General features: G+C 73.2%; 51 protein-coding genes and 1 pseudogene (1 of these 52 running past the window's edge). 30 read left to right on the forward strand and 22 right to left on the reverse strand.

Annotation, left to right across the window (positions count from 1 at the left end; translation table 11 throughout):
* The first annotated feature begins 85 nt into the window (after positions 1-85).
* Together FHP29_RS15295 and FHP29_RS15300 are read left to right on the forward strand one after the other, a co-directional pair.
* Positions 86-664 carry an anthranilate synthase component II gene (locus tag FHP29_RS15295; RefSeq protein ID WP_158296587.1) on the forward strand — a complete coding sequence of 193 codons (579 nt, stop codon included), beginning with the start codon at positions 86-88 and terminating at the stop codon, positions 662-664.
* The gene (locus FHP29_RS15300) at positions 664-1941 is read left to right on the forward strand and encodes an anthranilate synthase component I family protein (RefSeq protein ID WP_139623708.1); all 1278 of its coding nucleotides are present in this window, start codon (positions 664-666) and stop codon (positions 1939-1941) included. The genes FHP29_RS15295 and FHP29_RS15300 overlap by 1 nt, the downstream gene beginning before the upstream one ends.
* 114 nt (positions 1942-2055) lie before the next feature.
* Here FHP29_RS15300 and FHP29_RS15305 read toward each other — a convergent pair whose 3' ends face one another.
* From FHP29_RS15305 to FHP29_RS15325, 5 genes are read right to left on the reverse strand one after another with little or no spacing between them, the layout of a single operon-like run.
* Positions 2056-2664, reverse strand: a complete 609-nt coding sequence (locus FHP29_RS15305; RefSeq protein ID WP_139623709.1) for a hypothetical protein — start codon at positions 2662-2664, stop codon at positions 2056-2058.
* Complete coding sequence (locus FHP29_RS15310) at positions 2657-4081, reverse strand: sensor histidine kinase (protein WP_240044524.1); 1425 nt, start codon at positions 4079-4081, stop codon at positions 2657-2659. Before FHP29_RS15310 ends, FHP29_RS15305 begins: the two co-directional genes overlap by 8 nt.
* Before the next feature lie 11 nt (positions 4082-4092).
* Positions 4093-4806, reverse strand: a complete 714-nt coding sequence (locus FHP29_RS15315) for a response regulator transcription factor (protein WP_139623710.1) — start codon at positions 4804-4806, stop codon at positions 4093-4095.
* A gap of 57 nt (positions 4807-4863) precedes the next feature.
* Complete coding sequence (locus tag FHP29_RS15320) at positions 4864-5727, reverse strand: fructosamine kinase family protein (protein WP_139623711.1); 864 nt, start codon at positions 5725-5727, stop codon at positions 4864-4866.
* A gap of 39 nt (positions 5728-5766) precedes the next feature.
* A complete protein-coding gene (locus FHP29_RS15325) occupies positions 5767-6177 on the reverse strand; it encodes a phage holin family protein (RefSeq protein ID WP_139623712.1) in 411 nt (136 codons plus the stop codon).
* 102 nt (positions 6178-6279) lie between these two features.
* On the opposite strand from FHP29_RS15325, the gene nhaA reads away from it, so the two are divergent.
* On the forward strand, positions 6280-7686 hold the full coding sequence (nhaA, locus tag FHP29_RS15330) for a Na+/H+ antiporter NhaA (protein ID WP_139623713.1): 1407 nt from the start codon (positions 6280-6282) through the stop codon (positions 7684-7686).
* On the opposite strand, the gene FHP29_RS15335 is transcribed toward nhaA, so the two are convergent.
* Positions 7617-8378 carry a maleylpyruvate isomerase family mycothiol-dependent enzyme gene (locus FHP29_RS15335; RefSeq protein ID WP_205014148.1) on the reverse strand — a complete coding sequence of 254 codons (762 nt, stop codon included), beginning with the start codon at positions 8376-8378 and terminating at the stop codon, positions 7617-7619. The genes nhaA and FHP29_RS15335 overlap by 70 nt on opposite strands.
* Complete coding sequence (locus tag FHP29_RS15340; protein ID WP_139623714.1) at positions 8375-9013, reverse strand: TetR/AcrR family transcriptional regulator; 639 nt, start codon at positions 9011-9013, stop codon at positions 8375-8377. The genes FHP29_RS15335 and FHP29_RS15340 overlap by 4 nt, the downstream gene beginning before the upstream one ends.
* A gap of 64 nt (positions 9014-9077) precedes the next feature.
* Here FHP29_RS15340 and FHP29_RS15345 point away from each other — a divergent pair, with 64 nt between their 5' ends.
* Complete coding sequence (locus FHP29_RS15345) at positions 9078-9494, forward strand: hypothetical protein (protein WP_139623715.1); 417 nt, start codon at positions 9078-9080, stop codon at positions 9492-9494.
* On the opposite strand, the gene FHP29_RS15350 is transcribed toward FHP29_RS15345, so the two are convergent.
* From FHP29_RS15350 to FHP29_RS15370, 5 genes are all read right to left on the reverse strand, one after another.
* Positions 9445-9864: a pyridoxamine 5'-phosphate oxidase family protein gene (locus FHP29_RS15350; protein WP_139623716.1), complete on the reverse strand. Its 420-nt coding sequence runs from the start codon at positions 9862-9864 to the stop codon at positions 9445-9447. The genes FHP29_RS15345 and FHP29_RS15350 overlap by 50 nt on opposite strands.
* A gap of 97 nt (positions 9865-9961) precedes the next feature.
* A complete protein-coding gene (acs, locus tag FHP29_RS15355; RefSeq protein ID WP_139623717.1) occupies positions 9962-11962 on the reverse strand; it encodes an acetate--CoA ligase in 2001 nt (666 codons plus the stop codon).
* A 192-nt stretch (positions 11963-12154) separates the two neighbouring features.
* Entirely contained in the window at positions 12155-13759 is a 1605-nt protein-coding gene (locus FHP29_RS15360) for a solute symporter family protein (protein ID WP_139623718.1), read from the reverse strand.
* A complete protein-coding gene (locus FHP29_RS15365; RefSeq protein WP_139623719.1) occupies positions 13759-14148 on the reverse strand; it encodes a DUF485 domain-containing protein in 390 nt (129 codons plus the stop codon). The genes FHP29_RS15360 and FHP29_RS15365 overlap by 1 nt, the downstream gene beginning before the upstream one ends.
* A 149-nt stretch (positions 14149-14297) precedes the next feature.
* Complete coding sequence (locus FHP29_RS15370; protein ID WP_139623720.1) at positions 14298-14966, reverse strand: methyltransferase; 669 nt, start codon at positions 14964-14966, stop codon at positions 14298-14300.
* Positions 14967-15197: 231 nt separating this feature from the next.
* Between FHP29_RS15370 and FHP29_RS15375 the strand changes: the two are divergent.
* The 8 genes and pseudogenes from FHP29_RS15375 to FHP29_RS15410 form a co-directional block, all read left to right on the forward strand.
* Positions 15198-16217, forward strand: a pseudogene (locus tag FHP29_RS15375) (pyridoxal phosphate-dependent decarboxylase family protein); the annotation flags it as partial.
* A gap of 365 nt (positions 16218-16582) precedes the next feature.
* On the forward strand, positions 16583-17860 hold the full coding sequence (locus FHP29_RS15380; protein ID WP_240044526.1) for a lysine N(6)-hydroxylase/L-ornithine N(5)-oxygenase family protein: 1278 nt from the start codon (positions 16583-16585) through the stop codon (positions 17858-17860).
* Positions 17860-20139, forward strand: a complete 2280-nt coding sequence (locus FHP29_RS15385) for a GNAT family N-acetyltransferase (protein WP_139623722.1) — start codon at positions 17860-17862, stop codon at positions 20137-20139. The genes FHP29_RS15380 and FHP29_RS15385 overlap by 1 nt, the downstream gene beginning before the upstream one ends.
* A 44-nt stretch (positions 20140-20183) precedes the next feature.
* Complete coding sequence (locus FHP29_RS15390) at positions 20184-22118, forward strand: penicillin acylase family protein (RefSeq protein WP_240044527.1); 1935 nt, start codon at positions 20184-20186, stop codon at positions 22116-22118.
* Positions 22115-22687, forward strand: coding sequence for a GNAT family N-acetyltransferase (locus tag FHP29_RS15395; RefSeq protein ID WP_139623724.1), 573 nt, complete (start codon positions 22115-22117; stop codon positions 22685-22687). The genes FHP29_RS15390 and FHP29_RS15395 overlap by 4 nt, the downstream gene beginning before the upstream one ends.
* A gap of 863 nt (positions 22688-23550) precedes the next feature.
* Positions 23551-25143: an MFS transporter gene (locus tag FHP29_RS15400; RefSeq protein WP_139623725.1), complete on the forward strand. Its 1593-nt coding sequence runs from the start codon at positions 23551-23553 to the stop codon at positions 25141-25143.
* A 21-nt stretch (positions 25144-25164) separates the two neighbouring features.
* The gene (locus tag FHP29_RS15405) at positions 25165-25728 is read left to right on the forward strand and encodes an HAD family acid phosphatase (protein WP_139623726.1); all 564 of its coding nucleotides are present in this window, start codon (positions 25165-25167) and stop codon (positions 25726-25728) included.
* An 83-nt stretch (positions 25729-25811) separates the two neighbouring features.
* Positions 25812-27899, forward strand: coding sequence for a molybdopterin oxidoreductase family protein (locus tag FHP29_RS15410; RefSeq protein WP_139623727.1), 2088 nt, complete (start codon positions 25812-25814; stop codon positions 27897-27899).
* A 91-nt stretch (positions 27900-27990) separates the two neighbouring features.
* On the opposite strand, the gene FHP29_RS15415 is transcribed toward FHP29_RS15410, so the two are convergent.
* On the reverse strand, positions 27991-29475 hold the full coding sequence (locus FHP29_RS15415; RefSeq protein WP_240044528.1) for a hypothetical protein: 1485 nt from the start codon (positions 29473-29475) through the stop codon (positions 27991-27993).
* Positions 29476-29623: 148 nt separating this feature from the next.
* On the opposite strand from FHP29_RS15415, the gene FHP29_RS15420 reads away from it, so the two are divergent.
* Genes FHP29_RS15420 through FHP29_RS15440 form a run of 5 tightly spaced genes read left to right on the forward strand, consistent with a single transcriptional unit; the run spans position 29624 to position 35847 of the window.
* A complete protein-coding gene (locus FHP29_RS15420; RefSeq protein WP_139623728.1) occupies positions 29624-31141 on the forward strand; it encodes an FAD-dependent oxidoreductase in 1518 nt (505 codons plus the stop codon).
* Complete coding sequence (gene nirB / locus FHP29_RS15425; RefSeq protein WP_139623729.1) at positions 31141-33702, forward strand: nitrite reductase large subunit NirB; 2562 nt, start codon at positions 31141-31143, stop codon at positions 33700-33702. Before FHP29_RS15420 ends, nirB begins: the two co-directional genes overlap by 1 nt.
* Complete coding sequence (gene nirD / locus FHP29_RS15430) at positions 33702-34043, forward strand: nitrite reductase small subunit NirD (protein WP_139623730.1); 342 nt, start codon at positions 33702-33704, stop codon at positions 34041-34043. The genes nirB and nirD overlap by 1 nt, the downstream gene beginning before the upstream one ends.
* Positions 34040-35164: a uroporphyrinogen-III synthase gene (locus FHP29_RS15435; RefSeq protein WP_139623731.1), complete on the forward strand. Its 1125-nt coding sequence runs from the start codon at positions 34040-34042 to the stop codon at positions 35162-35164. The genes nirD and FHP29_RS15435 overlap by 4 nt, the downstream gene beginning before the upstream one ends.
* Complete coding sequence (locus FHP29_RS15440) at positions 35161-35847, forward strand: sirohydrochlorin chelatase (RefSeq protein WP_139623732.1); 687 nt, start codon at positions 35161-35163, stop codon at positions 35845-35847. The genes FHP29_RS15435 and FHP29_RS15440 overlap by 4 nt, the downstream gene beginning before the upstream one ends.
* Before the next feature lie 53 nt (positions 35848-35900).
* Here FHP29_RS15440 and FHP29_RS15445 read toward each other — a convergent pair whose 3' ends face one another.
* The 6 genes from FHP29_RS15445 to FHP29_RS15470 all read right to left on the reverse strand — a co-directional run bounded on the left by FHP29_RS15445 (position 35901) and on the right by FHP29_RS15470 (position 41752).
* Positions 35901-36872, reverse strand: a complete 972-nt coding sequence (locus tag FHP29_RS15445; protein WP_205014152.1) for a type IV toxin-antitoxin system AbiEi family antitoxin domain-containing protein — start codon at positions 36870-36872, stop codon at positions 35901-35903.
* Between the two features lie 69 nt (positions 36873-36941).
* A complete protein-coding gene (locus FHP29_RS15450) occupies positions 36942-38441 on the reverse strand; it encodes a sodium/solute symporter (RefSeq protein WP_139623733.1) in 1500 nt (499 codons plus the stop codon).
* Complete coding sequence (locus FHP29_RS15455) at positions 38441-38821, reverse strand: hypothetical protein (RefSeq protein ID WP_139623734.1); 381 nt, start codon at positions 38819-38821, stop codon at positions 38441-38443. The genes FHP29_RS15450 and FHP29_RS15455 overlap by 1 nt, the downstream gene beginning before the upstream one ends.
* Before the next feature lies 1 nt (position 38822).
* The gene (locus FHP29_RS15460) at positions 38823-39575 is read right to left on the reverse strand and encodes a LytR/AlgR family response regulator transcription factor (RefSeq protein WP_139623735.1); all 753 of its coding nucleotides are present in this window, start codon (positions 39573-39575) and stop codon (positions 38823-38825) included.
* Positions 39572-40693 carry a sensor histidine kinase gene (locus FHP29_RS15465; protein WP_240044529.1) on the reverse strand — a complete coding sequence of 374 codons (1122 nt, stop codon included), beginning with the start codon at positions 40691-40693 and terminating at the stop codon, positions 39572-39574. The genes FHP29_RS15460 and FHP29_RS15465 overlap by 4 nt, the downstream gene beginning before the upstream one ends.
* A gap of 132 nt (positions 40694-40825) precedes the next feature.
* Entirely contained in the window at positions 40826-41752 is a 927-nt protein-coding gene (locus tag FHP29_RS15470) for a class I SAM-dependent methyltransferase (RefSeq protein ID WP_192904026.1), read from the reverse strand.
* A gap of 69 nt (positions 41753-41821) precedes the next feature.
* On the opposite strand from FHP29_RS15470, the gene FHP29_RS15475 reads away from it, so the two are divergent.
* On the forward strand, positions 41822-42550 hold the full coding sequence (locus FHP29_RS15475; RefSeq protein ID WP_139623736.1) for an oxidoreductase: 729 nt from the start codon (positions 41822-41824) through the stop codon (positions 42548-42550).
* A gap of 587 nt (positions 42551-43137) precedes the next feature.
* Here the strand turns inward: FHP29_RS15475 and FHP29_RS15480 are convergent.
* Positions 43138-43947 (reverse strand): HAD family hydrolase, encoded by an 810-nt coding sequence (locus FHP29_RS15480; protein WP_139623737.1) that lies wholly within the window; start codon positions 43945-43947, stop codon positions 43138-43140.
* A gap of 151 nt (positions 43948-44098) precedes the next feature.
* Here FHP29_RS15480 and ssd point away from each other — a divergent pair, with 151 nt between their 5' ends.
* From ssd to FHP29_RS15515, 7 genes are all read left to right on the forward strand, one after another.
* The gene (gene ssd / locus FHP29_RS15485; protein WP_139623738.1) at positions 44099-45190 is read left to right on the forward strand and encodes a septum site-determining protein Ssd; all 1092 of its coding nucleotides are present in this window, start codon (positions 44099-44101) and stop codon (positions 45188-45190) included.
* On the forward strand, positions 45187-46383 hold the full coding sequence (locus FHP29_RS15490) for a TadA family conjugal transfer-associated ATPase (RefSeq protein ID WP_275669449.1): 1197 nt from the start codon (positions 45187-45189) through the stop codon (positions 46381-46383). The genes ssd and FHP29_RS15490 overlap by 4 nt, the downstream gene beginning before the upstream one ends.
* Entirely contained in the window at positions 46380-47177 is a 798-nt protein-coding gene (locus FHP29_RS15495) for a type II secretion system F family protein (protein ID WP_139623739.1), read from the forward strand. The genes FHP29_RS15490 and FHP29_RS15495 overlap by 4 nt, the downstream gene beginning before the upstream one ends.
* Positions 47170-47943 (forward strand): type II secretion system F family protein, encoded by a 774-nt coding sequence (locus tag FHP29_RS15500; RefSeq protein ID WP_139623740.1) that lies wholly within the window; start codon positions 47170-47172, stop codon positions 47941-47943. The genes FHP29_RS15495 and FHP29_RS15500 overlap by 8 nt, the downstream gene beginning before the upstream one ends.
* Before the next feature lie 166 nt (positions 47944-48109).
* Positions 48110-48289, forward strand: a complete 180-nt coding sequence (locus FHP29_RS15505; RefSeq protein WP_139623741.1) for a DUF4244 domain-containing protein — start codon at positions 48110-48112, stop codon at positions 48287-48289.
* Between the two features lie 58 nt (positions 48290-48347).
* Positions 48348-48689 carry a TadE family type IV pilus minor pilin gene (locus FHP29_RS15510; protein ID WP_240044530.1) on the forward strand — a complete coding sequence of 114 codons (342 nt, stop codon included), beginning with the start codon at positions 48348-48350 and terminating at the stop codon, positions 48687-48689.
* Between the two features lie 41 nt (positions 48690-48730).
* The gene (locus FHP29_RS15515; protein ID WP_240044531.1) at positions 48731-49102 is read left to right on the forward strand and encodes an Rv3654c family TadE-like protein; all 372 of its coding nucleotides are present in this window, start codon (positions 48731-48733) and stop codon (positions 49100-49102) included.
* A 13-nt stretch (positions 49103-49115) separates the two neighbouring features.
* On the opposite strand, the gene FHP29_RS15520 is transcribed toward FHP29_RS15515, so the two are convergent.
* Positions 49116-49427 (reverse strand): hypothetical protein, encoded by a 312-nt coding sequence (locus FHP29_RS15520; RefSeq protein ID WP_139623743.1) that lies wholly within the window; start codon positions 49425-49427, stop codon positions 49116-49118.
* A 9-nt stretch (positions 49428-49436) separates the two neighbouring features.
* Positions 49437-51815, reverse strand: a complete 2379-nt coding sequence (locus FHP29_RS15525) for a DEAD/DEAH box helicase (RefSeq protein ID WP_240044532.1) — start codon at positions 51813-51815, stop codon at positions 49437-49439.
* 132 nt (positions 51816-51947) lie between these two features.
* On the opposite strand from FHP29_RS15525, the gene FHP29_RS15530 reads away from it, so the two are divergent.
* The 5 genes from FHP29_RS15530 to FHP29_RS15550 all read left to right on the forward strand — a co-directional run.
* A complete protein-coding gene (locus FHP29_RS15530; protein ID WP_139623745.1) occupies positions 51948-52280 on the forward strand; it encodes an STAS domain-containing protein in 333 nt (110 codons plus the stop codon).
* 58 nt (positions 52281-52338) lie between these two features.
* Positions 52339-53184, forward strand: a complete 846-nt coding sequence (locus FHP29_RS15535) for an alpha/beta fold hydrolase (protein ID WP_139623746.1) — start codon at positions 52339-52341, stop codon at positions 53182-53184.
* Positions 53181-54518 carry a diguanylate cyclase domain-containing protein gene (locus FHP29_RS15540; protein WP_139623747.1) on the forward strand — a complete coding sequence of 446 codons (1338 nt, stop codon included), beginning with the start codon at positions 53181-53183 and terminating at the stop codon, positions 54516-54518. The genes FHP29_RS15535 and FHP29_RS15540 overlap by 4 nt, the downstream gene beginning before the upstream one ends.
* 108 nt (positions 54519-54626) lie before the next feature.
* On the forward strand, positions 54627-56951 hold the full coding sequence (locus FHP29_RS15545) for a sodium-translocating pyrophosphatase (RefSeq protein WP_139623748.1): 2325 nt from the start codon (positions 54627-54629) through the stop codon (positions 56949-56951).
* 10 nt (positions 56952-56961) lie between these two features.
* Positions 56962-57671, forward strand: partial view of a M14 family zinc carboxypeptidase gene (locus tag FHP29_RS15550; RefSeq protein ID WP_139623749.1) — the 5' portion only. Its footprint extends 67 nt past the window's final position; only the first 710 of its 777 coding nucleotides appear in the window; it begins with the start codon at positions 56962-56964; the stop codon falls past the right edge of the window.

The following is a 57671-nucleotide window of genomic DNA, read 5'->3' on the forward strand; positions in this document are numbered from 1 at the left end:
TCCGGGGCGTGCAGTTCCACGCCGAGTCGATCCTCACCGAGCGCGGCTTCGACATCGTCCACGACCTGGTGTGCGGCGTCCTGCTGTGATCGACCCGGATGTCGTGGTCGTCGACCACCACGACTCCTACACCTGGAACCTCGTGCACCTCGTGGCCGGGGTGACCGGGGTGCTGCCGACGGTCGTCCAGCACGACGAGGTGACGGCCGCCGAGGTGCTGGCGCACGACTTCGTCGTGCTCTCGCCCGGGCCCGGACACCCCGGTGAGGAGCGCGACTTCGCCGTCGGGCGCGAGGTGGTGCTCGCCGGCACCCGCCCCGTGCTCGGGGTCTGCCTCGGCATGCAGGGCATCGTGACGTCGTACGGCGGACAGGTCGACCGCGTGCCCCCGGGACACGGGGTGTTGGCGGACGTCGAGCACGACGGCACGGGACTGTTCGCGGGGATCCCGGACCCGTTCGAGGCGGTCCGCTACCACTCGCTCGCGGCGGTCGCGCTGCCCGACGTGCTGCGGGCCACCGCCGTCGACCGGCACAGCGGGTTGACCATGGCCGTGGAACACGTGACGCTGCCGATCATGGGCGTGCAGTTCCACCCCGAGTCGGTGCTCACCGCGCACGGCGCGCGGCTCGTCGCGAACTTCCTGCGCGCCGGCGCCGCCTGATGGTCACCCAGGGCGACCCCGCCGAGGCGTTCGCCCGGATCCAGGCCCGCCACGCCCGCTGCGTCTGGCTCGACGGGGGCGGCGCCCGGGACTGGTCGCGGCGCCGCTCGATGATCGGCTGGCTCGACGACGACGACGTCTCGCTGACCTATGACGCGGCCCGGCGCGAGGTGACCCGGCACGCCGGCGGGCGCTCGGTCGTCGTCGGCGACGACCCGTTCGAGGTCCTCGAGTCCGAGCTCGCCGCCGGCGATCCCGGTGACCAGTGGTTCGGCTACTTCGGGTACGCCTCCCGCGCCGACCTGCCCGCCGTACCGGACCCCGATCTCCCCGACGCGGTCTGGCTGCGGCCCTCGCACATCCGGGAGTACGAGCACACCCTGGTCAGGGAATTCATGCACTTGTCAGGGGTTGCAACCCCCGACAAGCGCATGAATCCCCGGACGTCCGGGGATTCACGCACCCCCCCGCCCCCCTACGCCGCCGCGTTCGCGACCGTGCAGGAGCACCTCCACGCCGGCAACTCCTACGAGGTCAACCTCACCCACCGGCTCCGGGTGGACAGTCCGCTCAGCCCGGCGGCGGCGTACCTCCGCCTGCGGGCGCTGAATCCCGCTCCCTATGCGGGCTTCCTCCAGCACGACGTCGAGGGTGCCCGGGCGTGGCTGCTCAGCTCCTCGCCCGAGAGGTACGCGCTGGTCGACGAGCACCGCGTGCTCGAGACCAAGCCGATCAAGGGCACGACCTCCCGCGGGAGCACGCCCGCCGACGACGAGCGGGCGCGGGAGCGGTTGGCCACGGACCCGAAGTTCCGCTCCGAGAACCTGATGATCGTCGACCTGCTCCGCAACGACCTCGCGATGGTCTGCGAGGTCGGCTCGGTCGAGGTCCCGGTGCTGATGGACGTCGAGTCGTACGCCTCGGTGCACCAGCTCGTCTCGACCGTGCGCGGCCGGCTCCGCCCCGACGTGACCACGGTCGGCGCGCTCAAGGCGCTCTTCCCGGCGGGCTCGATGACGGGGGCGCCCAAGCTGCGCACGATGGAGATCATCGAGGAGGTCGAGGCGACGCCGCGCGGGGCCTACTCCGGGGCGTTCGGCTGGATCTCCGGCGACGGCCGCGCCGATCTCGGCGTCGTGATCCGCACGCTGACCACCGCCGGCGACGACTACGTGCTCGGCACCGGCGGCGGCATCACCGTGGCCAGCGAGGTCGCCGAGGAGTGGGCCGAGACGCAGTGGAAGGCCGCGCGGTTGTTGCAGGCGGTCGATCCCTGACCGGTCTCCAGGCCGGATGTGCCCGTCCGCCGATCGAGGTGCACGAACGATCCACCGTTCGCGCCGATTCCGGCCAGACGGGTCGGAAGTCCGGTGAACGGTGGATCGTCGGTGTCAGTCCGTGTCCGTGTCCGTGCCCGTGTCCGTGCCGGTGTCGGTGCCGCTCTCGGCGCCCGCCCCGCTCTCGGCCGCGTGCGCCGACAGCGTGGTGAGCATGGCCTCGACGCCGCGCACGATCCGCCGCTCGGCGTAGGGCGCGGGATCGACCACGTCGACCTGCTGGACCAGGTCGCCGTTCTGGACGAAGCCGGTGACGTAGAGCTGCTCCTTCGTTGCCTCGACCACGAGCCGCGCATCGTCGGCCAACGCGATGGCGGGGGTGCGGACGTCGGCGTCGGGCTGCTGGCCCATCCTCTCCCAGGCGTCGTCGAGGGATCCGGGGAAGAGCAGGTAGTTGGACGTGACCACCGCGTCGCCGCTGCCTTCGGCCGGCGTGAACCGGCACTCGGGCTTCGTCGGCGTGCCGGCGTGCTCGGTCGCCTCGATGCCGAACTGCGTCTTCACGAAGGCGGCGTCGAGCACGTCGCACGGGTTCCACAGCGCAGGCGACTCGGTCGGCCGGTGGGGCTTCGCGCCGACCTCGTCACCGCCGCAGCCGGTCAGGGCCGACGCGGCGAGCGGGGCGAGCAGGACCGTGAGGGTCGTCCGACGCAGGTCAGGCATGGGGGTTGTTCTCCCGTCCGGGCAGCTTGAGTACGAGGCGTGCGCCGCCGCTGGCGTTGGCCGTCGCCTGGACGGAGCCGGAGTGCCGTTCGGCGACCTGCCGCACGATAGCCAGGCCCAGTCCGGAGCCGGGCAGGGTGCGGGCGTCGTCGGAGCGCCAGAACCGGTCGAAGACGCGCGTGCGGTCGGCCTCGGCGATGCCCGGACCCTGGTCGTCGACGGTCAGCACGCCGTCGCTGAGCCGCACGGTGACCCGGCCGCCCTCGGGGCTCCACTTGGCGGCGTTGTCGAGCAGGTTGGTCACCGCCCGCTCCAGCTCGGCGTCCTGGCCGATGACCCACCACGGCCGCGTGAACACCTCGAACTCCAGGCCGGGGGCGCGGCGGCGGACCCGCTGCACGGCATGGTCGACCACGTCGGCCAGGTCGACGGGCTCCACCAGCACGGGCATCGGCTCGTCGCGGGCCAGCTCGGTGAGATCGCCGATGAGGGTGGTGAGCTCCTCCATCTGGGCGCGTACGTCGTCGAGCAGCTCGTCGCGCGCCTCGGGCGGCAACCCGCGGAGCCCGTCGGGGCTGCGGACGGTCATCGTGAGCAGGTCGATGTTGGTGCGCAGCGCGGTCAGCGGCGTGCGCAGCTCGTGGCTCGCGTCGGCGACCAGCTGCCGCTGGCGGATCCGGCTCGCGTCGAGCGCCACCAGCAGGTGGTTGAACGACGTCGCCAGCCGAGCCACCTCGTCGTCGCCCTCGACGGGGAGCGGGGTGAAGTCCTCGGTGCGCGCGATCTCCTCGACCGACGCGCTCAGTCGGCGCACCGGGCGCAGGCCGTTGCTGGCGACCGCCCAGCCCGCGAGCCCGGCGACGAGGACACCGAACCCGCCGAAGGCGACGGTGACCCAGCCGAGCCGGCTCAGGGTGCGGTCCTGGTCGGCCAGCGGCTGGGCGATGATCAGCGCGACGCCGCTCTGCTGGGTCGGGACCGCCACCACCCGGTAGCGGTCGCCGGCGAGCACGATGGTGCGCAGGCTCTGCTCCTGCTTGCCCTGCGCGACCTCGAGCTCGGACCGGCCGAGCTCCAGGGTCGGCCCTCGGTCGAGGATGCGCAGCGTCCCGCGGTTGTAGTCGAGGATCGCGATCCGTACGTCGCCCGCGCCCAGCGCCCACGACGGGATGCCCTGCGAGCCGGCCTGGAGCAGGCTGTCGGAGCCGGCGGCCTTGTCGGCGCGGTCGAGCAGCGCGTTGTCGAGGGTGTCCTGCATCTGCACGCGCGCGGTGAGGTAGGCGCCGACCGCCACCAGGGCGACGGACATGCCGACCGCGATCGTCGTCAGCCAGATCACCCGGCTCGCCAGGGAGCGGCGATAGTGCCAGCGTCCGTCGGGGCCCGGGCCCATCGCGAGGCTCCAGGAGGTGGCCACGTCCGCCGTCCTCAGGACTCGGTGGCGCGCAGGACGTATCCGATGCCGCGGACGGTGTGGATCAGGCGCGGCTCGCCCTCGGCCTCGGTCTTGCGGCGCAGGTAGCCGACGTAGACCTCCAGGGAGTTGGCCGTCGTGGGGAAGTCGTAGCCCCACACCTCCTCGAGGATGAAGCTGCGGTCCAGCACCCGCCGCGGGCGGCGCAGGAACATCTCCAGCAGGGTGAACTCCGTGCGGGTCAGCTCGATCAGCCGCCCGCCGCGGCGGACCTCCCGCGTCGTGACGTTCATGGTGAGGTCCGCGAAGGTGAGCACCTCCTCCTCGGCCCCGTCCACGATGGGCGTCACCCGGCGCAGCAGCGCCCGCAGCCGGGCGAGGAGCTCCTCGAGCGCGAACGGCTTCGTCAGGTAGTCGTCGGCGCCCGCGTCGAGACCCTCCACCCGGTCGCCCACCGCGTCGCGGGCGGTCAGCACCAGGATGGGGACGTCGTTGCCCGCGGCCCGCAGCGCGCGGGTCGCCTCGAGCCCGTCGAGCTTGGGCATCATCACGTCCATCACCACGACGTCCGGCGCCACGGCACCGATCCCCGCCAGGGCCTCCGCGCCGTCGCCGGCCAGGTGGACGTCGTAGCCGTTGAAGGCGAGCGAGCGCCGCAGCGACTCCCGCACGGCCCGGTCGTCGTCGACCACGAGGACACGGTGCTGAGGGGTGGCGCGGGCGGACACGCCCCCATCATGGCGGATCGGCCTGAGGGGCGTCTGAGAGCAGCGGCGCCCGGCGGCTCAGAGGTAGCGCTGAGCGACCCGGGCCGCGCGGGCGCCGTACTGGCCGCCGAAGAGGCAGGCGTGGACCAGCAGCGGGAACAGCTGGTGGTAGGCCAGTCGGTCCTCCCAGCCGTCGGTCAGCGGGGCCGCCTCGGTGTAGGCCGCCATCACCTGCGGCAGCTGGGGCAGCCCGAAGAGGGCGAGCATGGCCAGGTCGACCTCGCGGTGCCCGCCGTACGCCGCCGGGTCGACGACGACCACCCGCTCGCCGGCGGTCCACAGGACGTTGCCGTTCCACAGGTCGCCGTGCAGCCGCGAGGGCGGCTCCTCGGGCACGATCGAGGGGGCGCGCGCGGCCGCGGTCTCGATCAGGTCGGCCTCCTCGGCGCTGAGGATCTCCTTGTCGCGCAGGACCTTGAGGTACGGCGCGATCCGCCGCTCGGCGTGGAACTCCGCCCAGGTGGGGAGCGGCTGGTTGGGCAGCGGCAGGCGGCCGACGTACCCATCGGCATCGCCGCCGAAGCTGCTCGCCCCGGTCGCGTGGGTGGCGGCGAGCGCGCGGCCGAACGCGGCGGCCGCCTCCGCGCTGGGCCGTCCGGGCTCGACCCACTCGAGGATCAGGCACTCGGGGTCGACGGCCAGCAACTCGGGGGTCGCGACGCCGGCGGGCGCCGCCTCGGCCAGCCAGCGCAGACCGGCGGCCTCACGGGCGAAGAACTGCGGCGGTGCGGGGCTGAGGGTCTTGAGGAAGGCGGTGCGTCCGGTGGACAGGCGCAGCTTGACCGCCGTGCAGATGTCGCCGCCGGCGACCGGTGCGGTCGCGACGACGGCGGAGCCGAGCAGGTGTTCGGCCCGTCCGGCGACCACCGGCTGCCGTGCCATCGGCTCCCCCTCCGTCCGGCCCGTCCGTCGGCCGGTCGGTCAGGCCTGGCCCTTGAGCGCGCGCGGGATCTCGCGTCCCTGCTCGATCGCGCGCTCGGGTGCCTTGACCTTCTTGAAGCTGCGGATCCCGAGGAACACCAGCAGGACGGCGACCAGCACGTAGAAGCCGAACACGATGAGGAAGGCCCAGTGCAGGTCGAGGCCCTTGCCGTTCCAGTTGATGAAGTAGGCGATCGCCACCGAGAGCATGATGACCGCGAGCACCAGCACGAACAACGCCGCCGCGATCAGGCCGGCGCCGACGCCGCCCGCGGTCACGCTGACCTTCAGCTCCGACTTCGCGAGCTGGATCTCCTTGCGCATGATCGTGGAGAAGTCCGTCTGGGCGTCCTTGATGAGACGTCCGATGGTGGGCTCTTCCCCAGTGACGGTGCGCTGTTCGGTGGCCATGCGGTCGACCTTACCGACCCCGCTAGGGTGGAGCACAGGTGAGCCGGGAAGTCTGGTCGGCATGTGAACGGCCCTGCCCGCACGACGCCAGGAGAATCCTCCGTGTCCGATCCCCAGCACACCCCCGACGACCTCTGGCACCACGGCCCGGTCTGGACGGCGAGCGGACGCCCCCTGGCGAAGTACGTCGCCCGCCCGCTGCGGGAGTTCCTCCACGTCGAGGCCGCGGGCTCCGTGCTGCTGCTCGCCGCCACGCTCGCCGCCCTGGCCTGGGTGAACCTCCCGTTCGACGGCTGGGCGTCGGCGTACGACCACTTCTGGCACACGCCGGTCGCTCTCGAGGTCGGCGAGTGGCGGATCGAGGAGTCGCTCCAGCACTGGGTCAACGACGGGCTGATGACGATCTTCTTCTTCGTCGTCGGACTCGAGATCAAGTACGAGCTGGTCCACGGCGACCTGCGCGACCCGCGCACCGCGGCGCTGCCGATCCTCGCCGCGGTGGGCGGCATGGCCGTGCCCGCGCTGGTGTACGCCGCCGTGGTCGGCGGCGGTGAGGGCGCGGCCGGCTGGGGGATCCCGATGGCGACCGACATCGCCTTCGCCGTCGGCGTGCTCGGACTGCTCGGCCCGCGGATCCCGTCCGCCGCCCGGCTGTTCCTGTTGACGCTCGCGATCGTGGACGACATCGGCGCGATCCTGGTGATCGCGCTGTTCTACACCGCGGACCTCTCCCTGGGCTGGTTGGCCGGCGCGCTCGCCCTGCTCGCCGCGATGGCGGTGCTGAGGGCCGTGCGGGTCTGGTCGGTCCCGGTGTACGTCGTGCTCGGGGTCGCCACCTGGTACGCGCTGCTCGAGTCGGGGGTGCACGCGACCCTCGCGGGCGTGGCGATCGGCCTGCTCACTCCCGCCGTCGCCCTGCTGCGTCCGCAGGTCGCGTCCGAGTACGCCGCCGAGAGCCTGCGCGACCACGACCTCGACGCCGAGGAGGTGCACCGGCTGCGCTTCCTGCTCGGCGAGTCGGTGCCGGTGGTCGAGCGGCTCCAGTCCCGGCTGCACCCGGTGTCGTCGTACGTCGTGCTGCCGGTCTTCGCGCTCGCCAACGCCGGGGTCGCGCTGGGCGACGGCGTCCTGGGCGACGCGCTGACCTCCACCGTCGCCCTCGGGATCGGCGCGGGGCTGGTCCTCGGCAAGCCGCTCGGCATCACACTGGCCTGCTTCGTCGCGATCCGGCTGGGCATCGGCCGGATGCCCGAGGGCACGTCCTGGCCGCAGGTGGTCGGCGTCGGCGCGGTGGCCGGCATCGGCTTCACGGTGTCGCTGTTCATCGCCGGGCTGTCCTTCCCGGGCTCCGACCTGCTCACCGCCGAGGCGAAGGTCGGCATCCTGCTCGCGTCGGTGGTCGCGGCCGTGCTCGGGGTGGTCGTCCTGCTGGCCAGCGGTCAGAAGGGCACCTCGGTCGCCAGCAGCCCCGACCCCGAGCCCCTGCCGGACAGCACCCGGCAGAACTGAACGGCGTCGAGCTCGATCTCCTCGCCACCCGTCCCGTGGCTCCACGTCCCTCCGACGGGTCCGGTGAGGGTGAGGCGGTACGGCGCACCGTGGCGCTGCGCCCACTCGGCGACCACGTCGGCGATGATCCGGCCGTCGTGCTCGGCGGTCAGTCGCATCTCGGTGTCGGTCGCGAGAGCGATGTCGCTGCGGTGCATCCAGGTGTCGCGCGTCAGGATCACGTCGACCATGTATCCGAGGGCCCAGCTCTCCTCGACGCCCTGGACCACCTGCGGCATGCCGATGTCCCGGCGCCGGAGGAAGGAGGGCGCCATCCGGCGCGCCCGAGCCGCTCGCCGCCCGGCTCGGCGGGCGTCCGCGACGAGCCGCTCCGGGCTGTGTCCGGAGCGTTCGCGCACCTGGAGGGCGGTCAGGGCGTCGATGAACGCGATGCCCTGGGCGGCAGCCTCGGTGCCGGCGATCCTCTGCTGCCGTCTCCCCTCGCGGATGCCGGCCATCATCTCGGCCATGCCCACGACGTGCGCCGTCATCTGGCGCACGTCCCAGGCCGGGCAGGCGGTGGGTCGGGTCCACGCCTCCGGGGCGAGGCCGCCGACCGCGTCGGCGAAGCGGCGGTACTCCTCGGCGGCGAGGACCATCGCCGTCCGGTGGTCGAGGGCGGGGCGACGGAGGTCGCGATAGGTGGTGATCATGGCCGTGCTCGTCTCTTGGTGGAGGCCCTGCGGGCGGTGCGATGGGGGATGCCGCCGGCGTCCGCCCACATATCGGTGGCCCGTTCGAGGAGCCGCGAGAAACGGTCCCCACCCGGGTCGTTGGCCAACTGCTGGTCGATGAGGCCGCCCAGGAGGGAGACCCAGATGTCGAAGTCGGCGCGGTCGGTCACCCCGAGGGCGCCGAACGTCTCCACCCCGCGCTCGAGGACGCGCACCGCCGGCGCGTAGGACTCGGCGGTGGGCTCGAACCCGGGGATGGTGCGGTGGTTCATCAGCTGGTAGCGAGCAGGGTCCGCGACGGAGAAGTCGAAGAAGACGCGGGCGATCAACCGGATCGCATCGCGCGGATGCGTGGGCAGGGGATCCAGCTCCCGGCTCACGTGCTCCTCGTAGGCGAGCCAGGAGTCGGCGTACATCGCGTCGTAGATGGCGAGCTTGGAGTCGAAGTGGGAGTACAGCGACGGCGGCTGCATCCCCACCGTCCGGGCGATGTCGCGCAGCGTGATCCCGGCGACCCCGACCTCCCGCGCCTGCCTCCAAGCGGCGTCCAGGATCTCGCGACGGGTTGCCTCACGCCGTTCGGCAATCCTATTGCGATTCGAACTGCCTAACATAGTTAGGAGAATGCGCCCGCGCGGACGCGGCTGTCAAGAGCCGAGCGGGTGAGAGGATGGGCCGGTGGAAGGACGCGCGCCCCCTCGGCCCTACCAGGGCTTCGCCTGGATCGTGCCGCTCTTCGCGCTGGTGGCGGCCGCGAACGTGCACCAGCACCAGGACGCCGGCCGTGCGCCCTATGCGGTGCTGGGTGTCGCCGGGGGTGCGGCGTGGCAACTGCTCGACCGGCGGGACCTCGCCGCCCGGCTGACCTGGCCGGTCGTGTTCGCCGGCGCGGCGCTCGTCCTCGCGCTGGCCGCGAACGAGCCGCTCGTGCTGGGCGACACGGCGGCGCAGACGCAAGGACGGCTGATCTTCGCCTTCGGCGTCCTGTCCGGGCTGGTCCTCACCGAGGACGTCCTGCGCTGGCGCGACGGCCGCGCCGCGCGGCTCAGCCCCGAGGAAGGACCTGCGACGACCCGAGGAACCGCTCGACCGTGATCCGCAGGGCCACCCGGTTCGGGTTCGGGCGCGGGGTGCGGTAGCGGGCGGCGTACCGCTCGCATGCGCGCTCGACCGACTCCGCGTCGGAGCACACCTCGGCGGTGCCGATGATCGTCGACCAGCGGGCGCCGTCGACCTGGCTGACCGCGAGCCGGCCGTCGCGGCGCAGGTTGGCGACCTTCTGCGAGCCGCCGTCGGTGATCACCCACGCGCACCGCTGGTCGGGGTCGAGGACCGCGCCGACCGCGACCGCGTGGGGAGCCCCGTGCTGGTCCAGGGTGCTGAGGGTGCAGAGGTGACGCTCGGTCCAGAACTCGGCGAGCGCCGGAGGCAGCTGCGTCCACACGACGGGGGACCAGACGGGCATGAGGGCTCCTCGGCTCGGGGACGTCATACGTTCCGTGGGCTTGGGCCCACGGAACGTATGACGTTAGCCAACCCGAGGGGCCGGGCCCGGCCCGGACTCAGTCCTCGGTGGTGGTCGCCTGGCTGGCGGAGATGAGGTCCATGATCGAGGCGTCGGCCAGGGTCTGGGTGTCTCCGACCGTGCGGCCCTCGGCGACGTCGCGCAGCAGGCGGCGCATGATCTTGCCCGAGCGGGTCTTGGGGAGCTCGGGGACGACCATGATCTGGCGCGGCTTGGCGATCGGGCCGATCTGGGTGCGGACGTGGTCGGAGAGCTCCTTGACGATGTCCGGCCCACCGTCGCCCGCCTCGTTGCGGAGGATCACGTAGGCCACGACCGCCTGACCGGTGTCGGGGTCGGAGGCGCCCACGACCGCCGACTCGGCGACCTTCGGGTGCGACACGAGCGCGGACTCGATCTCCGTGGTGGACAGGCGGTGGCCCGACACGTTCATCACGTCGTCGACCCGGCCGAGGACCCAGATGTCACCGTCGTCGTCCTTCTTGGCGCCGTCGCCGGCGAAGTAGTAGCCCTGCTTCGCAAAACGCGACCAGTACGTGTCGGCGTACCTCTTGTCGTCGCCCCAGATCGTGCGCAGCATCGAGGGCCACGGCGAGGTGACCACGAGGTAGCCGCCGGAGCCGTTGGGCACCGGGTTGCCCTCGTCGTCGACCACGTCGGCCTCGATGCCGGGGATCGCGGTCATCGCGGAGCCGGGCTTGCCGGCGGTCACACCGGGCAGCGGGGAGATCATCACCGCGCCGGTCTCGGTCTGCCACCAGGTGTCGACGACGGGAGTGCGGTCCCCGCCGATGACGTGGCGGTACCAGACATAGGCCTCGGGGTTGATCGGCTCGCCGACCGAGCCGAGGATCCGCAGGCTCGACATGTCGTACTTGTCGGGGACGTCGTGGCCCTGCTTCATGAACGACCGGATCGCGGTCGGCGCGGTGTAGAAGAGGGTGACCTTGTAGTCCTGGATGATCTTCCACCAGCGGCCCGGCTCGGGGGAGTCGGGCGTGCCCTCGTAGAGCACCTGCGTGACGCCGTTGGCCAGCGGACCGTAGACGATGTAGGAGTGGCCGGTGACCCAGCCGATGTCGGCGGTGCACCAGTAGACGTCGGTGTCCGGCTTGAGGTCGAACACGGCGTGATGGGTGTACGCCGCGCCGGTGAGGTAGCCGCCCGTGGTGTGCAGGATGCCCTTCGGCTTGCCCGTCGTGCCGGACGTGTACATGACGTAGAGCGGGTGCTCGGAGTCGAACGCCTCCGGGGTGTGCTGGTCGGAGGCGCCGTCGACGGCGTCGTGCCACCAGACGTCGACGCTGTCGTCCCACCCGTCGTCACCGAGGTCCTGCCCCGTACGACGCACGACGAGGACCTTCTCGATCTTGTCGGTCTTGGTGCGGGCCTCGTCGACGGCCGGCTTGAGCGCGGAGGGGGTGCCGCGACGGTAGCCGCCGTCGGCCGTGACGACGACCTTCGCCTGGCAGTCGTCGATCCGCGAGGCCAGGGCGTCGGCGGAGAACCCGCCGAAGACCACCGTGTGCGGCGCGCCGAGCCGGGCGCAGGCGAGCATCGTGACGATCGCCTCGGGGATCATCGGCATGTAGATCGCGACCCGGTCGCCGGTGCCGACACCGAGCTCGGTCAGCGCGTTCGCGGCCTTGGAGACCTCGCGCTGTAGATCGGCGTAGGTCAGATCGCGGGTCTCTCCCTCGGGCTCGCCGACCCAGTGGATGGCGACCTTGTCGCCGCGGCCGGCCTCGACGTGCCGGTCGACGCAGTTGTAGGCGGCGTTGAGCCGGCCGCCGACGTACCACTTCGCGAACGGCGGGTTGTCCCAGTCGAGGACGCGGTCCCACCTGGTGTCCCAGGTGAGACGCTCGGCCTGCTCGGCCCAGAAGCCCTCGCGGTCGGACGCCGCCCGGGTGTATGCATCGGCGGTCACGTTGGCGTTGGCGGCCAACTCGGCCGGCGGCTCGAAGCGACGGTCCTCCTTCAACAGGTTGGCGAGGGTCTCTTCCGTCGAGGAGCTCGATGTCGACTGGTCGCTCACGGTTCTCTCCTGAATCGAGTGGGGTGCCACAGGTCACATTAGGGCCCAGGTGAAGTGTGCTCACCAGGGGTTGCAGGGAGGTTGCCTCGGGCCCGGTCATGTAACTCGGTGTTCGTGCATCTACCACGGTGTCGTGACGCGTCAGGACCCCGTGGTAGATGCCGTAACACCGAGTTACATGCCCGGTGCGGCTCAGTGCTGGACGGCCTGCTCCGCGCCGGCTCCGGTGAGGGCGCGGACCTCGAGCTCGGTGAACCGCTCGACGGAGGCGGGCTCGTGCGAGGTCACCGTGCCGAGCCAGCCGAAGAAGAAGCCCAGCGGGATCGAGATGATCCCGGGGTTGCTCAGCGGGAACCACGCCCAGTCGGCGCCGGTGACCAGGGCGGTCTCCGAGCCGGAGACGACCGGCGAGAAGAACACCAGGCCGACCGAGGACAGCAGGCCGCCGTAGATGCCCCAAGTGGCGCCACGGGTGTTGAAGCGCCGCCAGAACATGTTGTAGACGATCGCCGGCAGGTTGGCCGAGGCCGCCACCGCGAACGCGAGCGCGACGAGGAAGGCGATGTTGAGCTTCTGTGCCGGGATCGCCAGGGCGATCGAGATGACGCCGATGGCCGCCGCGGCGATCCGGGTCACCTTGATCTCGTCCGTCTCGCTCGCCGTGCCGCCCTTGACGACGCTGTTGTAGATGTCGTGCGCGACCGAGGTCGACGACGTCAGCGTCAGGCCGGCCACCACCGCGAGGATCGTCGCGAAGGCCACCGCCGCGATGAAGGCCAGCAGGATCGCGCCTCCCGTCGAGCCGGCGCCGCCGCCGACCTCCTCCGCGAGGAGCGGCGAGGCCAGGTTGCCGCCGGACGCGGCCACGTCGGCCGCCTTGTCGCCCTTGAGCATCGCGGCCGCACCGAAGCCGAGCACCAGCGTGAACAGGTAGAACACGCCGATCAGACCGATCGCCCACAGCACCGACTTGCGCGCGTCACGCGCGGTGGGGACGGTGTAGAAGCGGATCAGGATGTGCGGGAGACCGGCGGTGCCGAGCACGAGGGCCAGGCCGAGGCTGAGGAAGTCGATCTTGCTCGTGGTGCTGACGCCGTACTTCAGGCCCGGCTCGAGGAACGCCTGGCCCTTGCCGGTGTTGGACGCGGCGGTTCCGAGCAGCTCGGACAGGTTGAAGTGGAAGTGCGCGAGCACCAGGACCACGATCAGCGCCGAGCCCACCATCAGCAGGATCGCCTTGACGATCTGCACCCAGGTGGTGCCCTTCATGCCGCCGATGGTGACGTAGAAGATCATCAGGGCGCCGACGCCGATGATGGTGAGGTTCTTCAGCGCCTGGCTGTCCGCGCCGAGCAGGAGCGCGACGAGCGCGCCCGCGCCGACCATCTGCGCCAGCAGGTAGAAGATCGACACCACGACCGTCGAGGTGGCCGCGGCCATCCGGACCGGCCGCTGCTTCATCCGATAGGCCAGCTGGTCGGCCATCGTGTAGCGGCCCGAGTTGCGCAGCATCTCCGCGACGAGCAGCAGCGCCACCAGCCAGGCGACGAGGAAGCCGATCGAGTAGAGGAAGCCGTCGTACCCGGACAGCGCGATGGCGCCGGAGATGCCGAGGAAGGAGGCGGCCGACATGTAGTCGCCGCCGATGGCGAAGCCGTTCTGGATGCCGGAGAAGCTGCGCCCGCCGGCGTAGAAGTCCGCCGCGCCGGAGGTCTGCCGGCTCGCCCAGATGGTGATGCCGAGGGTGAGGGCGACGACCGCGAGGAACAGCAGGGTCGTGAGCAGTTGGTGGTCCATCAGTGGTTGCCCCTTCCGCGGGAGGACTTGCCCTCGAGGGCGATGAAGCGCTCGTCGAGCTCGCGGGCGAGCGGGTCGAGTCGCTTGGTCGAGTAGTTGCTGTAGAGCCAGGCGATGAGGAAGGTCGTGGCGAACTGCAGCAGACCGAACACCAGCGCCACGTTGATGTGGTCGCCGATCACCTTGGTGCTCATGAACCCGCCGGCCCAGTTGGAGAGGACGACGTAGAGCAGGTACCACGCCAGGAAGGCGATGGTCGCGGGGAACACGAAGCCGCGATAGCGCCGCTTCAGCTCGGCGAACTCCGGCGACGCGTGGAGCTCGTCGTAGACGGGATCATGGCGATCCGCCGACTGATGCGGGTCGCGGGACGAGAACTCGGTGGTCACGGTTCCTCCTCGGGTGGATGCATGTGACCGCTGTCACGGACCTCACCGACGCTAGGAGTGCGGGCGGTCGTGCGGGGAGGGGTCCGGTCCGGCTGCGCGCCGAGTGGGTCCGCCTTGTCGACCAGCGGTCGGTACGGCGCGACGAACGGTCACCGGCTCCCGCGGGCGGCGTGACCGGAGGGGCGCAGGCACAGCACGACACCGCGGTCCGGTACGACGGACCGGTCGTGCTCGGTCAGGCCGGCCCTCCGCGCGTCGTCGCGGAGCAGGTCGGCCTGGCCGGGCGTGCCGACCTGGAGCAGCAGCGCGCCGCCGGGCAGGAGGTGCGCGGCCGCGACGTCGATGCAGGCGCGGGCCAGGTCGAGCCCGGCCGGGCCGCCGTCGATCGCGGAGGCCGGGTCCTCGGGGAACCTGCCGATCTCGTCGTGCGGCACCCAGGGCGGGTCGGCGATCACCAGCGGGAACAGCTCGCCCGGCTCCAGCGCCTCCTGGAGGCGTCCGTGGCGGACCTCGACCGGGATGCCGTTGCGCTCCGCGTTGACCCGCGTCCAGCGGCAGGCGTCCGGACTCGCGTCGACGGCCACGAGCGCGCGCCGGCTGCCGTGCACGGCGAGCAGGCCGATGTGCCCGGCGCCGCAGCACAGCTCGAGCACCGGCCCGGCCGGCAGGTCGGGCAGGAGGTCGGCGGCCCGGTCGGACTGGGCGACGGTCCAGTCGCGGGGGCGCAGCACGCTGGCGTCGTACTCGATGGTGAGCGGGCCGAACGCGCAGGTCCGCACGGCCGGTGACGGAGCGGAGGGTGCGGGCGCCTGGGTCATGGACTCCGCTACCCGCGGCCCCGGGGCTCAACGGAATGTGACGTGCGGCACGGCGGGCGGGGATGCGACGGAGCGGCCGATCTGCTTAGGTAAGGCTTACCTGATCTCGGACGAGGAGAGCCTGCCGTGCCCCAGCTCCCGCTGCACCACCTGTTCCACCCCGACCACGCCGACCACTACGCCGCCACCCTCGGCAAGGGACTCGACCACCTGCTGCGTCGGCTCAAGGGGGTGACCGGCCCGGCCACGGGCGCCACGCCCGAGACCGCCGCCCGGCGGGTCGCGGAGGTCGACCTCGAGCGCCCGCTCGCCGACGCGACGCAGGTCCTCGACGAGATGTCGCGGCTGTGGCTCGACGACGCCGTGTGGTTCCACGAGCCGACCTACGCCGCCCACCTCAACTGCCCCGTCGTCGTGCCCGCGCTGCTCGCGGAGCTCTTCGTCGCCTCGGTCAACAGCTCCCTCGACACCTTCGACCAGAGCGTCGGCGGCACCTTCATCGAGCGCCGCCTCATCGCGTGGACCGCCGAGCGGATCGGGTTCGGCGACGAGGCGGACGGCGTGTTCACCAGCGGCGGCAGCCAGTCCAACCTGCAGGGCCTGCTGCTCGCGCGCGGCCGGCTCGAGCGGGTTCCCGCCCAGCGGCTGCGGATCCTGGCCTCGGCCGAGAGCCACTTCTCGGTGCAGAAGTCCGCCCGCCTGCTGGGGCTGGGCGAGGAGTCGGTGGTCAGCGTGCCGACCGACGAGCGGCACCGACTCGACCCGGCCGCCCTCGAGCGCTCGCTCGCTGCCTGCGTCGACCTCGGGCTGCGGCCGATGGCGATCGTCGCGACGGCGGGGACGACGGACTTCGGTGCGATCGACCCGCTCGAGCAGGTCGCCGACCTCGCGGTGGCCTACGACGCCTGGCTCCACGTCGACGCGGCGTACGGCGGCGGCCTGCTGGTCTCCCCGACCCGCCGCGACCGGCTGCGCGGCATCGAGCGCGCCGACTCGGTGACCATCGACTTCCACAAGACCTTCTTCCAGCCGGTCTCCTCGAGCGCGATCGTGGTGCGCGACCGCGCCACCCTGCGCCCGGCCACCTGGCACGCCGACTACCTCAACCCGCGCGAGGCCACCAACCCCAACCAGGTCGACAAGAGCCTGCAGACCACCCGCCGCTTCGACGCGCTCAAGCTGTGGGTGACCCTGCGGACCATGGGGCCCGAGCTCGTCGGGCGGTACGTCGACGCGGTCGTCGACCTCGCGGGCGCGGCGTACGCCGCCCGGTGCGACGCCCCGGACCTCGCGTTCGCCGCCGTCCCCGAGCTGAGCACCCTCGTCCTGCGCTACGTCCCGCCCGGCCCGCCGCTCGCGGAGAGGGACAGCGCCGCGCTCAACAACGCGATCCGCGAGGACCTCTACGCGTCCGGTCGGGCGATGGTCGCGGCCACGAAGGTCGACGGCGTCCAGCACCTCAAGCTCACCCTGCTCAACCCGATGGCGACGGTCGAGGACATCACGGGGGTCCTCGACCTCGTCCGGGAGGCGGGGGCCCGGCTCGCGCCGGCGGGCTCGACGGCGCTGGAGGTGGCGCGGGGAGCGACGAGATCCTGGACTTCGTCGGCATCGGGTTGGGCCCCTTCAACCTCGGCCTGGCGTGCCTCACCGACCCGCTCAGCCGTCCGGACGACCACGACGGCATCTCCGGTGTGTTCTTGGAGGCCCGCGACCGCTTCGGCTGGCATCCCGGCATGCTGCTCGACGACGCGACCCTCCAGGTGCCCTTCCTCGCCGACCTCGTGACCATGGCCGACCCGACGTCGCGCTGGTCGTTCCTCAGCTATCTCAAGCAGAGTGGGCATCTCTACCCGTTCTACATCCGCGAGAGCTTCTACCCGCTGCGCAAGGAGTACGACGACTACTGCCGCTGGGCCGCCGAGCGCCTGCCGTCGGTGCGCTTCGGGCAGCGGGTCACCGGCGTCGAGCACGACGGGACGGCGTACGTCGTGCGTACGGACGGCGATGCGTCGTACCGCACCCGCCGCCTGGTGCTCGGGATCGGCACGTCGCCGAGGATCCCCGATCCCCTCCGGCCCGTGGTCGATCGCGGCACCGCCGTGACCCACTCGGCCGACTACCTCGCCCGCAAGGCGGAGCTCCAGCGACAGGAGCGGATCACGATCGTCGGCAGCGGCCAGAGCGCGGCGGAGATCTATCACGACCTGCTCTCGGAGGCGCCCGCGCACGGCTACGAGCTGGTGTGGCTGACACGCAGTCCGCGCTTCTTCCCCATGGAGTACACCAAGCTCACCCTCGAGATGACCTCGCCGGAGTACGGCGACTACCACCGCGCCCTGCCGATCGACACCCGCGACCGGTTGGCGCGCGAGCAGCGCCATCTCTTCAAGGGGATCAGCGGCGACCTCGTCGACGCGATCTTCGACCTGCACTACCAGCAGCGGGTGACCGGGGACGGGCCGCGCACGACGCTGCTGACCAACACCGAGGTCCGCGCCGCACGTCCGGTGGCCGGCGGCAGCGAGCTCGACCTGCTCCACGTCGAGACCGGCGAGCCCTTCTCCCTCGCCACCGGGGGCCTGGTGCTCGCCACGGGCTATGCGCCCACCCCGCCCGCGTTCCTCGACGGCGTCCGCGACCGGATCCGGTACGACGCCCGCGGCCGCTACGACGTCGCCGCCGACTACTCCGTCGACGTCCACGGCGGCGAGATCTTCGTGCAGAACGCCGAGGAGCACACGCACTCGCTGCTCGCCCCCGACCTGGGCATGGGGCCCTACCGCAACTCGGTCATCGTCGCCGCGATGCTCGGCCGCGAGGTGTACCCGATCGAGAAGCGGATCGCCGTGCAGACCTTCGGCGTCCCCGACCACCTGAAGCGAGCCATCTGATGGACATCACGATCGAGCCCCTCGACGTCGAGCGCGACCTCGACCTGCTGCACGCCTGGGTCACCCACCCGCGCTCGGTGTACTGGATGATGCAGGACGCCACGCGCGACGACGTGCGCGAGGAGTACGCCGGCATCGTCGCGAACCCGCACCACGACGCCTGGCTGGGCCGGGTCGACGGCGCCCCGCGGTTCCTCGCCGAGACCTACGATCCGGCGCACTCGCCGCTGGCCGGCCTGCCGGAGCTGGGCGAGGGCGACCTCGGGATGCACGTCCTCGTCGCCCCGCCCGCCGGCCCGTCGGTGCGCGGCCTCACGACAGCGGTCTTCGACGCCGTGATGGCGCATTGCTTCGCCGACCCGTCCGTGCGGCGCGTCGTCGTCGAGCCGGACGCCCGCAACGAGCCGATCCGCGCCAAGAACGTGGCTGCTGGATTCGTCGAGCTGCGCGAGATCCCCCTGCCGGGCAAGACCGCGATGCTGTCGGTCTGCACCCGTGCGGCGTTCGAGGCCGCACGCTCGGCCGAGCACCTCACGCCCGCGCTGATGGACCGCGCCCAGCGGCACCTGGTGGCCAAGGCGCTGGGGGAGTTCGCGCACGAGCGGCTGATCACGCCGGCCCCGGACGGGGAGGGATTCCGGGTGGTGGCCGGGTCCTCGGCGTACTCGTTCGCGGCGCGCCGCCACCCGCTCGACCACTGGGTCGTCGACCCCGCCTCCATCGAACGGCTGCGGGCGGGCGTGCCCGCGGACCCCGACGCGCAGGAGCTGATCGCGGAGCTGGCGCCCACGCTGGGGATCCCCGACCAGCTGCTGCCGACCTACCTCGAGGAGATCGCCTCCACGCTGGCCGCCGGTGCCTGGAAGCTGCGCCACCGGCGGGTCCCCGCCGCCGACCTCGTCGGCGCGGGCTACCAGGAGATCGAGTCCGCGATGACCGAGGGGCACCCGGCGTTCGTCGCCAACAACGGCCGGATCGGGTTCAGCCTCGACGACTACCGGGCCTACGCGCCCGAGGCCGGACAGCCGGTGCGCCTGCACTGGGTCGCCGCCCGCCGCTCGCTCACGCACCTCTCGCTCGCCCACGACACGACCGAGCACGAGCTGTACGACGGCGAGCTGGCGCCCGAGGTCCGCGACCGCTTCGACGGCCGGCTGCGCGCGCTCGGCGTCACGCCGCAGGACTACCTCTACCTGCCGGTGCATCCCTGGCAATGGCAGCACAAGCTCGCGGTCACCTTTGCACCCGACGTCGCCCGCCGCGACCTCGTCCACCTCGGCGCCGGCGACGACGACCACCGCCCCCAGCAGTCGATCCGCACCTTCTTCAACGCCGGCCGGCCCGAGCGGCACTACGTGAAGACCGCGCTCGCCATCCAGAACATGGGCTTCGTGCGCGGGCTCTCGCCGGCGTACATGGCCGCCACGCCTGCCATCAACGACTGGGTCGCCTCCGTCGTCGAGTCCGACGACGAGCTGCGCGCGTGCGGGTTCGGGGTGCTCCGCGAGGTCGCGGCGATCGGCTACACGGGCGATGCCTTCCACCGCACGGCCGAGCCCTCGCCGTACCGCAAGATGATCGCCGCGCTGTGGCGGGAGAGCCCGGTCCCGCGCACCCCGGACGGCGAGCAGCTCACGACGATGGCCGCGCTGCTGCACCGCGACGCGGACGGCGACTCCCTCGTCACCGCATGGATCAAGGAGTCGCCCGTCGACGCGGCGACGTGGGTGCGGGCCTACCTGCGGGCCTATCTGCGCCCGCTGGTGCACTGCCTGCACGCCTACGACCTGGCGTTCATGCCGCACGGGGAGAACCTGCTGCTCCGGCTGCGCGACCACGTCCCGGTCGGCGCGTTCATGAAGGACATCGGCGAGGAGGTCGCCGTGATGGCCCCTCCCGGTGGGGCGAGGCTGCCGCTGCCGGCCGAGGTCGAGCGGATCCGCGGCGACTTCCCCGACGACGTCAAGGCGCTCGCGATCCACACCGACGTCTTCGACGGAGTGCTGCGCTTCGTCGCCGCGATCCTCGACGACGACGGGATGCTGCCCGCCGAGGGGTTCTGGGCGATCGCCCGGGAGACCATCGAGGAGCACGCCGCCGACCACCCCGAGCTCGCCGACGCGGCCGCGGCGTACGACCTGCTGCGGCCGGAGTTCCGGCACAGCTGCCTCAACCGGCTCCAGCTGCGCAACACCCTGCAGATGGTCGATCTCACCGACCAGGCCGAGTCGCTGATCTTCGCCGGCACGCTCGCCAACCCGCTCGCGGTGCAGTCGTGATCGTCCGCGACGCACACGGAATCCCCAGTGTCTTCGGGGGTTCCGTGCTCGAGGTCGCCCGTGAGCAGGGGATCGCCATCGCCCAGGACCGCGCCTGGCAGCTCGAGGTGGAGCGCCGTCGCGCGGAGGGGACGTGTGCGGAGATCTTCGGCGAGACCGCGCTGGAGTGGGACGTCCTCGCCCGCCGGGCGCTGGTCGTCGACCTCGCCCGCCGGGCGTACGCCGCGCTCACGCCGGAGAGCCGTGCGTTCGTCGACGCGTACGTCGACGGCCTCAACGAGGTGCTCGAGCGGCCGTGGCGGCCGTGGACCCCGCTCGCGGTGTTCGCCGTGCAGCACCTGCTCTTCTCCGGCTTCCCCAGCCAGCTCTGGCGACGGCACCTCGCCGCGACCACGGGGGAGGAGTGGCTGCCGCTGTTCCGCGTCGAGGGACTGCCGGGCGGCAGCAACGCGCTCGTCGTCGACGGCTCGCTGACCGCGAGCGGGCTGCCGATCCTGGCCGGCGACCCGCACCGGGTGATCGAGGCGCCCGGCTGCTACGCCCAGGTCCGCCTGGTCTGCACCGACCCGGCCGACCCCTTCGACGTCGCCGGACTCACCTTCGTCGGCGTCCCGGGCGTGCAGCACTTCGGCCACGCCGGCGACGTCGCCTGGGGCATCACCAACGCGGTGGCCGACGACGAGGACGTGTATGCCGAGGAGCTGGTCCGTCACGGGGATGCCGTCATCGCCCGTGGCGCCGGCGGCTGGGAGCCGGTGGCGCGGCGGGTCGAGCTGGTCCGGGTGCGGGTGGGGGAGGACCGCTACGACGTCCGCGAGGTCGAGGTGCTGGTCACCGATCGTGGTCCGGTCGTGCTCGGTGGGCCCGACCAGCCGGAGACCCACAGCCTGCGGACACCGTCGTACGCGCTCGGGAGCCTCGGTCTCGACGCCATCCTCCCGCTCCTGCGCGCCCGGCGTACCGCCGACGTCACCGCCGCCTTCGGCCACTGGGTCGGCCCGGTCGACAACCTCGTCGTGGGTGACCGGTACGGCGCCACCGAGCATCGGGTGGTCGGCCGGATCCCCGTCCGCGACGAGGAGCGCCGGTGGACCGGCGAGTGGGTCGGTGAGCTGCCCCGGCGGACCGGGCCGGTGCTGGTGACCGCGAACGACCGTGCCACCGCGGAGTTCGACCGGGTGGGGCTCGACTTCGCCCCGCCCCACCGGGCGCGGCGGATCCGCGGGCTGCTGGACGAGCTGGTCGCAGCCGGTCCGCTGACTCCCGAGGCCGTCGCCGCCGTCCTCGCCGACGACCGGCAGACGGCCGGCACCGCCCTCCTCGACACGCTCGGGTCGCTCGTCGACCTGACGGTCCCCGCGGCCGGTCTGCGCGACCGGCTGCTCGGATGGGATCGGCGGATGGCTGCCGACAGCGTCGACGCGGCGCTGTTCGTCGCCGTCCGTGCCGCCGTGGTGGAGGGTCTGTTCGACGCCCCGGCGCTGCGGGGTGTCGACGGATCGCCGTACGGCGAGCTGTTCGGGCCGTGGTTCGACCTGCGCGCCCGGATCCGCCTGTGCCTGCCGGCGATCCTCGCCGCGGACAAGCCGTTCGGCGTCGACGTGCTCCAGGTCGTCGCGACGGCCGTCGAGGAGGTCGCGGCCGGGCCCGAGCCCGCGCCGTGGGGGAGCGGGCACGTCGTCGTACCGCTGACCCCGCACCAGCAGCTCGGCCTGCCGGCGCCGGCGGGGTCCGCGCCGCCGTACGTCGCCGTCGCCGGGGACGACGACTGCGTCCTCGCCACTCGGGCCCTCGGCGGGACCGGCGCCTGCGTGCACGGGCCGGTCGCGCGCTGGGTCTGGGACCTCGCGGGGGACAGCCGCTGGGTCGTGCCGCTCGGCGCCTCCGGCGACCCGGCCTCGCCGCACCACCACGACCAGCAGGCGGTGTGGGCCGCCGGCGGATCCCTTCCCCTCGAGCATCCTGCGGAGCAGCCATGACCGTCCTCGTCCGCCCCGTCGACCCCGCCGCCGACGCCCCCCTGCTCCACTCCTGGGTCACCCAGCCGCGCGCGGTGTTCTGGGGGATGACCGACCACTCGCCGGAGGACGTCGGGCTGGTCTACGCCTGGATCCAGGACCAGGCCCACCTGGCGGCGTACCTCCTCGTCGTCGACGACGTCCCCCTCGGCCTGGTGCAGACCTACGACCCCGAGGTGGACGAGATCGGCGAGTGGTACGACCGTGCCCCCGGCGACGTCGGAGTCCACCTCCTGCTGGCCGACGACCCGCACCGCGCCGGCCGCACGGCGGACCTCATCGCCGCCGCGCTGGACCGCGTCGCGCACCTCCCCGGCTGCCGGCGCATCGTCTTCGAGCCGGACGCACGCAACGCCGCCTCGATCGCCCTGCTGGATCAGCTGGGCTGCACGCGCGGACCGCTCGTCGACCTGCGCACGAGCATCTCGGAGAAGCCCGCGCAGTTCTTCTTCCTGGACAGGGAGCGGGCGCTGACGACCGCCCGTCGTTCGAGGCGCACTCCCGCTCCTCCAGGCGCTCGAGCCGGGTAGGTCGTGTGAACGGCGAGACGGGCGGAGTAGAGCGGGTCTCCCAGGCAGCCACGCGGTCAACAACGCGTGGTTGCGTGGCGCCCCGCTCGCGGTCGACCTCTCCGCTTGGCTCCACGAACTCGCCGGACTCCACGACGGGACGGCGACGACCGCGCCCACCTGGCTCGGCTCCGCCGCGAGTTGATCTGCATCCCTGGCCGCGTCGTCCGGCACGCCAGACCCACCCCCGTACGGGTTCCGCCTCCCCGAGAGCGCCCTGCTCAATCCACGCAATCGCCGACCTAACCCGCCGATGGCGCCACTTGCTGCGAGACCGGGCCAGAGGTCGGCATTGCTCGGAGTCGAGCGACAGCTTCGGCGAGGCGAGCGCGGGACGGCCCGCGACTTGTCGTCGCGTTCACCGCACGGGTCCGGACCAGTCCACCACCGGTGCCCTTGTGGCCACCGGTGAGATGGGTCAGGAAGTCCTTCACCGTGGCCCACCCCCGCGGTCGTAGCGCGTCGGTGGCCTCGAGCCGGTCGATGCCCCGCAGCAGTGCGGCGTAGGCGCCGGTGTGGGTTTCGCCGGTGTGATGTCTCAGGACATCGGTGACACGTCGCCGGACGCGCCAGCGGACTCCGGAGCCGTCGGGCTCAGGCCAGGATCTCGTTCAGGTCGAGCTCGACGGTCCCGAGGTCGGCAACATGGAACCTGCCCGACGGGTCCGACGGACCCGATGCGATCTCCACAGGCGTGATCCCGTGAGCCGTGTGAGCCCGTGAGACGGAGTTGACGAGACGAAATCTGGCGGCGCAGCGGCTGGAAATCCCAGCACCGGAGGCTGAGGGACGACAACCGGACCTCTGCCTGCCAGGAGCCTGTGATGACCCTCACCAGTCCCAGCGGTGGCGACCTCGCCGCCCGCGCACCCGAAGCGACCCTCCACCGACGGAAGGGCCGCTGGATCGACGACTGGCGCCCGGAGTACGAGCAGTTCTGGGCGGAGACCGGCGCGCCGATCGCCAGGCGCAACCTGCTCTGGTCGATCTTCGCCGAGCACCTCGGGTTCTCGGTGTGGCTGATCTGGAGCGTGAGCTCGGCGTTCCTGGTCGCCCAGGGATTCACGTTCACGCCCCAGCAGCTGTTCTTCCTCATCGCGATCCCGAACCTCGTCGGCGCCCTGATCCGGGTGCCCTACACCCTGGCCGTCGGGAAGTTCGGCGGCCGGAACTGGACGATGATCAGCGCGGCCCTGCTGCTCATCCCCACGCTGAGCTTCGCCTACGCGGTGACCCGCCCCGATACGCCGTACGCCGTGTTCTGCGTCATCGCCGCCACTGCCGGCTTCGGCGGCGGCAACTTCGCCAGCTCGATGGCGAACATCAACTTCTTCTACCCCGCCCGGCTCAAGGGCGCGGCGCTCGGCCTCAACGCGGCCGGCGGCAACCTGGGTGTCGCGATCATCCAGTTCTTCCTGCCGGTGATCGTCGGCGGGGCCGGCATCTTCGGGCTGGTCAAGGCCAGCGAGGGCGGGATCCACCTCGAGTGGGCCGCGTTCGTGTACGCCGCCCTGGCCGTCGTGGCCGTGCTGGCCGCCTGGTTCCGGATGGACAACCTCTCCAACGCGAAGACCGACACCCGTCAGCAGCTGAGCGTCCTCAAGCACAAGTACACGTGGGTGATGTCGTTCCTCTACATCGGCACCTTCGGCTCGTTCATCGGCTACTCCGCCGCGATGCCGCTGCTGATCAAGCTCAACTTCTGGCGCCAGCCGGTCCCCGCGGTGCACGGCATCGGCATCAACTTCGCGTTCTACGCCTTCCTCGGGGCGCTCGTCGGCTCCGTCGCCCGCCCGCTCGGCGGCTACCTCGCCGACCGGTTCGGCGGTGGCCGGATCACGCTGATGGCCTTCGGCGGCATGGTGCTCGGCACGCTCGGCATCCTGGTCACGCTCGGCATGCTCGAGCCGCTCCCGCCGGCGCCCGACAAGGCGACGCTGGCGAAGATCGCCGCCGATCCGGCCGCCTTCCAGTTCCCTGACGCCGTCCGCGCCGCGGTCGAGGCCAACTCCGACGTCTTCCCGCTGTTCCTCGGCATCTTCCTCTTCGTCTTCGCCTGCACCGGCATCGGCAACGGCTCGACCTACAAGATCATCCCGGCGATCTTCCGCACCGACGCCGAGCGGGCCACCGCCGCCGACACCCCCGAGCGCGAGCTCGCGCTGCTCGACGGCACCAAGAAGTCCTCCGCCGCCGTCGGCATCATCGGTGCGGTGGGCGCGATCGGCGGCTTCCTCATCCCGATCACGTTCGGCTCTCCGTGGGTCACCGACCCGCTGGCCGCCACGAAGGCCGCGTTCATCGTGTTCACCTGCTTCTACGTGGTCTGCACGCTGGTCACCTGGGCGGTCTTCCTGCGCAAGCCGTCGGTGGTCAAGGCGCAGGCCGAGCGGGGGTACGCCGGGCTCGGGCTCTGACTCCTCTGGTGGAATGGGGTGATGCGCACCCTGGCACTCGCCCTGATGCTGGCCCTGTTCCCCGCCCCTCTGGCCGCCGCCTCGGCGACGGAACGCGCCACTGGGCCGCTGCCCTCAGCGGCCCAGTGGCAGGCGGACGTCCGCGCCGTCTACGCGAGGAAGCGTCCGGGGGCCTACCTGACGCAGCGTGCGGCGAGTGGCGAGAAGCGCCTGGCCGTCGTCCTCGACATCGACAACACCTCGCTCGCCACGCACTACTCCTGGCCCGCGCCGATCAAGCGGACCCTCCGGCTCACCCGCAAGGCCGAGAGCAAGGGGATGGGCGTCTTCTTCGTCACCGGTCGGTTCGCGGACAGCCTCGACAACGTGACGCGAGCGCTCGACGCGGCGGGCTACCACCACGACGGGATCTGCGGGCGCCAGCACGGCGAGACCCTCGCCGACAGCAAGCAGCGTTGCCGTGCCGAGTACGCCGCGCAGGGGTGGACCATCGTCCTCAACGTCGGCAACCGGAGCACCGACTTCGTCGGCGCCGACTACGAGCGCAAGCTCCGGCTGCCCAGCTACGGCGGCGCGCTGAGCTGACCCGTGAGGCCGTGAGGAGTCGTTGACGCCGGCGTCCTCCGCGCGCTGCCGATGCGCAACGAAGGTCGCGTGGAATGGCACGCATGGACGCCACCCGGACCCATTGCCCCTACTGCAGCCTGCAGTGCGGCATGGCGATCTCCCGGGTCGCGACAGGATCGGCCGCCAGGAGGGTGGCCATCGAGATCGGGCCGTGGGCGGAGTTCCCGGTCAACGAGGGCGCGCTGTGCCGCAAGGGCTGGACGGCCGGAGGGCTGCGCGGGAGCCGGGAGCGGCTGACCTCGCCGATGGTCCGTGACCGGGCGACCGGCGAGCTGCGCACCGCGAGCTGGGACGAGGCGCTCGACCTGGTCGCGCGACGCATCGCGGTCCTCCAGGCCGCGCACGGCAACGACGCCGTCGCGGTCTTCGGCGGCGGCGGTCTCACCAACGAGAAGGCCTACCAGCTGGGCAGGTTCGCCCGCGTCGCGCTCGGGACCAGCCAGATCGACTACAACGGCCGGTGGTGCATGAGCTCGGCCGCCAGCGCCGGCAACCAGGCGTTCGGCGTCGACCGCGGACTTCCCTTCCCCCTCGCCGACGTGGAGCAGGCCGACGTCGTGGTCCTCGTCGGCTCCAACCTCGCCGAGACCATGCCGCCCGCGGCGCGCCACCTCGACCGGCTCCGCGAGCGTGGCGGCAAGGTCGTCGTGATCGACCCGCGGCTGACGCCGACCGGGGAGCGCGCCGACCTCCTGCTCCAGCCCGTCCCCGGCACGGATCTCGCGCTGGCGCTGGGCGTGCTCCACCTGCTCGACGCCCAGGGCGCGGTGGACGAGGAGTACGTCGCCCGGCGGACCACCGGCTTCGACGACGTACGCCGCGCGGCCGCGGCCTGGTGGCCCGAGCGGGTCGAGCGGACCACCGGGATCGCCACCGACGAGCTGCACGCCCTCGTCGCCCTGCTCGCGAGCGCCGACAAGGTGATGGTGCTGACCGCCCGCGGAGCCGAGCAGCACGCCCAGGGCACGGCGACCGTGCTCGGGTGGATCGACGTCGCGCTCGCCCTCGGCATGCCCGGCAAGGAGTACGCCGGCTACGGCTGCCTCACCGGGCAGGGCAACGGCCAGGGAGGTCGGGAGCACGGGCAGAAGGCCGACCAGCTGCCCGGCTACCGGATGATCGACGATCCCGCCGCCCGCGCGCACGTCGCGCAGGTGTGGGGCGTCGCGCCGGAGAGCCTGCCCGGGAAGGGGCGGTCGGCGTACGAGCTGCTCGACGCGCTCGGCCAGGACGGCGGCCCGAAGGCGCTCCTCGTGCACGCCTCCAACATCGTCGTGTCCGCACCCAACGCCACGCATGTCACCCGCCGGCTCGAGGCGCTCGACCTGCTGGTGGTGTGCGACATCGTCATGTCGGAGACCGCCGCGCTCGCGGACGTCGTGCTGCCGGTGACCCAGTGGGCGGAGGAGACCGGCACGATGACCAACCTCGAGGGCCGGGTGATCCTGCGCCAGCGCGCGGTCACGCCGCCCGAGGGGGTGCGCAGCGACCTCGACGTGATCGCCGGCCTCGCCGAGCGCCTGGGCTCGCCGATCCCCTTCTCCACGGACCCGGAGGAGATCTTCGCCGAGCTCGGGCGCGCGTCGGCCGGCGGGAAGGCCGACTACTCGGGCATCAGCTACGAGCGGATCGTCGAGGAGCAGGGGGTCTTCTGGCCCTGCCCCGCCGCCCCCGCCGGCGAGTCGCCGCATCCGGGGACACCGCGGATGTTCGCCGACTCCTTCGCCACACCGGACGGGCGGGCGAGGTTCGTCGTGCCGGAGTACGTCGGTCCCGCCGAGGAGCCCGACCCGTCGTACCCGCTGCATCTGACGACCGGACGGGTGCTGTCGCAGTACCAGTCCGGCGCGCAGACCCGGCGGATCCGCGACCTGCCCGACGAGGGTGCGTTCGTCGAGATGCACCCGATGCTGGCCGAGCGGATCGGTGCCCACGACGGCCGTCCCGTCGTCGTCCGCACGCGTCGCGGCGAGCTGAAGGCGCCCGCGCGCATCGTCACCACCATCCGCCCGGACACCGTCTTCGTGCCCTTCCACTGGGTCGGCGCCAACCGGCTCACCAACGACGCCCTCGACCCGTCGAGCCGGATGCCGGAGTTCAAGGTCTGCGCCGCCGCGGTCCTGGTGTGACGGGCCCGGGCGGGCATCGTCCCGGCTGCACGCGGCGGACGTCAGACGTCCGGTGGGTTCGAGCGCTAGGTTCGTACGACCCTCCCGCCGGTCACCTCCGGCGCTCCCACACGTGCAGGTCCCCGTACGCCGTCCGCTCGCGGTAGCTCCTCACGAAGGACGCCTGCGCCCGGTCCGCGTCGATCCCCCAGCTCGCGAGGCCGTGGCCGCTCACGACCACCCACCGCGGCGCGTCGGGCGAGTCCAGGACGGCCTGCAGTTCGCTCAGGTCGGCGTCACGGACCCGCACGGGCAGGCTCCACAGGTGGGCGTAGGGGCTGGTCAGTCCGCTGGCCGCGACGATGTCGGGGCGACCGAAGGCCACCACGACGCCGTCGTCCGGGTCCGCGTGAGTGCGCAGGTAGCGCGCGACCTCGCCGTCCCTGGCGATCGCGGCGTCCACCGGCGCGGTCAGCGCGTGGACCCAGGCAGCGAGGCAGGCGACGCCGGTGACGAGCAGGCAGGCCTCCACGACCCGGCGGCGCCGGCCGCGCGGGTGCACCAGGCACGCCAGCAGGACGACGCCCGGGACGAGGCCGGTCAGGTAGTGCAGCCAGTAGCTGCCTCCGGCGGCGACGCCGAGGGTCTCCCAGGCCGCCATCGCGAGCGCCGCGACGGGCAGGGGCGCGGCGCGCGGCCCCTCCTTCACGGCCGTCCGGGCGGCCAGGAAGGCTGTCGTGAGGAGGGTGATGGCCGCGCCGCTGACGACGAACGCCAGCGCCACCAGAGCCATCCGGTGGTCCGTCGCGGGGGACGCCTCGGAGCCGATCACCGCCCCCGCCCGGATCCGGAAGACGACCACCGCGTCCCACAACGCGACCGGCGAGGTGCCCCTGGTGGCCGCGGAGGCCAGGACGACGGTGAGCGTGCCGACCGCGCCCGCGCCGAGCGCGAGCACCCGCCGCCCGAGCTGGGGGACCTGGCCCGCCGACAGGGGGATCAGGATCAGGGCGAGGACGAAGACGTCGACCATGTTCTGCTTCACCAGGGCCGCCGCCATCCCCGCGGATCCGGCGGCGGCGGCGAGCACGAGCCCGCGCCCGCCGACCGGCTCGGCGAGCGCGGTGATCAGGCACAGCACCCCGAGCAGGATGAACGGGGCGGCGAGGATCTCCCCGTTGGTGGCGGGCATCCCCAGCAGCGGGCTGGACAGCAGCGCCGCGGCGAGCATCGGGACGATGCGCTGCGGCCAGCGGGACAGGGGCGTCGCCAGGCGCGCCGCGAGCACGCCGGCGAGGATCACGGCGGCCGCGCTCGCGGTCGCTCCCACCAGCTTGACCCCCGGCGCGACCGTGCCCGCGGTCGCGAGATCGACCGGGCCGAGGTGTCCGGCGAGCCGGAAGATCCAGATCAGCAGCGGCGGGCGGTCGACCCAGTGGTCGCCGTACAGCGAGCTTCCCGGCCCCCACTGCCGCGCCAGCAGCAGGAAGCCGGCCTCGTCGGACTCGAGGGGCGTGCGCAGGAAGGGCAGCCACGCCACGAACGCGATCGCCGCGGCGACGTACGACGCCCGCGACACGCGCCTGAGCTCGCCCATGGCTCGAACCTAGGGCAGACCTGGTCGTTCGGGTCGGTCGTCGGGCCGCTCGTTGAGTCGGCCGGACGGTGAGGTCGTGAGGAGTCGTTGACATCTGCGTGCAACACGAGCACACGGACGCGAAACCTCCGTGTCGTCAGATGGGGACATGAGCCAGGACCGACCCGCAGCGCCGCGCCCGCGGCTCGTCGTCGTCGGCTCCGGCATGGCCGCGACCCGCCTGGTCGAGGAGCTCGTCGCCCGTCGGGCGGTCGCGACGAGCTCGACCAGCGGCGGTCTGGACGTCACCGTCCTCGGTGACGAGCACGCGCCGCCGTACAACCGGATCCTGCTCTCCGCGGTCCTGGAGGGGACGCACCGGCCCGAGGCGCTCACCCTGCGCAGCGAGGAGTGGTACGCCGAGCACGGGGTCGACCTTCGCCTGGGAGCCCGCGTCCTCGGCGTCGACCGGGAGCGCAGGGACGTCATGCTCGTCGACGGCACCCTGGTGGAGTACGACACCCTGGTGCTCGCCACCGGCAGCATCCCGTCCCTGCCGCCGATCCGCGGACTGGTGCGGATGGACGGCTCGCTGCACGAGGCCGTGCACGCCTTCCGGTCGCTGGCCGACTGCGAGCGCCTGCTCGCCGCGCTGCCGGGAAGCAGGCGCGCGGTCGTCGTCGGCGGCGGGCTGCTCGGCCTGCAGGTCGCGCGCGCCCTCGGCGTGAGAGGCATCCAGACCGAGGTCGTCGAGGGCGCCGAGCACCTGCTCCACCAGCAGATCAGCGCGCCGGCGGGCCGGATCCTCACCCGCGACCTGAAGAAGCTCGGGGTCGCCGTCTACACCGGCGCCCGCGCCGTCCGGCTCGTCGAGCGCACGGACGGGTCGGACGGGCCCGCCCTCCGGCTCGACAACGGCTTCACGCTCGACACCGACCTGGTGGTCCTCACGGCCGGGGGGCGTCCCTCCACGGCGCTGGCCCGCGGCGCCGGACTCGAGGTCCGGCGCGGCATCGTCGTCGACGACCGCCTCGCCAGCGTGACCGATCCGTCCGTGCACGCCCTGGGCGACTGCGCCGAGCACGACGGCAGGACCACCGGCTTCGTCCCGCCCGCGTGGGAGCAGGCCGGCATCCTCGCCGCCAACCTGTCGACGCGGCTGTGCGACGAGTCGGTGAGGTACGACGGCACCCGGGTCGTCGCGCGCCTGCGCGCCAGCGACCTCGACGTCGCCGTGCTCGGCGACGCCCGGGCCGAGCTCGACGCCGGTGGCGAGGTGGTCGAGGTGGCGAACCCGATCGCCGGCTCGCACCGGCGCATCGTCGTCCGGGACGGGCGGATCGTCGCCGCCACCCTGGTCGGCGACCTGTCCCGGGTCGGGCTGATCACCCAGCACTTCGACCGGCGGACCGTTCTCGGGCCGCATGAGCCCGGCGAGCTCCTCCTGCCGGAGCGGACCGGGGACGCCGGCAACGGCGCCGGACCCTGGTCCCTGCCCGACGACGCCGAGGTGTGCGCCTGCGCGGGCGTGACCGCCGGCCGGATCCGCGCCTGCTCCTCGCTCGAGCAGGTCCGCGACGACACCCGCGCGACCACCGGCTGCGGTGGCTGCGCCAGCACGGTGCGGCAGCTGCTCAGCCGCCGTACCGACACCGCCGAACTCGCCACCGCCCAGAAGGGAACCTGATGAACCAGCGAAAGCAACTGGTGGTCGTAGGCCACGGCATGGTCGGCCACCGCTTCGTGCAGGCCGCCATCGAGCGCGGGCTGACCGAGACCCACGACATCACCATCCTCGGCGAGGAGCCGCGCCCGGCGTACGACCGCGTGGCCCTGACCTCGTTCTTCGAGCGCGGAGCGGAGGCACTGTCCTTCCTCCCCGGCGGCGCGTACGACGACCCGCGGGTCTCCCTGCGCCTGGGCGCCGAGGTGGTCGCGATCTCCCCGCGGCAGCGGGTGATCACGCTCGCCGACGGCAAGGACCTGCACTACGACGAGCTCGTGCTCGCGACCGGCGCCTACCCGTTCGTGCCGCCCGTGCCCGGCAAGGACCTCAGAGGTGTCTTCGTCTACCGCACCATCGAGGACCTCGAGGCGATCCGCGCCGCGTCGAAGAAGGCCAAGGTCGGCGCCGTCATCGGCGGCGGGCTGCTCGGCCTCGAGGCGGCCAACGCCCTGCACCAGCTCGGCCTGGAGACCCACGTCGTCGAGCTGGCGCCGCGCCTGATGGCGGTGCAGATCGACGACGCCGCGGGCTCGACGCTCAACCGGCACATCGAGACCCTCGGCCTGACCGTGCACACCGGCGCGATGACCGAGGCCGTGCTCGGCAAGGACAAGGTCACCGGGCTCGCGCTCAAGGACCGCAACCCGCTCGACGTCGACCTCGTCGTCTTCTCCGCGGGCATCCGCCCGCGTGACGCCCTCGCCCGCGCCGCCGACCTCGAGATCGCCGAGCGCGGCGGCGTCCTCGTCGACGAGCACTGCCGCACGAGCGACGAGCACATCTGGGCGATCGGCGAGTGCGCCGCCCCGGGCGGGCGGATGTACGGCCTGGTCGCGCCCGGCTACACGATGGCCGAGGTCGTCGTCGACGCCCTCCTCGGCGGCGAGGCCGGCGCCTTCACCGGCGCCGACATGTCGACCAAGCTCAAGCTGCTCGGCGTCGACGTGGCCTCCTTCGGCGACGCGTTCGCCGCCGACGAGGACGCCCTCGAGGTGGTGTACGCCGACGCCGTGGCCGGCATCTACAAGAAGCTCGTCGTCAAGGAGCTCGCGAGCGGCGGCTACGAGCTGCTGGGCGGCATCCTCGTCGGCGACGCGTCGTCGTACGGCGTGCTCCGGCCGCTCGTCGGCTCCGGGATCGAGCTGCCCGACAACCCCGAGGAGCTGATCCTCCCGGCCGCGCGGGGCGGGGTCTCGACAGGCTCGACCTCCGCGATGCTGCCGGACGACGCGCAGGTCTGCTCGTGCAACAACGTCACGAAGGCCGACATCGTCGCCGCCGTGTCCGACGGCGGCAGCTGCGACAGCGCCTCCTGCGTCACCGCCTGCACGAAGGCCGGCTCCACCTGCGGCTCGTGCAAGACGGTGGTGAAGAAGATCGTCGAGGATCACTTCGCCGCGAGCGGCAAGGTCGTCGACAAGTCGCTGTGCGAGCACTTCGAGATGACCCGCCAGGAGCTCTTCGAGGTCGTCGCCGTCCACGGATACAACCGGTTCGACGACATCGTCGAGGGCCACGGCAAGGGCCGGGGCTGCGACATCTGCAAGCCGGCGGTGGCCTCGATCCTGGCCAGCCTGCTCAACCACCACGTGCTCGACGGCGCCAACGCCACGCTGCAGGACACCAACGACGCCTACCTCGCCAACCTGCAGAAGAACGGCACCTACTCGGTGGTCCCGCGCATCCCCGGCGGCGAGATCACCCCCGACAAGCTGATCGTGATCGGCGAGGTGGCGCGCGACTACGGCCTCTACACGAAGATCACCGGCGGCCAGCGGATCGACCTCTTCGGCGCCCGGATGGAGGACCTGCCGGCGATCTGGAAGCGGCTGGTCGACGCCGGCATGGAGTCCGGCCACGCCTACGGCAAGTCGCTGCGGACGGTGAAGTCGTGCGTCGGCTCGACCTGGTGCCGCTACGGCGTGCAGGACTCCGTCGGGCTGGCGATCGAGCTGGAGCTGCGCTACCGCGGCCTGCGCTCGCCCCACAAGCTCAAGGGCGGCGTGTCCGGATGCGCCCGTGAGTGCGCGGAGGCGCGGGGCAAGGACTTCGGCGTGATCGCCACCGAGAGGGGCTGGAACCTCTACGTCGGCGGCAACGGCGGCGCGGTTCCCGCGCACGCCCAGCTGCTCGCCGGCGACCTCACGCGCGAGGAGCTGATCCGCTACCTCGACCGCTTCCTCATGTACTACATCCGCACCGCCGACCGGCTCCAGCGCACCTCCACCTGGCTCGACGAGATCGGCGGACTGGAGCGGGTCCGCGAGGTCGTCGTCGACGACAGCCTCGGTCTGGGCGACGAGCTCGAGGCGAGCATGGACCGCCACGTCGACTCCTACTTCGACGAGTGGAGGGCGACCATCGAGGACCCGGCGAAGCTCGCCCGCTTCGTCTCCTTCGTCAACGCCCCCGGCACCCCCGACCCCCACATCACCTTCCGCGAGGAGCGCGGCCAGATCCGCGCCGACCTGGTGGACGGACCGGTGTCGCTCGGTGCCTCGATCCCCGTGGGAGCCCCGTGATGACGACCGTCTGCCCCCTGGACCGGATCGCCCGCGAGTCCGGCGTCGCCGCCCTCGTCGACGGGGAGGCGGTCGCCGTGTTCCGCACGTACGACGACGAGGTGTTCGCCCTGTCCAACTTCGACCCGTTCGGCCGGGCCTCCGTGCTCTCCCGAGGGATCGTCGGGACGCGTGGAGACGACGAGGTGCCGTTCGTCGCCAGCCCGCTGCTCAAGCAGCGCTTCGACCTCCGCACGGGCGCCTGCCTCGACGACCCGGCGGTCGTCGTACCCACCTGGGAGGCGTGGGTGAGCGACGGGATGGTGGTCGTCGGCGCCCGCCGCGAGACAATCGCGTCGTGAGTGACCAGCCCCTGTCCGGCTTCAGGATCGGCGTGACCGCGGCCCGCCGTGCCGACGAGCAGATCGCCCTGCTCGAGCGCCGCGGCGCGAGCGTCGTGCACGCGCCGGCGCTGTCGGTCGACCCCAACCGGATCGACGAGACCGCGCTGCTGGCCGCGACGAAGGACGTGCTCGGCCAGCCGGTCGACGTCTTCGTGGCGACCACGGGCATCGGGCTCAAGTCGTGGTTCTCCGCCGCCGAGCGCTGGGGCCTGCTCGACGACCTCGTGGCCCACCTCGAGACGGCCGAGATCCTCGCCCGCGGGCCGAAGAGCGTCGGCGCGCTGCGCAGGTTCGGCCTCCGCGAGCTGTGGTCGCCGGAGTCGGAGGAGTTCGAGGACGTCCTGGCCCACCTGCGCGGACGCGACCTGGGCGGTGTGCGGATCGTCGTCCAGGAGCACGGGCAGTCGCTGTCGATGGCCGCGCACGCCTTGCGCCGGGTCGGTGCCGAGGTCACCACCGTCGCCGTCTACCGCGTCGAGGGCGCGGCCGACCCCGAGCCGATGTTCGGCCTGATCGAGGACATCGCCGCGCGACGGGTGGATGCCGTCACCTTCACCGCCGCGCCGGCGATCGCCGCGATGATGGAGGCCGCGACCTCCACCGGCCACCGCGACGAGGTGGTCGGCGCCTTCCAGGCCGACGTGGTCGCCGCCTGCGTCGGACCGGTCACCGCCGCCGCGTTCGAGATGTGGGGTGTCCCGTCGATCTACCCCGAGCGCTCCCGCCTGGCCGCGATGGTCAAGCAGCTCGAGGTCGAGCTCCCCTCCCGTGCGAGCGGCACCAGTCTCGAGGTCGCCGGCCACACCCTGCTGCTGCACGGCGACCTGGCCGATCGCTCGGTGCTCCTCGACGGCGTCGAGGTGAAGCTCTCGCCCGCGCCGTACGCCGTCCTCCAGGCCCTGCTCGTCAACCCCGGCACCGTCGTCTCCCGCCGCGACCTGCTCACCTCGCTGCCGTCCGGCACCGCCGGCTCGGAGCACGCGGTCGAGATGGCGGTCGCCCGGCTGCGCTCGGCCCTCGGCACCCGCTGCATCCAGACCGTTGTCAAGCGCGGCTACCGCCTGGCGGTGACCCCATGACGCGACGCCCCCACCTCCTCACCGTCGCCCACGGCACCCGCACCGCGGCGGGCAACGAGGTGGCCCGCGCGCTGACGTCGGCGGCCGCGAGTCGACTCGGTTGGGAGGCGACGACGTCGTACGTCGAGCTCTGCGCGCCGCTCTTCGCCGAGGCGGTGCGGGAGGTCCGCGGGCCCGTGATCGCGGTGCCGCTGCTGCTCTCGACCGGCTACCACCTGCGCCAGGACCTGCCCGCCGCGCTCACCGACCTTGAGCACGTGCTGCTCGGCCGCTCCCTCGGCCCCGACCGACTCCTCGCCGCCGCGCAGGTCGAGCGCCTGCTGGAGGCCGGTGCGACACCCGGGCAGCCGGTCGTCATGGTCGCCGCCGGGTCCACGGACCCGGCCGCCACCGCGGACCTCGACCGGGCCACCCACCTCCTCGCCCAGGCGTGGGGCGCGCCGGTCCGCCTCGCGACGTTGTCGGGGAGGGGCACCCGTCCCGAGGACGTCGTGCGACCCGGCGACGCCGTGTCGCCGTACCTCCTCGCCACCGGCCACTTCCACCGCAAGGCCCGCCACGACGCCCTCGCCGCCGGCGCAGCCGTGGTCGCGGGCGTCGTCGGCCCGCACCCCCGCGTGGCCGGCCTGGTCGCGGAGCGGGCGCTCGCCCTCGCCCCGGCGGCGCTGCGCGCCTCGGCCTGACGCAACTGTGTCGTCTGCACACGCCCCGCGTCTGCAGATGACACAGCAGGGAGTCAGGCGGCCGCGCTGGCCGCCGGAGGACAGTCCGGACAGGACCGCGGTGCACCCGTCCAGCCGTGCCGGCGCAGCACCTGCGCGATGCGCGTGGCCGTGCGGCACGGCGTTCGGAACACCTGTCCGTAGGTGATCCGCAGGGTCTCGGCGGCACCGGCCGCCGCCTCCGCCAGGTCGCGCTCGGCGTCGGCGTCGTAGGCCTCCGCGGTGTCGTGGACGGCGCGACCCTGCAGCTCGACGATCACCCCGAGCTCGTCGTACCGCACGTCGATCACCGTGCGTCGGCCGGTCGCCTCGCTCACGACCTGTCGCGATCCGCGAGGCAGCCCGTGGGCGCGCTCGACCCGGTGGAGGTAGCCGCGCTCCAGCACGGAGCAGGCGCCGTCGCGCAGGTCGGTCACGAGGCCCTCGATGATCGGCCGGCCGGCGACGCGGGAGCGCTGAGCCAGGGCTCGGAGCACCGCCTCGGGAAGGCCGGGCCGTCGGAAGCAGGCGCGGGTCAGCTCGGCGAACGCGGCCGCCACGTCTCCGGTCGCCACCTGTGCCGACATCAGGTCGATCAGCGCCTCCTCGAGCCGGATCCGGGGTGGTCGGCTGTTGCGGCGCACGCGCTCGGTGAGCCCGGAGGTACGACGAATCCGCACGCCGTCCGGGACGTCGAGCTTGCGTCCGTGCTGGATCGCCACCTCGATCACCGCCGGACGACGGCCCGGGATGGCCGATTCGCCGGACAGTGCAGCGGGCCAGGCCGCCAGGACGGCGACCCACTCACGCTGCTCATAGGTCAGCGGACCGGTGTGGTCGACGTACACGCCAGGATGCGCCGCTCGGATCTCCTTGCGGCGCCTCATCCGGAGGATGTCGCCGTCGCTCGCTCCTGCCTCGCGCAGCTGCCGGCGGGAGACCACGCCGCACTGGGTGCGGAGCAGCGACTGCAGCTGCGGGTGACGAAGATCGACGCGTGCGGACACCGCCCGACCGTGCCACGCGACCCGGTCTGCTGCCACCGGCCACGCATCGCCTGTGGAGAACCGCGGCCGCTACCTCCCGAGCGACTCCGGCGTGTGCAACCGGACCAGGAAGCGCCGGGCGTGGGCGGGCTCCCGGTCGGCCGTCGCCACCGACACCCCGACCATCACCAGCGCCGCGACGGGGGCGCTCCAGGCGGCGGGCTGGGTGAGGAGCGCGCCCGCCCAGCCGCCGGGGGAGTAGCCGGCGAGGGTGGCGATCGCCGCTCCGCCGGCGCCCAGCCCGCCGGCGGCCAGGCCGGCGAGGGCGCCGACGTCGGTCAGCCGCCGCCACCAGATCCCGAGCACGAGCAGCGGGCAGAACGTCGAGGCGGCCACGGCGAACGCGAGCCCGACCGACTGCGCCACCCCCACGTTGCGCACCAGCAGGGCGGCGATCACGGGTACGACGACCGCGACCATCGCCGCCAGCCGGAACGCCGTCACGCCCCGGTGCTCGCTCACGAGTCGGCTGGTCAGGTCCTGGGTGAGCACGCCGGAGACCGCGATCGCGAGGCCCGAGGACGTCGACAGGAAGGCCGCGAACGCGCCGGCCGTGACGAGCCCGGTGAGGAGGTCGCCACCGACGCCGTCCAGCATCGCGCGTGGCAGCTCGAGGACCAGCACGTCGGAGCGCCCCTCGGCGACCAGCCGGTCGCCGTACACGCGGCCGAGGGCGGCGTAGACCGGCGGCCAGAGGTAGAAGAGCCCCAGCAGGGCGAGCACGGTGACTGTCGTCCGGCGTGCGGCGCTGCCGTCGGGGTTGGTGTAGAACCGCACGACCACGTGCGGCAGGCCCATGGTGCCGAGGAAGAGCGCGGCGATGAGGGAGTAGGTCGTGTAGAGGCCGACGCCGCCGTCGCCGGCGACGGGCAGCGACCAGCCGTCGTCCCGGGCGGGGCCGCCCGGACGACCGTCGCCCCACCAGACCGCGACGAGGACGGCGGCGGGGACGAGCAGGGCGGTCAGCTTGAGCCAGTACTGGAACGCCTGGACGAAGGTCACCGAGCGCATGCCGCCGGAGGTCACGTTGGCGAGCACGATCGCCGCCACGACGAGGGATCCGGCCCACTCGGGGGCGCCGATCGCCGAGCGCAGGGTGATGCCGGCTCCCTCGAACTGCGGGATCATGTAGAGCCAGCCGATGCCGACGACCAGCAGCGAGCAGGCGGCGCGGGCGGTGCGCGAGCCCAGCCGCGCCTCGGCGAAGTCGGGCAGCGTGTAGGCGCCGGAGCGGCGCAGCGGCGCGGCGACCAGGACGAGCAGGACGACATAGCCGGCCGTCCACCCGACCGGGTACCACAGCATGTCGGCCCCGCCGACGAGCAGCAGACCGGCGATGCCGAGGAAGGACGCGGCGGAGAGGTATTCCCCGCCGATCGCCGAGGCGTTCAGCGCGGGCCGCACGCTGCGGGAGGCGACGAAGAAGTCGCTGGTGGTGCGGGAGAACCGCAGTCCCCACGTGCCGATCGCCAGGGTCGCGAGCGTGACCAGCACGACCGCGACCAGGCCCGGGACGTCCGCACGCTCCATCAGGTGGCGTCCTCGTCGGGCGGGTCTGCGACCAGGTCGGCGAACACCCGCTCGTTGCGCTCCGCGCTGCGGAGGTAGCGCCAGGCGAGCAGCAGCAGGAACGGATGCACCAGCACGCCGAGGAGCAGCCACGGAAGCGGGATCCCCAGCAGCCGGATGTCGGCGAGGGAGGGTGCCAGGTGGAAGGCGAGGGGGAGTACGCCGAGCGTGACGGCGAGGAGAGCGAGCAGCCGTGCGGCCAGGCCGATCTGCGCCCGCAGGAGGGAGCGGAGGTAGACGTCGCCCAGCGCGGTCTGCTCGTGCACGTCACCGAGCCGGCTCGCCGCCCGGCCCGCCGGGGTGTGCCGCGGCGGACCGGTGACCCGCACCCGCTCGTTCATCTCACGAGCCTGCGCGGGCCCGGCGGACGAGGACGTCGCGCAGCGCGCGGGTGTGCCGGCGGCTGACGGGCAGCTCGGTCGACGGCTCGGTGTCCCCGGTCGCTCCGCCGACCACGACCGAGGTGCGGCCGGCGTCGCTGCGGACCTCGGTGACATGGGCCAGCGCGACCAGCAGGGAGCGGTGGATCCGGTGGAACCCGGCCTCGGCCCACTCCTCCTCCAGGGTCGTCAGCGGCACCCGCACCAGATAGGCCTCCCCGGAGGCGGTGTGCAGGCGCGCGTAGTCACCCTGCGCCTCCACGTGGGTGATGTCCCCGCGGTCGACGAAGCGGGTGACGCCGCCGCGCTCCACGGCGATCTGGCTGTCGGGCTCGTCGCGCTGGGGGGCGCCGGCGCCGAGGACGCGTCGTACCGCCTCGGCGAGCCGCTCGGGGCGCACCGGCTTGAGGACGTAGTCGACGGCGTGCAGGTCGAAGGCGTCGACCGCGTGCTGCTCGTGCGCGGTCACGAACACGACCGGCGGCGGTCGGCGGAACCGGCCCAGCACCTCGGCCAGCTCCAGACCCGTGAGGCCGGGCATCTGGATGTCGAGGAAGACGCAGTCGACCTCGCGCTCGCGCAGGATCCGCAGGCCGTCGGTCGCGGACTGGCAGGCGATCACCTCGCCCACGCGCTCGTCGGCGTCGAGCAGGTAGCTCAGCTCGTCGAGCGCGGGGCGCTCGTCGTCGACGACGAGCACGCGCAGGCCGCTCACGCGCTGACCCCCGGCGCGAACTTCGGCACCCGCACGATCACCTTGGTCCCGGCCCCCGGTGCGGTCTCCACGACCAGACCGTAGTCGTCGCCGAAGGTCGCGCGCAGCCGCGCGTCCACGTTGCCCAGGCCGACCGAGTCGAGCTCGGCGTCGCCGGCGAGGGCGCGTCGTACCTTCTCGGGGTCCTCGCCGACGCCGTTGTCCTCGACCTCCAGCACCGCCTCGTGGCCACGGTCGTGGGCGACGATCGTGAGGTGGCCGGCCTGCTCGACGCCCTCGAGCCCGTGCCGGACGGCGTTCTCGACGAGGGGCTGGATGCACAGGAACGGTACGACGACCGGCAGCACCTCCGGCGCGATGTTGAGGGTGACCTGGAGCCGGTCGCCGAAGCGCGCCTGCTCGAGGAGGAGGTAGCGCTCGATCGAGCGCAGCTCCTCGGCCAGGGTCGTGTACTCGCCGTGGCGGCGGAAGGAGTAGCGCGTGAAGTCGGCGAACTCCAGCAGCAGGTCGCGCGCCCGGTCGGGGTCGGTGCGCACGAAGCTGGCGATGGCGTTGAGCGAGTTGTAGACGAAGTGCGGGCTGATCTGGGCCCGCAGCGCGCGGACCTCGGCCTCGATCAGCCGGTTGCGGTGGGCGTCCAGCTCGGCGAGCTCGAGCTGGCCGGAGACCCACTCGGCGACCTCCTCGGTCGCGCGCACGAGGCCGGCGGTGGAGGACGGGGCGAACGCCTGCACGGTCCCCAGCACGCGCCCCTCGACCACCAGCGGGCTCACCACGCCCGTGCGGACCGGGCAGCCGCCGACGGTGCAGCCGAGCTGGCCGCGGTCGACCGTGCGGGTGCTGCCCTTCTCGATCGCCAGCAGCCCCACGACGGCCGCCTGGTCGAGATGGTGGCTTCCCGTGCCGTCCCACGCCAGCACCGACTCGGTGTCGGTGATCGCCAGCGCGGGCGTGCCGAGCAGCGCCCGCAGGTGCCGGATCGCCCGCTCCGCACTGGCCGTCGTCAGGCCCTCACGCAGCGCGGGCGAGGCGAGCGAGGCCTGGTGCAGGGCCCGGAACGCCGCCCGGTCCGCATCGCTGCCCAGGTGGTCCCGTCGCCACAGCCGTCCGCTGCCCACCCGACCATCCTCCCCGACGAAGTGCCACCCCAGCCCCCGCGAGGTGCCAATCCTGGACCCCCGAGGTGCCAACCCTGGACCCCCGAGGTGCCAGTGCAGGCCCTCTGAGGTGCCGGTCCTGGTCCGCCGAGCTCAGCGGAAGTCGATGAGCAGCATGCCCGAGTCGTCGTCGGCGGGCGGCTCGACGGCGGGCGCGAGTGCGACGGGCACGGTGTCCTCGCCGACCGCTCCGACCGCGCCGGGCTCGGCGTCCGCCTCCGCGGCGGGCTCGCCGGCCGGCGTACCGACGGGCAGCTGGTCCTGGCGGATGGTCTTGGGCTGGATGCCGACGACCGCGCGGAAGCACTCGCTCACCCAGGGCAGCTGCATGCCGTCCATCCCGCGCCCGAAGTCGTCGTAGAACGCCAGCACCTCGCGGACCTTCGACTCCTGGCCGGTCCGGTCGAGGCCGGCGACGCCGGGCAGCGAGCGGGCGAGGTCCTGGACCGACGAGCGGTCGATGACCTGCCAGTGCTTGAAGGACATCTCCTCGGCCGGGCCGAAGTACGGCGACGAATCGATCGCCTCGCCGACGCCCCCGCCGGTCGCATGGTGGCCGATCAGGTTGCCGAGGCGGCGCACCCACGGGATGCGCTCGTCGCGGACGTTGCGCACGACGCCGAACGTGCCGCCGCGCTTGAGCACGCGGGCGATCTCCGGCAGCGCGCGGTCGTGGTCGAACCAGAGGTCGGCGTCGGCCGCGACGACGAGGTCGTACGTCGCGTCCGCCGCCGGGATCTCCTCGGCCGCGGTCTGCGAGACGCGCAGCTCCGGGAGCCGGGTCCCGAGCCGGTCGAGCATCCGCGGGTCCGGGTCGGTCGCGTGGACGTCGTGGCCGAGCGCCACCAGGTGCTCGGTGAGCCGGCCGGTTCCGGCGCCCAGCTCCAGGACGGCGAGCGGCTGCTCGCCGGTCAGCCACGCGACGGCCTCGCGCGGGTAGCCGGGGCGCCCGCGGTCGTAGGCCTCGGCCACGGCGCCGAAGCAGAGGCCGGGTGCGTCGGGAGCGGAGTCGGTAGCCATCGCGCCGAGCGTACGACCGTGATGGCTCCGGATCGCGGAGGCACGCGAGGGCGCCGATAACGTTGCCGGGTGACCTCCGACCCGCACGCCTGGCTGACCTCGCTCGAGGGCGTCCCGTCCGGCTTCGCCGGCGCGCGCGACGGCATCGACGTGGTGCTCCGCGACCGCGGCCTGCGCCGCACCAGTCCCGAGCTGACCGCCGAGTCGCTCCTGCGCGGCGCGCACGCCAGCGCGGTGCTCGAGGGATCCGGGTCGTCACTGGCCGAGGTCCGCGCCGGGACGGGCGACGAGATCGCCGCCGACGCCGTCCGGCTCGCCACCGAGCTCCTCTCGCTCATCCCGGTGCTGCGCCGCCAGCCGCTGCAGGCACTCGCGCGGATGCACACCCTCGCCGCCCGCGGGGCGCTCCCCGACGAGCTGCTCGGACGCCCCCGCGACGGCGAGTCCGCGGCGCGGCTGCGGGGGATCGCGCAGCTGATCACCGCTCCCACCGAGGCCCCCGCGCTCGCCGTGGCGGCCGTGGTCCACGCCGAGCTCGTCACCGCCACGCCCTTCGGCTCCCACAACGGCATCGTGGCCCGGGCCGCCGAGCGGCTCATCGCGGCAGCGCGCGGCGTCGACGAGAAGTCGCTCGTCGTACCCGAGGCGGCGCACCTGGCGCTGCGACCCGCCTACGAGTCCAACCTGCGCGGCTGGGCGAGCGGAGGCCAGGCCGGCATGCACTCCTGGCTGCTCTACGCCGTCGAGGCGTGGTCGGCGGCGGCCGACGCGAGCCCGCTGGTCCGCGACGCCGAGTAGTCCACTCGCTCGGCCCAGGACCAAGGGGTGCCGCCGGGCGGAGGTAGGTCGTACGTAGGCGAACGGCGTGGCCGGCAGCGTGGCGCCCCGCCCGCAGCCGCCGATCGGCGACACGCTCGGCCCAGGACCAAGGGGTGCCGCCGGGCGGAGGTAGGTCGTACGTAGGCGAACGGCGTGGCCGGCAGCGTGGCGCCCCGCGCGCAGCGCATCGAGGGCAAGGGCGGTCCGAGCGAAGCGAGCGACCGTCCGCCGCCCTCGATCGGCGACACGCTCGGCCAGAAATGCAGGTGGCACCCGAGCCATCGAGTGTCTCGGGTGCCACCGCTGACACGTGACCATTGGCTACCAGGCGTGCACCATCAACAACTGCTCCGGAAGTATTCCGAATGCAAGCGCCCAATTCAGAAGGGTAGATCGCCGCGTGGGTACCGGGATCACGTGTTGCTCTTGAGTTCTTGGTGTCCTTTGTACGCCGCTGGCGGGTGACGATCAAGGGTTGTCTTTTCGACCGCAGCGGGGAACGCTGGCCGGTTGGGGGCTCAGCCCGGAATCGCCCGGTCGAGGGCGGCCGCGGCGCCGACAGCAGGTCAGGTGTTGAGGGCCCGGCGCCGGGCTCCGACCCAGACCGCAGCGCCGACGGCGACGACGCCGCCGACGGCGAGGGCCGCGAGCGTCGGCTTCGGCGGCGGCAGGTGCAGCCGCGACTGCAGGGCGACGGGCCGGGTGAACACGAGCACGGGCCAGCCCCGGGAGGCCGCGATCTTGCGCAGCTCCTTGTCGGGGTTGACCGCGTGCGGGTGCCCGACCGCCTCGAGCATGGGGACGTCGGTCACCGAGTCCGAGTAGCCGTAGGAGCGGGCGAGGTCGTAGCCGGCGCTGGCGGCGAGGTCGCGGATCGCGTTCGCCTTCTCCTCCGCGTAGGCGTAGTACTCGATGTCGCCGGTGTAGCGGCCCTCCTCGACCTTGAGCCGGGTCGCGATCACCCGGTCGGCGCCGAGGAGCGCTCCGATCGGCTCGACGACCTCGCTGCCGGAGGTGGACACGATGACCACGTCGCGGCCCGCGGCGTGGTGCTCGTCGATGAGGCGGACCGCCTCGTCGTACACGAGCGGGTCGACGATGTTGTGGAGGGTGTCGGCGACGATCTCGCGCACGGTTGCGACATCCCAGCCCGCGGTCAGCTGTGACATGAACTGGCGCATCTTCTCGACCTGGTCGTGGTCCGCGCCGCCGACCATGAAGACGAACTGGGCGTACGCCGAGCGGAGCACGGCGCGTCGCGAGATGAGGCCGCCGGCCTGGAAGGGCTTGCTGAAGGCCAGCACGCTCGACTTGGCGATGATCGTCTTGTCGAGGTCGAAGAACGCGGCGGTGGGCGGCGTGCCCGCGGAGGCCATGGGGTCATCTTAGGGAGGCGCGCGCGCCTCTCGCGTCCCAACCGTCGCGCCCGGAGCCGCTGATCGTCCACAGCGGGTCCTGCGGACAGCATCGTCCACAGCGGCCACGGCGGCCGGCATGGTCGTGTCGGGGGACGGCGAGAACCTCGTCATGACACGCAACCGAACCTTCCGTTCCCCGCACGCCCGGCCCGCGGACGTGCCCGCCCTGGTGGTGACTGCCGATGACGACCTGCTGGCCGAGCTGCTGCCGCTCGCCGCCGCGGCCGACGTGGCGCCGACGATCGCCCGCGACCCGCTGACCGCGCTGGTCACGTGGAGCCGTGCTCCGGTCGTCCTCGTCGGGGCAGACCTCGCGGCCGCGATGGCCCGGGCGGCGCCCGAGCGACGCCCGCGCGTCTTCGTCGTGAGCGGGCCGCGCCCGCCCGACCAGCTGTTCCGGACGACCCTCGAGCTCGGCGCCGAGAGCGTCGTCGAGCTGCCGGGCTCGTCCGGCTGGCTGGTCGAGCTGCTGGCCGACCTGACCGAGCATCAGCCCGATCGGGCTCGGGTGATCGGCGTGATCGGCGGCACCGGCGGCGCTGGGGCGACGACCTTCGCCTGCGCCCTGGGCCAATGGGCCGCGCGGTCCGGCGATGCCGTCGTCATCGACTGCGATCCCCAGGGTCCCGGTCTCGACCGGATGCTCGGACTCGAGCGGTGCGAGGGCTTCCGGTGGGACGCGCTGTGCCAGACCACGGGCCGGCTCTCCGCTCGCTCACTGCGCGAGGCCCTGCCGCGACGGGGGCGGCTGGGCGTACTGTCGTGGTACGTCGACGGCCGGGCCCAGAGCCTCCAGGCGTTCGCCGTGCGGGAGGCCCTCTCGGCAGCGCGCCGCGGTCATCGGGTGGTCGTCGTGGACCTCCCGCGCTCGCCGGATCCGCTGGTCGACGAGATCGCCGCGCGCTGCGACGAGCTGCTCGTCGTGACACTGGGCAGCGTCGTCGGCGTGGCGGGCGCGGCCCGGATGCGTGCCCGGTTCGCCGACCATGCGGCTCCCGGCGTGGTGCTGCGCGGTGAGGCGTTCGCCGCGGGCGATGTCACCCGCGCGGTCGGCCTGCCGGTCCGCGTGCAGATGCGCGACCAGCGGGGTCTCGCCGAGGCGGTCGACCTCGGCTTCGGCCCGCTCCGCTCGCTTCGCGGGCCGCTGGCGCGCGCGGCGTCGCGGGTGCTCGCCGAGCCCGTCGTCGAGGTGGCGGCGTGAGCACGCCGTACCAGGCGGGTCCCGCGGCTGCGGACGCCGATGTCTCCGCGCTGGTCGAGGACGTCCGGGCGATGCTCTCGAGGACGGCTGGCGACCTCAGCCCGCACCGGGTGTCCGACGCCCTGCGTGCGGCCGGCCGGCCCGTCGGGGACGCGACCGTGCTGGCCGTCTACGAGGCGCTGCGCCGCGACGTGATCGGCGCGGGCCCGCTCGATCCGTTGCTCGGACTTCCCGGTGTCACCGACGTCCTGGTCAACGGGCCGGGACCGGTGCGGATCGACCGCGGTGACGGGGTCGAGGAGACCGACGTGGTGATGGCATCGGAGGAGTCCTGCCGCCGCCTGGCCCAGCGCCTGGTGGCGAGCGGAGGACGCCGTCTCGACGACGCCGCGCCGTGGGCGGACGTGCGCCTGCCCGACGGCACCCGTTGCCACGCGCTGCTCGCGCCCCTCGCGCAACCGGGGACCGCGATCTCCCTGCGGGTGCCGAGGCGGGGAGGCTTCAGCCTGGCCGAGCTCCATGCGGCCGGAGCGCTGACCGATGCCGGCCTGGAGCTGGTGCGGCGGGTGGTCGACGCCCGGCTGGCCTTCCTCGTGACCGGCGGCACCGGTGGGGGCAAGACGACCCTGCTCTCCGCTCTGCTCGGGGCGGTGGACCCTGCCGAGCGGATCGTGGTGGTCGAGGACGCCGCCGAGCTGCGTCCTGATCACCCGCAGGTCGTCGGTCTCGAGGCCCGCCCGGCCAACCTGGAGGGGGCCGGTGCCGTCGTGCTGCGCGATCTCGTGCGCCAGGCGCTGCGGATGCGTCCGGACCGCGTGGTCGTCGGCGAGGTCCGCGATGCCGCGGTGGTCGACCTGCTCGCCGCGATGAACACCGGCCACGAGGGTGGCTGCGGGACGCTCCACGCCAACTCGGCGGCCGACGTACCCGCTCGCGTGGAGGCGCTCGCCCTCGGCGCGGGCCTGGCCCGCGAGGCGGCGCACAGTCAGCTGGTCGCCGGGCTCGACGCCGTGCTGCACGTACGCCGCGACCGCGGCTCGGGACGCCGGCGCCTGGGTGAGGTGGCGGTCGTGGTCCGGGGGCCCGACGGCCTGGCCCGGACCGAGGTGGCGGTCGCGTTCGACAGCGACGGTACGCCGGTCACGGGCCCGGGATCGCGGCGGCTCCTCGACCTGCTCGAGGGCAGGCGATGAGCGTGCCCGCGCTGATGACCGTCCTCGCCGCGGTCGCCGCTGCTCTGGCGCTGGCGATGCCCGCTGGGCCGCGTCTCGCGGGGGAGGTCGTACCCGTCCCGGGCGGCGGCCGCACGCGCCTCCTGGCCGTGGTGGCGGTCTCCGCCGCGATCGCCCTCATGGCCGGCGGTTCGGCCCAGGGCCTGGTGCTCCCGCTCCTCGGCGTCGGCCTCGTCAGCGCCGTGGTCCGGGGCCTGGCCGCGCATCGGCGCGACCGCGACGCCGCGGAGGTACGCCGCCGCGTGGTCGACCTGTGCGACGCCCTGCGCGCCGAGCTCGCGGCGGGCCAGACCCCGGCGGGCGCCCTCGACCGGGCTGCCTCGGAGTGGCCGCTGGTCGCTCCCGCCGCGCGCGCGGCGCAGAGCGGGGGCGACGTGGAGTCGGCGCTGCGATCCCTCGCCGCGACGCCGGGCGGGGAGGCGTTGCGCGTGGTCGCGGCGGCGTGGCAGGTGGCGCACCGGACCGGGCACGGTCTGGCCGACACCCTCGGTCGGGTGGCCACCGACCTGCGGGCGGCGGAGCGCACGCGGCGGATCGTGGGCGGCGAGCTGGCCTCGGCCCGGGCGACCGCCCGCCTCCTCGCGGCCCTGCCGCTCCTGGCCCTGCTGATGGGATCCGGCGCGGGCGCGAACCCGGTGCGCTTCCTGCTCGGCCATCCGGCCGGGCTGACCTGTCTCGTCGGCGGGCTGGCGGCCGGCTATGCCGGCATCGTCTGGATCGAGGCGCTCGCCAGGGACGTCGAGCGTCATGGATGAGTGGGTGGTCGTGGTCGGCCTGCTCGTCGCCGCGGGGGTGCTCCTCGGCCCGGCAGCGCGTCCCGCCCTCGACGGCGGCCGCGGTGTTGGCGGCGGTGTCGGCGGCGGTGCCGGCGCGTCCCCGGCGTCCGACCCGGCTGACCGGGTCGAGCGCGACGGCATCCTGCGGCGGGGCCGGCTCGTCTGGGGACTGCTCGCCGGCTGCGGCGCCGGGGCCCTGCTCGGCGGTCCGCTCGCCCTGCCGGCCGGGCTGGGGGTCGGTCTCCTGGTCGCCGCGACCGCCGGGCGTCTGGAGCCGAGAGCGGCCCGGGAGCGGCGCGAGGAGGTACGCCGCGACCTCCCCCATGTCGTCACCCTGCTGGCTGCGGCCCTGCGCTCGGGCCAGGCGCCGGCCGACGCGATCGAGCTGGTGTGCCGCGCCCTGCCGGGGGCCGCGTCGGATCGTCTCGCGGCTACCGCCGCGCGGCTCCGGCTCGGCGGGGACGGCGCTGTCATCTGGGCCCGCCTGGCCGACGATCCCGAGCTCGGGCCGCTCGGGCGCGCCCTCGCCCGCGCGCAACGGACGGGGGCGCCGGTGGTGGCCGCGGTCGAAGGGCTGGCCGCGGAGCTCGCCGCGCGTGCCCGGGCCGAGGTGGAGGACCGTGCACGCGCCGTGGGAGTCCGGGCCGCCGTACCCCTGGGCGTCTGCCTGCTGCCGTCGTTCCTGCTGCTCGGCATCGTCCCGCTGGCGGTCTCGCTGGCGGGCGGCATCGTGCGGAGCGGGTGAATCAGGAGGCACATCCGTGTCGTCCGGAGCCGTCGGCCGTCCCCAGGCCCAACACCGACCGGGCGTCCTCCACAGGCCCGGACCGGCCGAGGCGCCGGCGTCGGCCGGGACCCGCACTCTGGACCCGACAGCCGCACCCGGTGGCTGCAGACGAACGGAGAGAACCTTGAGATTGCGCACCTCCCGTCCCTCGGAGCGGGGCGTCACCACCGCGGAGTACGCCGTCGCGACCGCGGCCGGCGCGGGCTTCGCCGGCCTGCTCTACAAGCTGCTCAGCGGAGGCTTCGGCGACAAGCTGATCAAGACCCTGTTCGACCATGTGCTCGGCCTGCTCGGCATGGGGTGAGCGACGTCGGGCCCGCGGGGGGCAGCGCCGCCGCGAGCGCGCCGGGGACCGAGGCGCGGTGACCGCCGAGCTCGCGCTGGCGCTTCCGGTGCTCCTCGCGCTGACCACCGGCCTGGTGTGGCTGCTGGCGGTCGGCGTCGCCCAGGTCCGCACCGTCGACGCGGCGCGGGAGGCGGCCCGAGCCCTCGCGCGGGGCGACGACGCCGGCGAGGCCCTGGCCCTGGGCGAGCGGGTCGCCCCCGACGGCGTCCGGCTCACCGTGGCCCGCTCGGGCGAGCGGGTCGTGGTCCGGGCGCGCGGTCGCGTCCGGGGCCCCGGTGGCCTGTTCGGCTCGATCCCGGGCGCGACCCTGCAGGCCGAGGCGGTGGCGATCGCCGAGGAGGAAGGAGGCGGCCCGTGACCGGGAGATCGGCGACCGGGAGATCGGCGACCGGGAGACAGGTGACGCGGCTGCCCGGCCAGGCACAGCGGGGAGCGGCCACCGTCCTGACCGTCGCGATGGCCGGCGTCCTCCTCCTCGTCGGCGCCGCCACGGGAGTGGTCGGGGCGATCGTCGTGGCCCACCGCCGAGCCCAGGCGGCCGCCGACCTCGCGGCCCTCGCGGCGGCGACCACGCTCGGCCGGGCCGGCGACGCCTGTACGGCCGCCGCGGAGGTCGCCCGCGACAACGGTGCCGCGCTGACCACCTGCCAGGTCGAGGGGAGCGACGTCCTCGTCGAGGTCAGCGTCGCCGGGCCGCGTTGGCTCGGTCAGGATGAGGACCTCGGCGCGCGGGCCCGAGCCGGACCGGCCAGGAGCAGCCGGCCGCCGTAGCCTCCTCGGGAGGTCAGCTCCCGTCGTCGGAGAGCTCGCCCCGGCGGCGTTCGAGCTCGACCTGGTCGAGCTTGTCCGAGAGCTCGGTGAGCCGCTTCTGCTCCTTGCGGCGCTTCCAGCCCTGCTTGGCCCCGGCCTTCATCATCCACAGTCCGCCGACGACGAGGAGAGTGGAGACCGCACCCCACAGCACCAGCGTCCCGGGCGCGACGTCCATGTTCATGATCTCGGCGGACCGGTGCTTGTAGTCGATGCTGGCGCCGAAGAAGCTCAGCACCAGCCCGATCACACCGACGACCAGGACGACCAGTCCGAGCAGCAGCATGGCGGCAGGCTACCGCGCGCCACCCCGCTCGCCGGGTGCCTCGCGCAGCAGCGCGTCGAGCAGGGCGACGGCGCCGGCCTTGTCGAGCGGGTCGTTGCCGTTGCCGCACTTGGGGGACTGGATGCAGGACGGGCAGCCGGTCGCGCACTCGCAGGCCGCGATCGTGGCCCGGGTGGCGCGCAGCCAGGCGGCGGCGGTGCGGTAGCCGCGCTCGGCGAACCCGGCACCCCCGGGGTGGCCGTCGTGGACGAAGACGGTGAGCACGCCGGTGTCGGGATGGCGGGCGGTCGAGACGCCGCCGATGTCCCAGCGATCGCAGGTCGCGAAGAGAGGAAGGAGGCCGATGGAGCAGTGCTCGGCGGCGTGGGCGGCGCCGGGCAGGTCCGCAGGCGCCAGGCCCGCCGACGTGCGGAGGTCGCCGAGGACCGCATCGGGCACGGTCCACCACACGGCGGCGGTCGACAGCGTGCGCGCGGGCAGGTCGAGCGGGGTCTCGTCGATCACCTCGCCGGTGCGGGTGCGGCGCCGGAGGTAGGACGTCACCCGGCTGGTGACCTCGACGGTGCCGAAGGAGACCCGGCACGGTCCCCATGCGACGTGCTCGCGCTCGTCGACGATCTCGATGTCGGTCACGTCGCGTGCGGTCGTGGTGTGGTCGACCTCGGCGCGGTGCAGGGTCGCGACGTGCTCGTCGAGGTCGAGCGAGTCGACCAGCCAGGTCTCGCCGCGGTGGAGGTAGACGGCTCCCTCGTGGGCGGTGCTGTGCGCCCGTCCACCGTCGACGGTGCCGACCACCCGGCCGGTCCCGGACTCCACCAGCTGGACCTGGGCGCCGCCGGCCGAGCGGATGTCGGCGAGGTCGGCGGCACGGGCGCGGTCGGTCCAGTACCACCCGGCGGCCCGCCGGCGCAGCAGCCCGCGCTCGACCAGGGAGCCGAGCACCTCGCGCATGCGGGGGCCGAAGAGCTCGGCGTCCGCGACCGTCACCGGGATCTCCTGCGCCGCGGCGCACAGGTGCGGCCCCAGCACGTAGGGGTTGTCGGTGTCGAAGACCGTGCCCTCGACCGGGCGGCCGAGCAGCGCCTCGGGATGGTGGACGAGATAGGTGTCGAGCGGGTCGTCGCGGGCGACGAACAGGCCGAGGGCGCCCCCGCCGTCGCGGCCGGCGCGGCCGACCTGCTGCCAGAAAGCCGCCCGGGTGCCGGGGTAGCCGGTCACCACGACGGCGTCGAGACCGCTGATGTCGATCCCGAGCTCGAGAGCGTTGGTGGCGGCCATGCCGAGCAGACGTCCGCTGCGCAGATCCTGCTCGAGGGCGCGCCGCTCCTCGGGGAGGTAGCCGCCGCGGTAGGAGTCGATCCGGCCGGCGAGCGAGGGATCCACCTCGGCGACCAGCTCGCCGGCGCGGCGGGCCACGGTCTCGACGCCGTGTCGCGACCGCACGAACGCCAGGGTGCGCACGTCCTCGACCACCAGGTCGGCGAGCAGGTCGGCGGTCTCGGCGGTGGCCGGGCGGCGCACAGGCGCACCGTGCTCGCCCTGGTACGACGTCAGCGGCGGCTCCCACAGCCCGAGGGCGAGCGCTCCGCGCGGTGAGCCGTCCTCGGTCACGGCGCTCACCTCGAGGCCGGTCATCCGGCGGGCGGTGACGTCGGGGTCGGCGACCGTGGCCGACGCGAGGACGAACACCGGAGACGCGCCGTGGAACGCGCAGATGCGCCGCAGCCGGCGCACGATCTGCGCGACGTGGGCGCCGAAGACCCCGCGATAGTGGTGGCACTCGTCGATCACGACGTAGCGCAGCGAGCGGAGGAAGGAGGTCCAGCGCTCGTGGCTCGGGAGCAGGGAGCGGTGGAGCATGTCGGGGTTGGAGAGGACGTACTCCGCGTGGTCGCGGGTCCACTCGCGCTCCTCGGGCGTGCTGTCGCCGTCGTGGGTCGCGACCCGGACGTCGAGTCCGAGATCGCGGATCGCCGTGCACTGGTCGTGGGCGAGCGCCTTGGTGGGGGCGAGATAGAGCACGGACGCGCCGCGCTGTCCGCGCGGGCCGCGGGCCGCACGGATCTCGGAGAGCGCGGGCAACAGGTAGGCGAGGGACTTGCCGGACGCCGTACCGGTGGCGAGGACGACGTGCTCACCGCGGTGGGCCGCCTCGGCGGCGGCGACCTGGTGCTGCCAGGGGAGCACGACCCCGCGCCGGGAGTAGGCCGCCACCACCTCCGGGTCGGCCCACGCCGGCCAGGCGGCGGTGGCCGCCGCCCGCGCCGGGACCTGCTCGCGATGGGTCAGCCGCTGGGCCCGGGAGGGCAGCGCGACCAGCCGGTCGAGCAGCGCCTCGGGGTCGCGTCGGCCCGCCGGGGCGACGTCGAGATCGGGCTGCGCGGTCACCCTCGGATTGTCCCCCCGACCCCCGACACGGGGCGAACCCGTACCCATGGCATGTCCCGGTCGTTGCACGAGCGTGCGTCCGGCATGGTTTGATAAGGGTCACTACGTAGGAGCTACTCCGGGGTGAGGGTCGTGAATCTGACACTGTCGACGCGCGAGGTCGGTGGGCGCACCGTCGTTGCCGTGGGTGGAGAGATCGACGTCTACACCGCCCCCAAGCTGCGTGACACCATCACCGAGCTGGTCGCCGGCGGCACCTACGACATCGTCGTGGACATGCAGGCGGTCGAGTTCCTCGACTCCACCGGCCTCGGGGTCCTCGTCGGCGGCCTGAAGAAGGTCCGTGCCCACGACGGCTCGCTCGAGCTCGTCTGCAACGCCGACCGGCTCCTGAAGATCTTCAAGATCACCGGACTGGCGAAGGTGTTCGTCATCCACGACTCGCCGGAGACCGCGCTCGCCTGAGCCTGGCACCGCTCAGCTCACGGCCGCCTCGGCCGAATCTCCTCGCAAAGGAGAACCGATGACAGCCACCGCCAGCGACACCGGTCCCGCGCCGGGCCCACTCGCGCGACGCCATGCCGCCACCGTGCACGAGGTGCGCGGCACCGTCCCGCTCCTCCTCTCCCACGGCTTCGGGACGAGCCAGGAGATGTGGGGCCGGCTCGTGCCGCTGGTCGAGGAGAGTCGCTCGGTCGTGCTCATGGACCACGTCGGCGCCGGCGGCTCGGACCTCTCGGCCTACGACCCGCGCCGCTACCAGACGCTGCGCGGGTACGCCGCCGACGTCGCCGACCTGCTCGACGAGCTCGCGCTGGGCCCGGTCCACTACGTCGGCCACTCCGCCGGAGGCATGATCGGCGTCCTGGCCGCCCTCGCCCGCCCGGAGCTGTTCGCGTCGCTGTCGCTGGTCGGCGCGTCGCCGCGCTATCTCGACGACGACGGCTACGTCGGCGGGTTCACCCGGGCGGGGGTCGACGACCTGCTCGAGGCCATGGAGGCCAACTTTTTCCAGTGGTCGCGCTCGCTCGCCCCGGTCGCCATGGCCAACCCGGAGCGCCCGGAGCTCGCCGAGGAGCTGGCCGCCATCTTCGCGCGCACCCAGGCGCAGATCGCCGTCGACTTCGCGCGCGCGATCTTCCTCTCCGACTTCCGTGACGAGCTGCCCGGCGTGAGCCTGCCGACCCACGTGGTGCAGGCGGCCGACGACCCGATGGTCCCGGCCGCGGTCGGCCGCTTCCTGCACGCCGCGATCCCCGGCAGCCGGCTGTCCCTCCTCGAGGCGACCGGGCACTTCCCGCACGTCAGCGGTCCGGACGAGACCGCTCGGGCGCTTCTCGGCTTCCTCGACTCCCTCGCGCTGACGTGAGCGACGCGCTGCTCTACGACCACGCGCCCTGCGGCTACCTGACGACCAGCGCCGACGGGGTCGTCAGCCGCGCCAACGCGACCCTCCTCGGCTGGCTGGGTCGCGGGTACGACGCGCTGGTCGGGACGCAGTTCGCCGACCACCTGCGGGCCGGCGCGCGCGTGGTGTGGCTGACCCACCACATCCCGCGCCTCGCCGCCACCGGTCGCCTCGACGCCGTCGCGGTCGACGTCGTGCGTGCGGACGGGTCCCTGCTCCCCGCGATCGTCACGGCGGTCCTGAGCCCCGACCCACCGCCGGCGGGCGGGCGTCCCGAGGTGCTGATCACCCTCATCGACGCCTCCGAGCGCCAGGCCTACGAGCGGGAGCTGCTCCTCGCCCGCCAGGCCGCGGAGCGGGCCCGCTGGCGCATGCGCGCCCTGCAGCGGGTCACCGAGGCCTGCGCGACCGCGGAGACCGAGGACGTCCTCGCCCACGGCGTCGCCGCCGCGGTCGCGGCCGGCCTCGAGCTCGCCGTCGCCCGGGTCTGGCTGGACCGGGACGGCGCCCTGACCGCCGCGGCCGCCGACAGCGTCGTCGACGGGGACGCCACCTGGGCGGACGAGGCCCCGAGCATGGACAGCTTCCGTGCCTGGCGCGACGGGATCCCCGTGCTGCCCGAGCAGACGGCCGGGACCCGCACGAGCGCCGCCGTACCGCTCGGCCACGGCGGCGAGACCCTGGGCGTGCTGGAGGTCGTCGTCGCCGAGACCTGGCGGGGGACGCCCGCCGACCTCGAGGTCCTCGTGATGATGGGGGCCGTGATCGGCCAGGCGCTCGCCCGGGCCCGGATGCACGCCCGCATGGAGCGGATGGCGCTGTACGACGACCTGACCGACCTGCCGAACCGCGCCCTGTTCCTGCGCACCGTCGAGCAGGCCGTCGCCAGGTCGCGCCGCGCGAGCACCCGGCTCACGCTCCTCTTCGTCGACCTCGACGGGTTCAAGGGCGTCAACGACACCTACGGCCACGCCGCGGGCGACCAGGTCCTGCAGGAGTGCGCCGGCCGGATCCGCGGAGCCGTCCGCGCCGCGGACCTCGTGGCGCGCCTCGGCGGCGACGAGTTCGTCGTCCTGTGCGAGGACTGCTCCCCCGAGATCGCCGAGGAGATCGCCCAGCGGGTCCGCGACGGCGTACGAGAGCCCATCGTCCTGGCCGACGGCATCGCCGAGGTGGGTGCGAGCGTGGGCATCACGACCGCCGTGCCGCCGCACGACGAGGGGATCGTCGACCGGCTCATCGCCGACGGCGACGCGGCGATGTACGCCGAGAAGGCCGGCCGACAGCGACTGTGACGCGCGTCACAACCTTCATGTGTTCTGCGCCACAGTCTGCGTAGACTCCGGGCACGCTCTCAGACCTGGCCTCATGGCCGAACCTGAACCCCCGCAGGAGGCAGTCGTATGCCCCATCCGTCCGTCGTGCCGTTGCTCGCAGAAGTCGGCGAGGTCGAGGTCACGGGAGGCGATCTCGCTCTCGTGGCGGTCGTCGCCCTGATCGCTGTCGGCTCCCTCGCCATGGCCGCGCTCTTCAGATCGGAGGTCCTGCGCGCCGGCGAGGGCACCCCCAACATGCAGCGCATCGCGCAGGCCGTTCAGGAAGGGGCGAACGCCTATCTCACCCGGCAGTTCCGGACCCTGACGATCTTCGCGGCGATCGCGTTCGTCGTCCTGCTCGCCCTGCCGGCGCACACCACCGACGACGCGAGCGGGCTCCAGTCGGAGTGGATGGTCCGGATCTTCCGGTCGGTCTTCTTCCTCGTGGGCGCCGGATTCTCCGGTGCGGTCGGCTATCTCGGCATGTCCCTGGCCGTGCGCGCCAACCTGCGCGTCGCCGCCGCGGCCAACGAGCAGGGCCGCGACCCCGCGATGAACATCGGCTTCCGGACGGGTGCCTTCGTCGGCATGTTCACCGTCGGCCTGGGCCTGCTGGGAGCCAGTGTCGTCGTCATCGTCTTCCAGAGCGCGGCCCCCAACGTGCTGGAGGGCTTCGGCTTCGGAGCCGCCCTGCTCGCGATGTTCATGCGCGTCGGCGGCGGCATCTTCACCAAGGCCGCCGACGTGGGCGCCGACCTGGTCGGCAAGGTCGAGCAGAACATCCCCGAGGACGACCCGCGCAACGCGGCGACGATCGCCGACAACGTCGGCGACAACGTCGGCGACTGCGCCGGCATGGCGGCCGACCTGTTCGAGTCGTACGCCGTCACGCTGGTCGCCGCGCTGATCCTGGGCTCGCAGGCGTTCGGCGACCGGGGCCTGGTCTTCCCGCTCATCGTCCCGGCGATCGGCGCGCTGTCGGCCATCGCCGGCGTCTACCTCACCAAGCCGCGTGCGGGCGAGAGCGGCCTGAAGACGATCAACCGGGCGTTCTACATGTCGGCGGCGTTCGGGCTGGTCGCCAGCGCGATCGCCGCGTTCGTCTACCTGCCGACCGAGTGGAGCGAGTTCGGGACCGGCGCCGAGGCCGACCTCAGCCCGCAGCTGTTCGCGGCCGGGGCGGTGGCGATCGGCATCGTCCTCGCCGCCGCGATCCTCGCCCTCACCGGCTACTTCACCGGCACCGAGCACCGTCCCGTCAAGGACGTCGCGCGGACGTCGCTGACCGGCCACGCGACGGTCATCCTGTCCGGCCTCTCCGTGGGCCTCGAGTCCGCGGTCTACACGGCGATCGTGATCGGCGCGGCCGTCTTCGGCGCGGCGCTCCTCGCCGGCGGCTCGACCGGTCTCGCCCTGTTCGCCGTCGCACTCGCCGGCTGCGGCCTGCTCACCACGGTCGGCGTGATCGTCGCGATGGACACCTTCGGTCCGGTCTCCGACAACGCCCAGGGCATCGCGGAGATGTCGGGCGACGTCAGCGAGGAGGGGGCGCAGATCCTCACCGAGCTCGACGCGGTCGGCAACACGACCAAGGCGATCACCAAGGGCATCGCGATCGCGACGGCCGTGCTCGCCGCGAGCGCCCTCTTCGCGTCGTACACGCAGAGCGCCTACACCGAGGTCGGGGCCGCCATCCTCGACCGCGAGTTCCTCGTCTACGACGCCAAGCTCATCGTCGGCGCGCTGCTCGGCGCCAGCGTGGTGTTCCTCTTCTCCGGGCTCGCGATCAACGCCGTCGGCCGCGCGGCGGGCGCCGTGGTGTTCGAGGTGCGCCGGCAGTTCCGCGAGATCCCCGGCATCATGGAGGGCACCGGCCGTCCGGAGTACGGCCGCGTGGTCGACATCGTGACCCGGGACTCGCTGCGCGAGCTCGCGACCCCCGGCATCCTCGCCATCCTGGCGCCGGTGGCGGTCGGCTTCGGTCTCGGCGTCGGCCCGCTCGCGGGCTTCCTCGTCGGCGCGATCGCGACCGGCACCCTGATGGCGGTCTTCCTCGCCAACGCGGGCGGCGCCTGGGACAACGCGAAGAAGCTGGTCGAGGACGGCCACCACGGCGGCAAGGGGTCGGAGGCGCACGCGGCCACGGTCACCGGCGACACCGTCGGCGACCCGTTCAAGGACACCGCCGGTCCCTCGATCAATCCGCTGCTCAAGGTGATGAACCTGGTGTCGCTGCTGATCGTCGGCGCCGTGGTCAGCCTCAGCTACGGCGAGGACGAGAACGACCTGGTCCGGATCCTCATCGCGCTCGCCGCCGCGGCAGGCATCTTCGCCGCGGTCTACGTGTCCAAGCAGCGCACCTCCGCGATCGACGACGGGGCCTCGGAGCCCGCGGTCACGGAGTCGGCCTGAGCCTGATCTGATGACCCGGCTGCTGGCCGCGCTGGCGGCGGCCCTCGTGGTCGTCGCCGGCGCGGCCGTCGTCGTTCCGGTGCAGGCGGCGGCGCCCGGACGGGCGAGCGCCGCGGCGGCGTACGTCGAGACGTCGATCGTCATCGGCACCTCGGCGCGCGGCCGACCGATCCGGGCGTTCTACCGCGGGGACGAGGGAGCGCCGCACGTGCTGCTGGTGCTCGGCCAGATGCACGGCGACGAGAAGGACGGGATCGCCACCGCCCGGTGGATCCGCGACCACGTCCACCCGCGGCCGGGCACGGGCGTGTGGGTGGTGCCGACGATGAACCCGGACGGCAACGCGCGCGGCACCCGCACCAACGGCCGCGGCGTCGACCTGAACCGCAACTGGCCGACGAGCGGCTGGTCCGGCGCCCACCGCGGGACCCGCTACTGGGGCGGCCGGCGACCGGCGAGCGAGCCGGAGACGCGGGCCATGATGGCCTTCCTGAGTCAGGTGCGACCCGACTACATCGCCTCGATCCATCAGCCCCTGCGGGCGATCGGGCGCGGCGGTCACGGCCGCTGGGAGCGGCGGCTGGCGCGCTTCCTCCACCTGCCCCGTCGCCATCTGGGCGTGGGCAACCCGGCCGGCACGGACTCGCCGACCCTCACCGCCTGGTACGACACCACGCACGGCCAGGACGGCGCCGCCGTCACGGTCGAGTACGGCGCCCG

Source organism: Nocardioides albidus, assembly GCF_006335005.1.
Classification (GTDB): Bacteria; Actinomycetota; Actinomycetes; order Propionibacteriales; family Nocardioidaceae; genus Nocardioides; species Nocardioides albidus.

Bases quoted from the DNA above. Each gene is read 5' to 3' on its own strand.
- FHP29_RS15300 (WP_139623708.1), top strand. From the start codon at position 664: ATGGTCACCCAGGGCGACCCCGCCGAGGCGTTCGCCCGGATCCAGGCC.
- FHP29_RS15305 (WP_139623709.1), bottom strand. From the start codon at position 2,664: ATGCCTGACCTGCGTCGGACGACCCTCACGGTCCTGCTCGCCCCGCTC.
- FHP29_RS15320 (WP_139623711.1), bottom strand. From the start codon at position 5,727: ATGGCACGGCAGCCGGTGGTCGCCGGACGGGCCGAACACCTGCTCGGC.
- FHP29_RS15325 (WP_139623712.1), bottom strand. From the start codon at position 6,177: ATGGCCACCGAACAGCGCACCGTCACTGGGGAAGAGCCCACCATCGGA.
- FHP29_RS15335 (WP_205014148.1), bottom strand. From the start codon at position 8,378: ATGATCACCACCTATCGCGACCTCCGTCGCCCCGCCCTCGACCACCGG.
- FHP29_RS15340 (WP_139623714.1), bottom strand. From the start codon at position 9,013: ATGTTAGGCAGTTCGAATCGCAATAGGATTGCCGAACGGCGTGAGGCA.
- FHP29_RS15350 (WP_139623716.1), bottom strand. From the start codon at position 9,864: ATGCCCGTCTGGTCCCCCGTCGTGTGGACGCAGCTGCCTCCGGCGCTC.
- FHP29_RS15360 (WP_139623718.1), bottom strand. From the start codon at position 13,759: ATGGACCACCAACTGCTCACGACCCTGCTGTTCCTCGCGGTCGTCGCC.
- FHP29_RS15370 (WP_139623720.1), bottom strand. From the start codon at position 14,966: ATGACCCAGGCGCCCGCACCCTCCGCTCCGTCACCGGCCGTGCGGACC.
- FHP29_RS15385 (WP_139623722.1), top strand. From the start codon at position 17,860: ATGGACATCACGATCGAGCCCCTCGACGTCGAGCGCGACCTCGACCTG.
- FHP29_RS15395 (WP_139623724.1), top strand. From the start codon at position 22,115: ATGACCGTCCTCGTCCGCCCCGTCGACCCCGCCGCCGACGCCCCCCTG.
- FHP29_RS15400 (WP_139623725.1), top strand. From the start codon at position 23,551: ATGACCCTCACCAGTCCCAGCGGTGGCGACCTCGCCGCCCGCGCACCC.
- FHP29_RS15405 (WP_139623726.1), top strand. From the start codon at position 25,165: ATGCGCACCCTGGCACTCGCCCTGATGCTGGCCCTGTTCCCCGCCCCT.
- FHP29_RS15410 (WP_139623727.1), top strand. From the start codon at position 25,812: ATGGACGCCACCCGGACCCATTGCCCCTACTGCAGCCTGCAGTGCGGC.
- FHP29_RS15415 (WP_240044528.1), bottom strand. From the start codon at position 29,475: ATGGGCGAGCTCAGGCGCGTGTCGCGGGCGTCGTACGTCGCCGCGGCG.
- FHP29_RS15420 (WP_139623728.1), top strand. From the start codon at position 29,624: ATGAGCCAGGACCGACCCGCAGCGCCGCGCCCGCGGCTCGTCGTCGTC.
- nirB (WP_139623729.1), top strand. From the start codon at position 31,141: ATGAACCAGCGAAAGCAACTGGTGGTCGTAGGCCACGGCATGGTCGGC.
- nirD (WP_139623730.1), top strand. From the start codon at position 33,702: ATGACGACCGTCTGCCCCCTGGACCGGATCGCCCGCGAGTCCGGCGTC.
- FHP29_RS15440 (WP_139623732.1), top strand. From the start codon at position 35,161: ATGACGCGACGCCCCCACCTCCTCACCGTCGCCCACGGCACCCGCACC.
- FHP29_RS15450 (WP_139623733.1), bottom strand. From the start codon at position 38,441: ATGGAGCGTGCGGACGTCCCGGGCCTGGTCGCGGTCGTGCTGGTCACG.
- FHP29_RS15455 (WP_139623734.1), bottom strand. From the start codon at position 38,821: ATGAACGAGCGGGTGCGGGTCACCGGTCCGCCGCGGCACACCCCGGCG.
- FHP29_RS15470 (WP_192904026.1), bottom strand. From the start codon at position 41,752: ATGGCTACCGACTCCGCTCCCGACGCACCCGGCCTCTGCTTCGGCGCC.
- FHP29_RS15480 (WP_139623737.1), bottom strand. From the start codon at position 43,947: ATGGCCTCCGCGGGCACGCCGCCCACCGCCGCGTTCTTCGACCTCGAC.
- ssd (WP_139623738.1), top strand. From the start codon at position 44,099: ATGACACGCAACCGAACCTTCCGTTCCCCGCACGCCCGGCCCGCGGAC.
- FHP29_RS15495 (WP_139623739.1), top strand. From the start codon at position 46,380: ATGAGCGTGCCCGCGCTGATGACCGTCCTCGCCGCGGTCGCCGCTGCT.
- FHP29_RS15500 (WP_139623740.1), top strand. From the start codon at position 47,170: ATGGATGAGTGGGTGGTCGTGGTCGGCCTGCTCGTCGCCGCGGGGGTG.
- FHP29_RS15520 (WP_139623743.1), bottom strand. From the start codon at position 49,427: ATGCTGCTGCTCGGACTGGTCGTCCTGGTCGTCGGTGTGATCGGGCTG.
- FHP29_RS15535 (WP_139623746.1), top strand. From the start codon at position 52,339: ATGACAGCCACCGCCAGCGACACCGGTCCCGCGCCGGGCCCACTCGCG.
- FHP29_RS15545 (WP_139623748.1), top strand. From the start codon at position 54,627: ATGCCCCATCCGTCCGTCGTGCCGTTGCTCGCAGAAGTCGGCGAGGTC.